Source organism: Parabacteroides johnsonii DSM 18315, from assembly GCF_025151045.1.
Lineage (GTDB): Bacteria > Bacteroidota > Bacteroidia > Bacteroidales > Tannerellaceae > Parabacteroides > Parabacteroides johnsonii.
In genome coordinates this window covers 3,863,989-3,921,659 of sequence record NZ_CP102285.1, presented here as the reverse complement: position 1 = coordinate 3,921,659, position 57,671 = coordinate 3,863,989, and the positions used below count along the sequence as shown (strand labels likewise).

Genomic DNA, 57,671 nt, shown 5'->3' with positions numbered 1-57,671 from the left:
CCGTTTCGGTGCTTTTGATGCATCCATCAATCTGAACATGAATTTCGGAAGCCTGATCCATCCTAATACCTATGCCAGCTTAATCACACGTGACGGACTGCGATGGATGCCGTCCAACTTCAAATACTGGACACCCGACAATCCGACAAACGAATATACCCGTGCAGATAAACTAAGCGGATATGATCCATTTGCCGGTACAGGTGGCTACATGAAGGGAGATTACATCAAAATCCAAGATATAACACTGGGGTATGATTTCAGCAAAATAATGCCGAAAAACTGGAAGATTTTACGTGCACGGCTTTATGCGCAAGTCCGGAATCTCGGATATATCTATAAAGCATGTAAAAATGACGTAAGCCCGGAAGCTCCCGATTTTGACTATAATATTCCGACAACTTATACAATGGGAATAAATATTGACTTTTAAACTGTAATAAATTATGAAACTAAAATATTGGACCTTTATAATCGCATTATATGCAGGCAGCCTATGTTCCTGTTCCGATTTTCTTTCCGAAGACCCAAAAGGAAATATCACCACCAACTATTCGGAAACGGAAGAAGGTTGTGAACGGTTGGTTCTGAGTTTATATAATACGCACCGCGATTTCCTCGAAAGACTTTACCTGTTCGGCTCGATGGGAGCAGATGAGCAGTTAGTTGCCGTAAATGGAAATGACTGGCGTTATTTCGGAGAATATTTCGATACCCAGATGATAAACAATGGCTGGAACCGAGATTTCTGGAAACAATTGTATAATTCTCTCAATGTTGCGAACCTGGCAACCGAGATCATTGAAACAGCAGAGATCAAAGATGAAAGCAGACGGGCTGAACTTCGTGCAGAAGCACACGCACTACGCGCTTTTTATTTCTGGATCATCACGGAAACCTATGGAGATGGAGCACATTTCACGACAGAAAGTACTGCCGGTGTCAAAACAATTGGATATCAACCCGGCGTTGCAACTTTCTACAAACAAATGCTGGAAGATCTCAACATTGCCGCTACCGGATTGAAGCTGCCACAAAACAGCCAATGGGGACGCATGAATGAAGGAATACGCAAATTCATCTTAATGAAAGTATTGATGTCGCTGGCCGGTTATCCGGACGATGTGATTTCTGCTGCCGGATACACAAAAGAGCGTTGCTACACAGATGCTCTTGCTTTGACAAAATCGTTGCGGTCTGACTATAATTACAGATTGCTGGACGATTATACACAGATATTCGATGTTGACAATCAGGTTAATGACGAAATTATCTGGTCTGTACAATATTCGACTGACAAAACCTATAATGGCGGAGGTGAAAACGGACTTCACCGCTACGGTGTCGGTTGGTACAACAAATCTGCTGTCGACAACAAAGCAATCACAACCTTATGGAGCCATTCCCTATATTATGGGCGAGAATATCGCTGGACTATGCCATCCTTATTTATGATTCAAAATTTCAACGAATACGATAAGCGTCTTTATGGCTCATTACAAGAATACTGGTGCTGGATCCCGACAGATTGGAATCAAAAGCCTGTTTACTCCGACACAGTCCTAATCCGCCATTTCCGCTCTGTGACAGACGAAGAAGTAGCAGCCGGACGACGGAGAGGGGAGACTCATCCATTAGGGCATGAACTGTTTGTTGAAGGATTGAACCACATGTACAATCTACAAACAGGGGAGCCTACGATGAACGGACGCTCCTGCTACCATACCAATCTGAAACTATTGGATTCATCCCGAGAATTTGCAAAAGATGAAAAAGGTCACAAAGATTTTATCTGGTTTCGTTTAGGTGAAGTATATTTGTCCCAAGCAGAGCTATACATGTATATGGGACAAAAAGAGGAAGCTGCTAAAGTCATTACGGAATTGCGGAAAAGGGCATTGACCGAAGGGCACGAAGAGGCATTGAAAGTCACACCCGATATGATTACGCTCGATTTTATCCTTGATGAGTATATGCGCGAATTAAGTATGGAAGGTTTCAGGTGGTACACATTGAAACGCACCGGCAAATTGCTGGAACGCGCATTGAAATACAATCCAGATGTCAAAGATAAAATGAAGGCCTATCATGTCACCCGTCCGATTCCTCAGAATGAAGTGGATGTCGTCACGAATAAAGACGAATTCCACCAGCTACCGGAATATGATAAATAATTTTAAAACACTTAATATCATTTACTATGCATAACACAACAAACCAAATGTCAAGAAGACATTTTCTTGCAACAACAGGAGCGATTGCCGGAACGGCCTTGCTCAATCCCTTATCTGACATAAAAGCAGAAGCTGCCGGTATTGCAACACCGACAGGTAAAAAGCTTCGGATCGCACTCGTCGGGACAGGAGGCCGAGGGACATCTATGTGGGGAAGGGACATTCTGAAAAGTTATCCTGATTATCTTGAATTCGTAGGCCTTTGTGATAAAAACGAAGGACGTGTTGAAACTGGCAAACGCATCATCGGCACTTCCTGTCCGACATATACCGACTTTGAGAAAATGATGAACGAGACAAAGCCGGATGTATTGATTGTCACGACAATGGACAGCACACACCACCAATTCATTATCCGGGGAATGGAGTTGGGAGCCGATATTATCACAGAAAAGCCGATGACGACCGATGAAAAGAAAATCCAGGCGATTCTGGATGCTGAAAAGCGGACGGGGAAGACATGCCGGGTCACGTTCAACTACCGTTATTCCCCTCACCGGGCAAAAATATGGGAACTGCTTCGTGCCGGAGAAATCGGTGATATCACTTCCGTCGACTTCCACTGGTACTTGGACACTTCACACGGAGCCGACTATTTCCGCCGCTGGCACAGACTTGTTGAATGCAGCGGTTCGTTATGGGTACACAAAGCCAGCCATCATTTCGACCTCCTAAACTGGTGGATCGACAGTGATCCCGAGAGTGTGTATGCGCTTGGAGATCTCAACCATTATGGGAAAAATGGAACCATACGGGCAGAAAATTGCCGTACATGCCCTCATACCGACAAATGCAAATTCTTCTTTGACATCACCAAAAACAAGAACTACATGGAATTGTATGTGGCCAATGAAAAATACGACGGTTATCTGCGCGACGGTTGTGTGTTCAAAAAGGATGTAAGCATCTTCGACAAGATGGCGGCAACAATCAAATATAAAAATGGTGTACAAGTAGCCTATTCATTGACAACCTATTCTCCATACGAAGGTTACCGGATTGCGTTCAACGGAACAAAAGGCCGCATGGAAGCTTGGATCCAGGAATCCAGACCGACATCGGATGCCAATTATGACGAAATCGTTTTATTCAAGAATTTCAATAAGCGGCAATATATCCAGATTCCGTTCGGGACATCCGGACATGGCGGCGGGGATGCATTATTAAAAGATCAGATATTCTTGCCTAATATTGACGATCCGTTCCAACAGTGTGCAAACACCCGAGACGGTGCTTTGGCTTGCCTGGTCGGAATTGCAGCCCGCAACAGCATAGCATCCGGACAACCTGTAAAAATCGCGGACTTAACTTCGATCCAACCACAGGAAAAGAAGCTGTATAAACGTATCTTATAAATATTCAAAGAAGATGTCAAACTGCCCTGTCCCCGTGTCACACGCGGGACAGGGCAATTTTGGTTCTTCCTTTTAACCCATTTTGATTCCTTTTACTCCATGAACAAACTGATTCTACTTATCCTCTTCTCTCTATCCTATTGCAGTTATGTAATAGGTCAGGATTCACACATACATTTTATAGAGAAGCCCGATTCACAAAAAATAAGCATATACATAGACCAAGTTCTCTTTACAGAATTTCTTTACTCCGACACTTTATATAAACAAGTCCTTTATCCTATCTATACTGCATCCGGTACCGAAATCACTCGCGGCTATCCCGCCCGCCCGAAAGCCGATGAACAGACAGACCATCCCCACCAGATGGGGTTATGGTTTAGCTTCGGAGATATCAATGGATTGGATTTCTGGAATAATTCGAATCGCATTCCCTATGATAAAAAAGAACAGTACGGCATTATCCGGTTTGCCGGCATCAAGAATATAAACGAGAAAGAAAACAAATTTACAGTTGAAGCAGATTGGACAAACCACGATGGATATATTCTACTAAAAGAAAAAACCACCTACGCATTCACCGGTAAGCCACACGAAAGAGGTATTCAGCGAACCACTACACTGACTGCTTTCAAAGATTCTATTTTCATTACGGAAAATAAAGAAGGCTTACTCGGTATGCGTTTAGACCGAAATCTTGAAGCCGACATTTCCGGGATCTATCAAAATAAAGAAGGAGACACCGGTGACGATGTTTGGGGAAAACGTTCGGCTTGGGTTGTTTTAAACGGGAAAATAAAAGACGAGAAAATATCGATAGCTCTCATAGACCATCCTGAAAATCCCAATTATCCGGGTTGGTCGCATGCACGTGGATACGGCCTGTTTGCGATTAATAACTTAGGAGGACAGTGTTTCGATAAACAAGCGGAAAAAGTTCAAATCCTGCTAAAAGAGGGGGATTCCATCACTTTTACCCACCAAATTATGATAAAGGACGGAGGTTATCTTTCCAATCAGGAAATAGAAAAGGTTCCTGCACCACAGAAACCCCTATAAACAATTAAAGGCTGTCTCACGACAACCCCTAACCAACTTTGTTAACCTTAAATCTAATACTATTATGAAAAAACCACGATGCAAAGATACGGGCTTTTCCCAATTTGTCAATAGTTAAAATGCTAATTTGTGTTGTAAAGCATATAAGAAAAACTAATTCCTAAAAAAGTAAAGAAAATATGCAACCGTAATATGTCCCTGCTCGTCTATAAAAGAAAACAAACGAAAATATAACAAGACATGAAAACAAAAGCATTTTTCTTTATGGTTTGTATCTGGTTACTGGCAACGAACGGATTTGCCCAGAATACAATAAAAGGAAACGGAAACATTATCACAAAAGAAATTTCCATATCCGATTATGATGAAATCTCATATGTGGGAAAAGTAAACATCGAATATGAACAATCCAATGCATCTCCTTCCTTTAAGATAACGATAGACGAAAACATACTGCCCCACCTCAACATAAAAGTAAAGGGTAAGAAATTGATCATACAACCCAAAGACGAAAAGAAAGTCTTGAACGGAAGATCATACGGGCTCAATCTCCAACCGACCGTATGCGAGATAAAAACCAACTCCCGTGAACTGAAAGAGATAAACGCAATAGGAGGTGGAGAGTTTGTCGCCAAAAGTCCTCTTAAAGGTGATAAACTGGATATCAGTATTGCCGGAAGCAGCACAATAAACTTCGATAAGCAGCTGGAAGCACGCAAAATCAACTTCAGCGTGGCAGGATCAGGAGACATCAACGCAACCAAACTGAAAGTAGACAACCTGGATTGCAGCGTGGCTGGCAGCGGTTCCATCCTCCTCAAAGGAGAGGCCGAAAGAGGGGATCTGAGCGTAGCCGGCGGCGGGGACATCAGTGCTTTCGAATGTGTCCTTCGGAAAGCGGAATGTAGCGTAGCCGGTGGTGGCGATATTGAAGTACACGCATCCGAACAATTGGATGCCAGTATAGCCGGTGGTGGCCACATACGATATGAAGGAAACCCGGAGCTCAGTAAAAGCGTCGTAGGCGGAGGTTCGATCAAAAAGAATTAGCATTTCTATAAAATTCATCCTACATTTGTAACCTAAGTGCGACAAACACGTCTATAAGTATAACATAAAGAAGACAGACATGAAAACAAAAGGTTTACTAATGATCGTTTTCCTGATAGGAATGTTTTTCTCTGCCCAGGCAGCGGACCATGTAAAAGGAAACGGAAAGCTCTCAACCAAGAAAATAACGATCGACGACTTCAATGCCATCAAGTTCGACGGGGTGATCGACTTCAACTACGAGCAGTCGGAGTCTACTCCGCATATCGAAATAACCGTAGATGAAAACCTGCACCCGTACGTGGACATCGACATCAAAGACCGTGTTCTTACCGTCGGATTCAAGGGGGCAAAAGTCGATCATTTCACCAAATTCATCGTCAAGACCAACTCCAAATGGCTGAAAGAAGTAAAAGCTTCCGGCAATGCGAATTTCATGGCCAACAGCCCATTGACAGGTGACGAGTTGAAAATCAACGCAAACTCCAACTGTCTCGTCCAACTAAAGCAGAAAGTCGAAGTCGGCAAGCTCGATCTGAACGTGTCCGGTAGTGCCAATATGGTCGTGAATGAACTAAAAACCGACAAGCTGGAATGCAGCATTAACGGCTCCGGCACGATCAACCTGAAAGCAGGAAACGCCGAAGAAGCAGACTATAACATCACGACTGATGGTGAAATCATGGCTTTCGGGATAGCAGTGCCCGAAGTGAACTGTAAAATCACAGGTAAAGGTTCCGCCCAGATCCATCCGACCAACAACCTGAAAGCAACAATCGTAGGAAAAGGGAATATCCGCTATAAAGGTCCGACAGCCGTACAACAGAAAGTCATCGGCAAAGGGACCGTTGAAGAAGTAAAATAAATATGAAAATGAAATTATCTTTATTAGCACTCTCCTGCATCCTTATCGTGATGTCGGGTTGTTCCCGTATCATCAAAGGAGACGGAAAAGTGGAAGAGAGGAGTGTACCCGTCGAAGAGTACGAAGAGTTGTCTATCGCCTGCCCAACCGGGAAGATCTATTATAACCAATCAGAAGAAACATCCACTCTCTTGGTCACGACAGACCTCAACATATATGATATGCTGAATATATATGTATCGGGCAAGACATTAGTCATCAAGCTCAAAGACACCTATAAAGATAAGTTCATTTGGCCATCTGAATTTACGATCCATGCAAGCTCCCCCAAAATGAAAGAAATCGACCTTGCCGGTAAGGCCGAGGTCAATCTGGACGGTCTTTTCACAGCGGAAAAGCTGGATATATCAGTAGCTGGATCGGGAAAAATCAATCTGAACGACTCGGTTTTAGTAGACCGACTTTCTACAAGCATAGCCGGAAGTTCCTCCATCAAAGGAAAAGCACTGAATGTAGGAACCTTGCATAGCGAGGTCGCCGGATCAGGAAGATATGAGCTGGGAGGCACAGCCCAAAAGGTTTCAATCGAGATTGCCGGAAAAGGGACAATCAAAGCATACGACCTGAAAGCCAGGAATGTATCTTGTGAAGTAGCTGGTTTCGGAATATTCCAAGTATACGCAAGCCAATCTCTGAATTTGGAAGCTGCCGGACTCGCCAAGTTGAGCTACAAAGGCAACCCAAGCCTTTCGACGGAGGGGATTGTGATGACAAGGAAAGCAGACTGACTCACAGCCAGCCTTCCTTCCTATACCATTCTATGCTTTCTTCCAGGCCACGGCGTAACGGGTAAGCCGGGACGAAGCCCAATTCATCCTGAAGCGGCGTAACATCACAAATCCAGTTACGCTGTTTCAGGATTATATATTTATCTGTATTCAATGTCATACTCTTCTTCAGTAGCTTGCCTATCCATTCAGACCCTTGGCAGGCTATATGCACCAGTCTCATTGGAATACGGGCATGCAGAACATGTTTCTTCCGCAGGATTTCCTGTATCATCCGGGCGAACGATTCATCTGTATAGACATCACCGTCCGCCACAAAATAATGGCGGTTCCGGACAGCCTCATTTTCCAAAGCAAGGAAAGCAACGGTAGCCAGATCCTTTACATATATAAAAGTAATACGCTGAGGCGTAAAACCGACAGCAAAATCAAAACCGGACTTTATACTTTTAATCTCCATGAAATAATCTTTCTCGCCCGGCCCATACACTCCTGTCGGACGCAGGATCACATACGGGAAATAAGACTGATGCCGCAAATAATTCTCCGCCTCCAGCTTGCTCTTTCCATAGTCTGTATCAGGCAATTGAGGATCATCCAGAGAGATGGGGCGGAACGTTTTCTCGTCTCCACGCCCGTAGCTGCTCAAGCTGCTCATCAGAAGAAATTTCTCCGGTTTGCAACCCGATGTGGCAAGCGCCTCGATCAGGTTAGCCGTATTCTGGGCATTGATACGATAAAAGTTCCTTTTATCAAGTGTCTTCGTCAGTCCGGCGTTATGGATCACATAATCCCAAGGGCCATGCTCCCGGACAAAATCAGCCAACTGAACAGTCAATGACTCACGGTCGGAATATTTCAAATCGATAAAACGAATCCGTTTATCCTGCAAATTCGCACGACTACTTGTCGAACGGACACCCGCCCAGGTTTCATATCCCCGTTCAAGCGCCTCCTTCACCAGGAAACCACCAATAAAACCACTGGCCCCCGTAATCAATATCTTTTTCATAATTGTCAATTATCAATTGTCAATTCTTCTTAATGTAATAGGTATAGTAATACAGCAACAGGCCGATCCAGTTCAAAACGACAATAGTCAGTATCCAAAGAATCTTCTGTCCACGACTGATGAAAGGATTTTGCCTCACAGCGGTAATACCGAATATAAGAACAGCGATACCGGCAATATATCCGACTTCCGGCAAGCCTATCAAACAAAGATTACTCATGTTCGTGTTTTTTCAAAACCCGATGCGGTAGATCTCCATGTCCGATCAGTTCTATCGGGCAGGCATATTTCTCGCCCAGCCACTCTTCGGACACATCCGCTCCGGGATGGTAATGTAATGTTTCGTTTACACAAGCAATGTTTTTCACCATCGCCAATACAGTTCCGATATCATGCGAAACCAGAATGATCGCACTCTCCTTATTGATCTCATCCAGGAGTTTATAGAAATGAGACTCGAACCGCTTGTCTACATATGAGTTCGGCTCGTCTAAGATCAGCACCTGCGGACGGGAAACAATGGAACGTCCCAACAACACACGTTGCAATTGTCCGCCGGACAGCTCGCCGATCGCCCGGCCCGCCAAATCTTCCAACCCCATTTTTCCAAGTACCTCCTCCACTCGCTGTTTCTGGCTTGCACTGTAAGAACGGAACAGCGGCTTTTCTGAAGCCAACCCCGAAGTCACCACCTCGCGCACGGAGATCGGGAACTTCTTATCAATGTTGTTCAACTGAGGAAGATAACCGATCCGGAGAGAAGGGACCATCTGTCCGTCCTCATAAAAGCGGATCATACCGGAAACAGGCGGCAACAAGCCGAGTATAACCTTCAGCAAGGTCGTCTTCCCTCCTCCGTTCGGTCCGATAATACCCAAGAAATCACCTTTCCAAACCGTCAAAGAGATATCCCGCAATACGGTTTTATTACCGTAGGCGGCCGTCACATGTTCTATGTCAATCAGTTTCTCCATCAGCCAATGCTTTCGCTATATGAATCAGTTCCGTATTCCAATGATAATCCAGCGGGTTGATTTTCACGAGCCGGCAACCTGTTTCTTTCGCAATCAGTTCGGCATTTTTCTGATCGAACTCCTGCTGGATAAAAACAACTTTCGTATGGTGTTCCTTCGCCGTCATTACCAATTGCTTCAACTGGGCAGGTGAAGGTTCTTTCCCATCCATCTCGATACAAAGTTGGACGAGGTTGAATTCATCGGCAAAATAAGTCAAAGCAGGATGATAGATGATAAAAGTACGGTCGGTCAACGGGTCGAGTAGACGCTTGATCTCAGCCTCCGTCTTATCGATATCCGCCAGCAAATCGTTATAATTTTTCCAATAATACTCCGTATTCTCCTTATCCAGTTCAATAAAAGCGTTCAGCGTATTCCAGGCAATAACCTTTGCCCCTTCGATGGAGCTCCAGATATGTGGGTCGATACCGCCCGCATGGTGATGATGTCCATCACCATGCCCTTCATGCCGGTGCTCCTCTTCCTCCGTCTCTTTTACAAACTGCATGCCCTGCGAGACATCGAATATCTTCAAATCGGGATTATTTTCACGAATCTTCTGCATCCATACCTGCTCGAAACCGATATAACCGATTTGCAGATACGCTTCACTCTGTCCGATCTGCACCATTTGCCTTGGAGTCGGATCATACGTCTCCGGACTCTGCCCGGATGGAACTACACAATGGATGGCAAACTTATCTCCTGCTATCTTTTCAGAAAAGAAACGTTGTGGCTCTATCGTCACTGTTACCACCTTTCCTTCCGTCAGCTTTCCGGTACATGCGGCAAGTAGCAACAATACCGTCAACAGGATATATATTCCGGTATATTTCATCTTATTATTTATTTTGACAAGGATACAAAGATAGGAACATCCGGCAAATAAAAAAAGAGCTTGCTCTCAATCGAACAAACTCTTTTGTGCGGCTGAAGGGACTCGAACCCCCACGCCGTGAAGCATCAGATCCTAAGTCTGACGTGGCTACCAATTACACCACAGCCGCATTGCGTTTGCAAAGGTAAACAAATTCTGTTAATCTGCAAATATTGCTGGAAAACTTATCTACATAGGCATAAAAAAACATCGGAGTGCCTATTAATTTTGTAATCGGTGGTTGCGATTATAAAATCAGTGCCAGCAATTATATAATCACAATCACTGATTATATAATCACTGGCACCGATTACAGAATTAATAGGCACTTAAGAAAGAATTATCCGAGACAAAAAAGATTTTTCTCTCCATAGAAATAAGAAATTGTTGTTGCAGGATTGGGTGCGGCGACCTTGAACATTCTTCCCAATCCGTTGCCCGTTTATAAATAATATGTATATTTGTGGATCAAGTAATAACAAATAAAAACAGTAACTATGAAAGAAAAAGGGTCGGATCTGAAAATCACGGAAGAGATGGAAAGAAAAAAGTTGCAGGACAGGTATATTCGCTTCGACTGGGCCATCAAGCGTTTGTTGCGCCAAAAGGCCAATTTCGATGTGCTTGACGGTTTCCTGACCGTCATGCTGAACGAAGAAATCAGGATCGTCGAAATCCTCGAAAGTGAAGGCAACCAGGAAAGCGCCGACGACAAGTTCAACCGTGTCGACATCAAAGCCTTGAACAGCAAAGGCGAAATCATCCTTGTCGAGATACAGAACACACGCGAACTGCACTACTTGGAACGCATCCTGTACGGCGTAGCTAAAGCTATCACTGAACATATCTCGCTTGGCGAAGGCTACGAGAAAATCAAGAAAGTCTACTCCATCAGCATCCTCTATTTCGACATTGGTATTGGGACAGACTATATCTATCACGGCCAAAATCATTTCGTCGGTGTACATACGGGAGACCATCTGCGTGTCAACACGCGTGAACGGGATGTGATCGTCTCACGTCTTCCTGCCGAAATCTTTCCCGAATATATCCTGATCCGTGTAAACGAGTTCGACAAAGTGGCTCTTACCCCTTTAGACGAATGGATCGAATACCTGAAAGACGGCACAATCCATCCTGACACGACCGCACCGGGCTTGAAAGAGGCACGCGAGATTTTGAAATACTACTCGATGTCGCCCGAGGAACGCCTTGTCTATGATCGTCACCTCGACGCCATCATGATTCAAAACGACGTGATCGGCACAGCCAAATTAGAAGGGAGAATAGAGGGGAAAGCGGAAGGAAAAGCAGAAGGTCTTGCAGATGGTATACGCCAAGTCGCTTCCAAGATGAAAAACACGGGAGTAGACATTGCGACCATCGCAAAATACACCGGTTTAAGTGAAGAAATAATCCTATCTTTATGAGGAAAAGATACTTCTGTTTCTCTTTATTTGTAATCCCCTTTTGCCAACAACAACTCTATCGCCGCCTCTATGATCGTATCCCGTCCTTTTTGGATATCCTCGCCCGTAATGGAAACCGCAATGTCCGGATCGATTCCGAACTCCGTATGCTGTTTGTTTACATCCAGGACCGGGCAGGCCGAGAAACGGACACTCCATCCGTTCGGTAATTCCGAACTGAAAGGCAAGCCGCTGCCGCCTCCCGTACGGTCACCCATGACCGTGACTTGCGGAAGGAGACGCATCACATTGACAAAATCGTTCGTGGCACTATAGGAATGCCGATTGGTCAACACGACCACCGGATAAGGCCAGCGAATACGGTCTGAAGGAGAAAGATAGACCGGATTGGGCTGGGTGAAATCGTTATGCCCGTTTCCTTTCTTATATTGCGTATACCCCGTCAGAATCCTTTCCTCAAGGAAACGCGAGGCGATACGGTCGGAATAGAGCATGGAACCGCCCCCATTGTCGCGCACATCGAATATCAACCCTTTGCATCCCTTGAAATGTGCGAACATATAATCAAGGTTGTTTTCACCCACACCGCTCGAAAAACTACCGTAATAGACATATCCGATCTTATCGTCCGCCAAACGTTTGTACTTCATGCCTCCGGCAATCTTGTAATCCGTGCCGAGATAATTATCTTGTATTTCGGTATAGAAGTTGGCCGGATAATCTTCATACCAAGCCCAGTAACGAGACATATCAAAAGAAGAGATCAGGTTGGTATGCCCATCTTTTACCTCGGCCAACATCTTGCCGAGGATATCAAACAATTCGTACTGATCCATCGTATCTTTAACAAGCAGATTGTAGCGGTCGTGCACCTCGTCCCAGTCGACATCCTTGAAAGCAAAGAAGCAGTAGTTCTCGTCCATGATACGCCAAAGCGCCTCGAAATTATCACGGGGGGACGAATTATATTCCGTTGCTTTCTCGCAACCGAAGAAAAAGAGGAGACAGAGGGAAAAGAGAAAAGGTCTCATAAATCATAAATCTTTAATAGTAAGCACTTTTATACCGATCTCGCTCGCTCTTCAACCGCTTGCCTCCGAAAGAGACAAACTCTTTCACAAGTCCGATCATAAACGAGTTGGAGAGGACATGCGTCTTGATGCTGTTCACATCCGTCCGGTACATACTGTTCAGGTAACCGACACGGACCGTAAAGCTCGACACCGGAATATCGAGCGTGAAATAGTTCCTCATCGCAAACTTATTATGGAACGAACTGAACCGCACGATCCCGTCCGCACTACCTTGCGTCAAGAAATAATAGGGTTCGCCCTTATGCACCGAGAAGAGTACACCGGCAAACGGTATCTCCGCCTGATAACGGAGCGTGAGCGGAAAGTCCTTGATCTTAAAATTATAGATTGCCATAGCTGACAGGTTCAAATCGAAATCCGCCTTGCCTGAAACCGGATTGTTGCTGTTACGCGTATTATAGATAAAACCTCCCGAAAGACGTGCGGACGCTCCGGTCAGGACCTTCAATCCGGGTTGCAGGTGAGGAAAACGGTAATGATAGCCCAGACTATAATCCACGAATCCGGCATATTCGTTTGCTGTCCCTGCACCATTTCGGGTCGAACCGAACTCCACATTAATCAATTGCTGGCGGGACACATTATAGTCTGCCAACCGTACGACTTTCATCCGTTCATTGAGAATCCGTGCCACCCAACCTGTATAATTAATGTCCGTACTAGGCGAGAGATAGGTATCCCTCAAATTATAACCGCCGATCCCGACCATCGTGCTCTCGTTGGTCGAGCGGGGCGCGTCCTCTGCCTGAGCGGTTGCCGGAAAAGGGAGGCAAAGGAAGAGAAGGCAGAGGAAATTGACAATTGACAATTGACAGTTGACAATTAATAGTGGACGTTTAACAGTTGACACCTAAATCATTCTTTTTAAATTATTCATTCTTCATACTCAAAAAAGCTTCATTTGCCCGGTAATCTCATCGATAATATCCGAGTTGCTCTTATCTGCATCCGGATCGAGATCCGCTTCCCCACCATCATCGTCATTCTGCTCCTGCGGTTGTTCCACCGGAGCAAAACGGACGGGATCGAGTTCGTTGATTGTTTCTATATCAAAAGTCGAAATACGTTTTCCTTTCGCCTTGAATCCTTTCACGGCAATGAATTCTTCCGCATCCAACACCAGCGGTTCACGAAAAGCGTCATGCCCGCCAAACACCGCCTCGATTCGCGGATAAGCCTCGTCGGTAAGCAGCATCAAACGACTTTTCGGATTCTCACCGAGGAAATTCTGCTTGCGGCTTCCAGCCTCCAACTGGAAACGTTTCAGATAATAATACTTTTGGTCGGCATCGTAAAGGGCAGCCGTCCAAACCTTATTCGCATCAAACTTCTCGATATTCAATATAGTAGGTTCATAATGGTTGCTCAGATCGAAATTGGTCGTATAGAAATCGCCATTCTGAAGAATCACCAGGATCAGATCGTCACTCTGGAATTCACCCAACTCCTCTCCACGCCCGTCGTAATTCAGGCGTAATACATCGCGATCAAACCAAACCATACGGCCTCCCAAGGTCGAACTTCCTTTCTGCTTCAGGCTGACCTTATGGATATCCGCCTTTGTCAGGATATTCCCCATAGAGCCACGCCCTTTGATCGCGATCTCGCTGAAATCCTTCTCAAAGACAAGTAATTTCTGGCGGGGTTTCGGCTTCAGGATCACCTTTACCGTCTCGGCTTCGCCATTGGCATTGGCACTGAAATAAAGGATGCGAGAACCTTCCGTTCCCTTGGTAATATCATATTCCTTATCACGTGTCACACCTGTTACGGCAAAACGTTTGATATAATTATACCCCACCTTTCCATCCCGATAAATCACATTATAGATCGTACGGTTATCATTCCTCTTGAAGACATTCAAGTAAAGAATATCTTTTCCGACGAACATCTTCTCGCTCACCTTCACGACCTTGTACGTGCCGTTGCGGTAGAAAAGAATAATATCGTCGATGTCGGAACAGTTGCAGACAAATTCGTCCTTCTTCAAACCTGTCCCTATAAATCCTTCGGCACGGTTGATATATAGTTTTTCGTTCGCTTCGACCACTTTAGTCGCCTCGATCGTGTCGAAATTGCGCACCTCGGTCATACGCGGATAGTTCTTGCCGTATTTTTCTTTCAGCATCATAAACCAGTCGACCGTATAATCCACGATATGCGCCAGATGGTCGTCAATCTTGGCAATCTCTTCCTTATACTGGGCAATGGTCGCATTACATTTGTCCGTATTGAACTTAAGGATACGTCCCATCTTGATCTCCATCAGTTTCAGGATATCCTCACGGGTCACTTCGCGGATAAAGTGCGGTTTGAACGGGTCAAGGCGTTTGTCGATGTGAGCGATCGCCTCGTCCATATCTTTCGCCTCTTCAAACTCCTTGTCTTTGTAGATGCGTTCTTCGATGAATATCTTTTCCAGGGAAGCGAAAAAGAGCGATTCTTCCAATTCCCCTTTCTGTATCTCCAGTTCGGTACGGAGCAGGTGAAGCGTGTCGTCAGTCGAATGCTTCAGCACATCGCTTACCGTCAGGAAGTGCGGCTTGTTGTCCATAATGACACAACAATTCGGTGAAATGCTGATCTCGCAATCCGTGAAAGCATACAACGCATCGATCGTTTTGTCGGAAGAGACACCTGGAGCCAGGTGCACGAGGATTTCCACGTTACGGGCCGTATTATCATCCACCTTCTTGATTTTGATCTTTCCCTTATCGTTTGCTTTTAGGATCGATTCAATCAAAGTAGAGGTTGTCTTTCCATATGGGATCTCGCTGATAACAAGCGTCTTGTTGTCCAGTTTCGTAATCTTGGCACGCACCTTTACGGAACCACCGCGTTCACCGTCGTTATATTTTGAAACATCAATATACCCACCGGTCTGGAAATCGGGATACAAGGTAAACTCTTCCCCTCGCAAATAAGCGACGGATGCATCCAAAAGTTCGTTGAAATTATGCGGCAATATTTTGGAAGAAAGCCCTACGGCGATACCTTCCACACCTTGTGCCAGTAACAAAGGAAACTTGACGGGAAGCGTCACCGGCTCCTTGTTCCGTCCGTCGTAGGAAAGTTGCCAGAGAGTCGTTTTCGGATTGAAGACCGTTTCAAGCGCAAACTTGGAGAGGCGCGCCTCGATATAACGCGGAGCCGCAGCACCGTCGCCAGTGAGAATATTCCCCCAGTTTCCCTGGCAGTCGATCAACAAGTCTTTCTGTCCGAGCTGTACCAGTGCATCACCGATAGAGGCGTCGCCATGCGGGTGGAATTGCATGGTATGTCCGACAATGTTCGCCACCTTGTTATAGCGCCCATCGTCCAATCGCTTCATCGAGTGCAGGATTCGGCGCTGTACGGGTTTCAGTCCGTCGTTGATATGCGGAACGGCACGCTCCAAAATTACATAGGAGGCATAATCGAGGAACCAATCCTGATACATACCCGACAAATGATAAGAAACCCGGCTTTCCGATTTGCCCGGTATCTTATATTCCGAATGTATCTCCCGGCTTGCTTCCGTTTCGACAGTCTCATCCCTGTTTTCATCAGCAGCCGGTTGTCCTTCCGTATCTTTTATTGTTTCGTTTTCGTCCTGTTCTGTAATATCTTCTGGTCTCATATATCTCTATCCAAATCTTTTGCATCATCCCGGGCTCTGTGGCAATTGCTCATAAGCCATAATAGGCTGTAAATATACGAAATATTGCCGAAATAATAATAAAGAACAGGAGTTAGGCCCGCAAAAATTCATTATTTGGAAGTATTCATCACGCCAGCATCCGTATCTTGATTCCAGATTTTCTTTCCGCTGCTCTGATATTTCCGCCCAAACTGGAAATTCCAGGCGAAGGTAAGGAAGAAAGCACGGGAACTTTCATTGACATCAGTGGAAACTCCCGTCATGAAAACAGAGTCCGATGTTTGTAAAACGATATTTGCAAATTCAAGCTGTCCGGATGATTCTCAAAAGAACCTTGGCGACTTGATTATCAGGAAAAGGGGCAACTCGTTTTTCACAAGAGACAAGTATCAGAGCGAACAATAACGAGCCTATATAAACAATATCTTTCATGCAATAAACAAAATCAATCGGCAGCAAAGGTGAAATATTATCTCTAAAGCCTAACATTTATTACATTTGTTTGTTAAATAGAAAAAGAAGAACATGAAAATATTAATCCTTTGCTCTGACAACAGTTGCCTCAGCCAGATGGCACAAGGCTGGCTACAATCATTTGACAGAACGCTTATCGTTCATTCCGCCGGGATCAGTCCGGCCATAGAGGTACATCCGCTCGCCGTCCAGACATTGGCATCTTCCGGCATCGATATCAGCCATCATAAACCGAAAGCGGTAGAAGAATATATAGATGCCCCCTGGGACTATGTGATCACCGTCAGCAGAGATGCAGAAGAAAACTGCCCTGCTTTCACAGGAAAAGTACGCAACCTGATACACACCAGCTTCTACAACCCGGCACGTGCAAAAGGTACGCCCGAATCCATTGCCGGTGAATTTCGCCGGATCAGCAACCAGGTCAAAATGAAAATGTACGACCTGTATTGCGACGAAATACAGAACGGTGGATACGGGCCTACTTGCACCTGCGGCGCGAACCGGTTTTGCAGATGTAATTAGCAGCCTTTGGAACCCTTTTGCTCAATGTCTCGTTTCCGCTTCAAAGCTTCCAGGAAGTAATAGTCAGCATAATTCAACGGGACATCTATTTCTCCATTATGCGGAATACTTCCGACACAATGCATCAGCAAAAAGTTTCCGTTCGTACCCAACTCAGCTCGGTAAGCCGGAGAAGCCAGACTTTTCATGATCCGGTCGGCATATGCCTTATACGTTTGCGGTTCAGGCACATCCATCGTACTAATCTCATACAAAGCGGAGGCGATACAAGCAGCGGCCGAAGCATCCCGGTAATCGTCAGGAATGTTCGGGGCATCCATATCCCAATAAAATACAAGGTCTTCGGGCGTATTTTTATGACTGAACATAAAACGGATCGCTTTTAAAGCCAGGTCGAGATACTTCCGGTCTCCGGTCTCCCGGTAACACAGCGTCAGACCGTAAATGCCCCAGGCTTGTCCACGGCTCCATGCCGATTCGTGCGCATATCCCTGTGCCGTATGCCGATTGCGTACGGAGCCGTCTTTCAAGCTATAATCCACCACATGATAACAACTGCCATCCGGGCGATATTGTTCCTTTATAGTACGGTCGACATGCGAAACGGCAACCTTATAGAAAGCAGAGTCACCGGACAACCGTGTAGCGGCAAACAACAGTTCGAGATTCATCATATTATCGATGATCACCGGACACTCCCAGCCCCGTTCCGAAATCCATCCTCTATCCACGTCCCATGACTGGATAATCCCCGCTACCGGCCGAAAGCGGGTAGACAAGGAACGGGCAGCTTCGACAATCACCTCCTTGTATTCCGGATCGCCCGTCAGACGCAAACCGTTCCCAAAACTGCAATAAATCATAAAGCCGACATCATGGTTCCACTTGATGTTTTTGGCATCTTTCACCGCTTCCGTGTATTTCTGTGCAAGAGGCAACAGGCTCTTATCCCCTGTCAATTCATACAAATACCAAACCGAACCGGGGAAAAAACCACTGCGCCAGTCCGCCAAGTTACAATAATAAACGGAACCGTCCGGGTTCAGCGTAGTCGGGTTCATAAACTTGCCGCTCGCCTCGATCAGCTCGATTTCTTGTCCTATCTGTTTACGGGCAAACTCTACGTTCTCTTCAACAAACCCATTTCCTGTTCCTCCGCAGGAAATCAACGCAACACTGAGTGCCATGCCCATTAAATGCTTCACTTTTACCATCTTTATATTATTTATTTTTTAATGTAACTACTCTTCTATTCTCCCGACAAGAGAACTTTGATCACTTGTACAGGCTCACCCGATACTGATGCCGATAGGACCGTATACCCCTCTATCGGTTTCTCCGCTTCCGTCCCTCTTTTTGCCGCCTTTGTCGTAAAAGAAGCATTGGTGGGTGAAGCAATCTTCAAGGAAAAAGATTTACCGTCTTTCCTGAGAACGGCAGTATTTCCTTTACATTCAACGTCTGCCGAAGTTATCACGGACCATTGCACCGACTGGGACGGGCTCTGCAACCCTACACTGTCCGTAACCAGTATACGGGTATCATCAAGCATACGAAATGTCCGATAAACAAAACGGCTCTGTCCGGCATAAGCCGTGCTCATATTCATTGTGACAAAAGGTTGGGCGGCCCTATCGTCCAGCCGATCGATCTCACCTGTCCCGGCCGAGTTTTGCAGTTTATGGTCAATCGACAACGTATTGTGGCTGAAATTCGAATTTCTGAAATACGTCCAGCGCTGTCCATCCGGCTTATAATCCCAGAATCCGGGTAGGTTATAGTTATCAGTCCCCAAATCGTCCGTCCACCTTATCCCGTTCATCTCGACAATAAAGGTTCCTATATCCAGCTGTTGGTGCGCCATATCCGGATCTCCGGTTTTAGCAATCAGATAGAGACTGTTAGGAATATTCCGGTTTCCGTTGAACACGACAATGTCATTGATACCTTCGTACACCTTCAGTTTCGGCAAAGCATCAGCAGTAGAAGAGGCCGTATCATACCAAGGAATGGACAGGAAGTAGAATCTGAAATAATTTCCCTCATGAACCGTCTTTGACAAGACATCCCGATAAAATGTCGCTACTTCCGGTTGGTTGAAAGCCCGACTGAAATAAAAATAAATGGGCTCTGCCGCAGGAGCCGTACTACCGGAATTGGCAAAATTGAATATCTTGCCGGAAGGGCTTGTGCTATGCATATAATACAGGACGCTTTTATCCACTCCCACCATTTCCGAAAGTCCGAAGTCCCCGCCAAAATTATCATTCAACGCTTTCAACAAAAGAGATAAGTACATGTTCGTATATCCCCAATAAGCAGGTCCCTCGTAGCAAACACCATCCGGTGCAAAATGCTTCAGGCAGTTCGGGATATACCTGACCGCTTCACCAATGATATGCTTGGCCAGTTCCGGATAATGCTCTTCAATGGCCAAAGCACCCAATACCATTCCGGTATTGCAAACCACATTCCAGTTCGTTTCGCGTTTCGCCCAAGAATCCGCATTTCCGGTGTTATATTCCTCAACGACAAGATCCAATGCCTTTGTTTTAATTGAATGAACAACCAACTGTCTGGTCGAAGGAGCCAACACATCGTACAGCCAATCGTAACCAATGGCTACAGCCGTCGTCATTTCCGCCACATCCAAGTAGTGAATAGGATCCCAGTCAGGGAAATTACAAACGTGGACCAACTCTTTCTCCGCCTTCTCCGCAAAACGTCTGTCTCCGCTTAACCGGTAGGCCAGGGCCAGGTTTACCATCCGGTAAACCTGTTCACGGCTGATAGGCAGTATATCTTTCGTGTTTTTTATTTCCCTTCGAGGATCTTCCTGCGGAGGAACCAGCAACAAACGTTCCGCCTCCTTCATCAGGCCGACGTATAAGCTATCCAATAAAGGTTCGGTTCCAAATAAATCACGAATCCGCTGTTCCTCTTGCTTACTGAAAAGTAACCTGGGATGCTGGAGCAAGTCTTTTCCGGATTGCCGGACAGAGAGATCCCGCCCTGTTACCACAAAGGAGAACAACAGGAAAAATAAACCTATTAAATTAATCAATCTCATAAACACATAAGTTAAAGGGATTTTCAATGATCCAAATAAAAGAGACACAGTGTTCACAAAGCTTTCTTATATGCTAATCAGAGCTCCGCGACTCTGTGCCTCCATGCTACTATATCAAACTTAACACAACTGCTTAGAAACTGTTTTGATTTTTTACAAACAGCCTGCTTTGTTATTTTGCCATTGTTTTTGCCTATACTTTGAGCATCTTTTTGGTCATATCCGCCTCTCTTCTCCGTCAGATAGCCCGCTATCTTCCCCATCAGAGAGATGAATCTGATCCAAAAATACATCTCAAATCATGAAGCGAAAAAATCAAAACAGTTTCTTAATCAATCGAGGTTACCAACCCGGATTCTGTGTCAACGCATCATTCCGTTCCCTTTCCACACCAGGTATAGGCCAAAGCATATCACGTTCGGTAAACAGATGGGTATAGATCGGCTCGCCATAGATATTGACAGCATCAACGTTATTGAGCGTTTTGTGGGCAATTTCATATCCCCAACGACGCAAGTCACTGAAACGAAGTCCTTCCCCGGCAAACTCAACGGCACGTTCCTTGCGTATCCGCTCGGCCATCTGTTCTTTATTGCTGACAACCATCCACTCTGGACCGGAGTTCAAGCCCGGCATACCAACACGGGTACGAACCTTGTTGAATTCGATCACGGCCTTGTCTAACTGTCCCGCTTCGTTGTAGGCCTCGGAAAGCATCAAGAGAACGTCAGCAAAGCGGATCAAAGGAAAAGCGAACGGTGTATGCAAACGGTTGCTGATCGCACCGCCCTGATCTCCTTCGGTCACGAACTTCCGATAGAGATAAGATACCCAACCTGCATTGTTCTGGATTGTGCCACCGTTGGCATTCCCCGACAGGTTATGATCCAAAGCGAAGATCAAATCCACGTTAGTCGTTCGACCAATATTTCCCATATAGTGTGAATAAGGAACGATCACAGTGGCCATCAGGCGCGGATCGCGACAGGTATAGGCACTCAGGATTTTGGCTGTATCTGCTTCACGAAGCCCAACTATGGCTCCGGCTCCGTCCATCTCGACACTAAGGAGCTCCTTACGCTGTTCAGGTGTCATCGCGTTATAACCGGGGAAAATCTCATCCCAGTTGAAAGGGCGGCCATCTTTGAACTCATACATATCCACCAATTGTGTAGAAGGAACTGTATTGTTCCAGCAACTTCCATAAGCGCCACGGCATCCCATCAAAGCTTGTATCTGCATACCATATTCAGTGCCAACACCACTCTTATTCTGGATCGAGAATACTGTTTCCGGACTTTTCGCCCCGTTATAGAGTTTGAAAACACGGGCGTAATCGTCATCGAGATCATAACCATAGTTATTGGACTTGTTATAGACGATTTCTTCAAAATCGTTGATGGCTGATTGCCACTCCTTGTCATAAAGATACACTTTACCACGAAGGGCATAGGCAGCACCTTTAGTAGCACGCCCATATTCGCTGGCAGCATGTTCGACAGGAAGGTATTTGATCGCCTCGTCCAAATCTTCCAAAATATGAGCACGTACCTCTTCGAGGCTACTTCTCGGCTGTTTCAGATTCATAAACTCCTCGTTGACATTAGTTGACTCATCATAATAGGGAACCCCACCGAAAAGGTCTGTCAAGGAAAAGTAGAACATCGCACGAAGGAATTTGGCTTCCGCCACATATTCATTGATCTGTTCATCAGTGATAATACCGCCCATTCCCTTTACGGAACGTATAAAGGTATTGACACGATGTATACCGTCATAGAAGGTCTGCCAATGGGCTTGTATCGTTCCATCACGGTCGGTATAGGTAGCCAGGAACATCATATAATAGTTATACCCGTAAGCGATATCTCCCAAATGATCGAAGCAGAACTGGTAACCGTATGCCTCGTTCAGACGCAGCATGCCATAGATTCCCATCAAGCCTTGATGAGCGTGATCGCCGGTCTTGTAAAATGTACCTTCATTGACTTTGTCTCCCGGATAGGTCTCCAAATCATAGCAACCGGTGAATGTCATGGCAGCTAAAAGCATTGTCGCCAAATAGATTATGATCTTTTTCATGTTTTCAACTATTTAAAATGTAAGGTTTAAACCAAATGTTGTTAATCGCATAGACGGATATTTCGTGCCCGATACCTCAGGATCCAATCCCTTATATCCCGTAAAGGTCAAAGCATTATCGATGCTGACATATAAACGGAAGTTGTCGATCAGGAGTTTTTGCGAGAGATGTTTCGGAATAGTATATCCCAACTGGACATTTTTCACTCTCAAATAAGACTTATCCTGTACCCAGAAGTCACTTGCCACCCGGTTCCGTCCATCAGTATAATTTAGGAGACGCGGATAAGTAGCATCCGTACGCCCCGGATACCAACGTCCGTCTGCAATGGTCTTGTTGATCTGGTTACCCCGGCGCACTTGAGGCCAATAGCTGGCGCCATCCAATCCGCTCCAGTATGTTTTCAATCCGGTAGCACCTTGCAAGATACAGCTAAAATCCCAACCTTTCCAGTTGGCACCGAAATTGAATCCAAAAGTGAATGTCGGGTTAGTACCATTGCCAACTTTGATCTTGTCGTTGTCAGTGATGCATCCGTCTCCGTCAACATCTTTATATAAGAAATCTCCATATTCCGGTTTCTTATATTGCTTGAAAGCATCCGGATTATTCGCTTCCATAGCTTCCACTATTGCCATATCCTCTTCCGTCTGGATAATCCGGTCGACCGAAAGCACATATTGGATATTGATCGGTTCACCCTCCAAAATCATGTTGGTTCCGTTCAGAGACATCTCGTCACCTTTAAACTTCGTCACTTTATTTTTAACATATGAGAAATTCCCCCCGACAAAATAGTTCACAGAACCGATTTTGTCATTCCAGTTCAAACTCAGCTCGACACCCCGGTTGCGAACCTCAGCCGCATTGGATTTAGGAACGGTAGCATTACCATGCACCAATGGTGCTGGCAGTTCGATCAGAATCCCTTTGGTGTTTTTGACGAAAGCATCGACAGTTCCGCTCAATTTAGAGAACAGAGCGAAGTCCACACCGAAATTAGTGACATAGGAAGTTTCCCAAGTCAACGCCGCATTCGAAAGAGCACGTTGCGCCATACCGACCTGCAAGGCGTTGTTCAAGACATAATTAGAGGCCTGATAATACAACTGATAGTCATAGTTTCCCACAGCATTGTTTCCTAACGAGCCATACGAGGCGCGGATTTTCAACTGGTTAAGCCATGAGATATCTTTCATGAAAGCTTCCTGTTCCATACGCCAGCCCAACGAGAAAGAAGGGAAATAGCCCCAACGATATTTCTTGGCAAAACGGGAAGAGGCATCGGCACGAAGATTGGCTTCCAACAAGTATTTTTCATCCCAGTTCAAATTGACCCGGCCAAAAAATGAACGCATAGCCCAATTGGAATAGGTTCCGGTTGCAGTAGCATTGGCAGTGGCAGCATTCAACTCCGTCAATTCAGAGGATGTCAAATTTTCTTTGGAGGCCTCAAACCAGTTGTTACGGTAGGCTTCCTGACTGGCTCCGACCGTTGCTTGAATGTTCAACCGGTCGATCTCGGTTTCATATCTGACCAGCCCGTCCATATTGTTACGGACAGTCTTATTATTGCGGTTGATAACTTTCGAAACTCCAGTTCCGGCAATCTGCAACGTATTGTCATACAAGTTCCACAAATCATGGAAAACCGGCTGTTGATACAGGAACTGGTCGGAAAAAGCATACGTATAAGATCCTTCAATCGTCAAACCTTTAAACGGCCTCAGCTGGGCATAAAAACGAGAAACGATATTATTGGTCGTACGATTTCCTTTGACGTCGTTCAACATCTTCAAGACATTGTTGGAGCTACTCTGCGGGTCGTCTTCCGGATTGTTTACACCACCATACCGGCCATCAGGTGCCTGATAGCAGATACCCGGTGTGGTAGCTTGCATGTAGGTATAGAAATTGTCATTCGATTCTGTCTTCAACAACCCTAACTCCTCTTTTCCACGCGTACCGTAAGCATTGACACCAATAGTAAACCAATCTTTGACTTCCGCGTCCAAATTGACACGGGCACTATAACGTTCATACCCGGAATTTTCCATAATACCGGGATTGTTCATGTAATTACCGGATATATAATAGTGAATCTTGTCAGATCCTCCATTGATATTGATTGTATGGTTCTGCATCCATCCAGTCTGAAATAGAGCGTCCTGCCAGTCAGAGTTCGGATATTTGACAGGATCACTGTTACCAGCCGCCCGCCATTCATCGATTTTCTCTTGACTGAAGATCGCGGGGAGGTCGCTATTGAGTTGCCCTTCGTTATACAATTCCATATAATCGGCATAATTGGAGACCAAGTCGATACGGTTCGCCACTTTCTGCATTGTGACATAACCATTATAAGATATTTTCGCTTCACCCGATTTCCCCCTACGGGTAGTGATCAGAATGACACCGTTTGCAGCACGGGAACCATAAATGGCAGACGAAGCAGCATCCTTCAATACCGAAATGCTTTCTACGTCTTGCGGGTTGATATTATTCATGCTGGCTTCCACTCCGTCGATGATTACTAACGGATTGGAATCATTTAACGTACCCTGCCCACGTACACGGATCGTTGCCCCATCGTTACCGGGACGTCCACCATTACCGGCTGTTACAGAAACACCGGGAGCCATACCGGCAAGTCCAGCGGAGAGAGAAGTGATCGGACGGCTGTCTACCATCTTGCTCATATCGACAGAAGTGACCGCACCGGTCATATTCACCTTCTTTTGCGTACCATATCCCACAACCACCACTTCATCCAAAGCCTGTGAATCTTCTTTCAGCAGAACCGTGAAAGAGGTCTTTCCGTTCACCGGAATCGCCTGATCTATATAACCGATGTAAGAAACGACTAGTACGGCATTCGAGGATACCTGCAAAGAAAAATGTCCTTCCATATCTGTAACCGTCCCGTTCGTAGTTCCTTTTTCCACTACGTTGGCACCAACTACCGGACCGAGAGCATCCTTTACTATTCCCGTAATCGTCACTTTCTTTTGCTGAGACAATGCTACAGCATACTTTTCCATCACTTCTTCCCCGGCACTAACCGGATTGGCCAGGGTAACTCCTGTCGACAAGAATAGTGTGGCCATTCCTGCAAACACCGTTTTCCTAAAGAAAGGAATGTTTAAATCATTCATCATTAATAGGTAGATTTAGATTAATAAATTTTGATAAACTCCGGAAGCAAATGTAGCCGGGCATAAAAAAACGGACCTATACTTAGCGTCCGTTTCTTATGTACACATAGTCCAAATAGAAGATTTAACTATTTGAATATAAACGATTAGCAATTCGATATGTTTTTTACTGCTCTTTCTTTCTGAATTGAGCAGGCGATACTCCGAACTTCGCTTTAAAGCATCGACTAAAATATACCGTTGAGGAAAACCCTAACCGATCCGATATTTCATTCACCAACAAATCCGGCTGTTCCCGTAATAAGGTTGCCGCACGGTTGATGCGTTGGTTTTGCATAAATTCACTAGGAGTCATTCCGGTCAGGTTCTTGACTTTTGTAAAGAACGAACTACGCCCCATATTCAACTCGCGGGCAAGAGCATTGACATCAAAGTCCGGTTCTCCCATCCGCTGATCGACGATCTCCACAATCCGGTTCAAAAGTTGTTGATCCAATGAAGTCGTAGCCAGCAACTGCACATCAAAGTCAACTTGCTTAGTCAACTGGGACTTCAACAACAAACGGTTCCGGATCAAATTATTGCAGCGCATCAACAATACTTTTGCATGGAAAGGTTTGCTGATATAATCATCCGCTCCCTGTTGAAGTCCCTCTATATTATATTCGACAGAATCGAGAGCTGTAAGCAAAACAACCGGAATATGGCACAAATCGATATTATTCTTGATTTTCATGCACATCTCCATACCACTCATCAAAGGCATCATAACATCACTGACAACCAAATCCGGTTTTTCCTCGTTCGCCTTCCTCAATCCTTCTTCCCCATTCCTGGCTAATATAACCTGATAGAAAGGAGCAAAAAGCGCATTTAATATCTGTAACAGCTCTTCATTGTCCTCAACAATCAGAACTTTATAAGAGCCAGCCTTCAAACCGGGAAAAGCTTTCTCCATTTCTTCATATTCTTCAGAAGAAATAGAATCCGGCAAGGATTCTTCCTTGATCATCGGTTCGTCCGGACTTTCCAAAAGAATCGCATTCTTATCATTCTCAAAATGAACATTTCCCCTTAATAACGTAACTGTAAATATCGTTCCATAACCGACCTGGCTCTGCACCGCAATATCCCCATGATGAAGATGAATGATATTTTTACTTAAAGCCAGTCCGAGCCCCGTACCAGGATTAGCTCCTGCTACCTGTTTCCCGTTTTCGGCCTGATAAAAGCGGTCAAAGATATGCGATACATCATCTGCCGAAAGCCCGATACCCGTATCGATTACTTTTATACAAACTTCATTTTCATCCGAAGATACATACAATTCTACTGTACCTCCCGGCTTCGTGTATTTAAATGCGTTTGACAAAAGATTGTAAAACACTTTCTGCAACTGATTGGAATCAAACCATAACAGTAGATTCTCCTCTGCATTCTGAAAATTAAATGTAATAGATTGTTGAGTCGCCAACTCACAATACGAAAGATAAATATCTTTCAGAAATGGAATCAAGTTCTGTTCGCAAACATGCAACGAAACATAATTTTGTTCTAACTTTCTGAATTCCAACAACTCGGAAATCATATTCCGCATCCGGTTTGCATTCTTGCTGATCTTAATAATCCGGTTATACAAGGTCGGAGAAAGAGAGGAACTCTGAAAAAGCATATCTATCTGACTGATAATAAGAGTTAGAGGTGTCCGGAACTCATGGCTGATATTGGTAAAGAAACGTAGTTTCGCCTGGTTCAACTCTTCGTTACGCTCTTTCTCTTCCCGTTCCTTTTCAAGGGATAGCGCCAGTTTGCGCCGGGCATTCAAAATCCGTACAGTGAGATAAGTAATCATAAAAGTTGTCAGGACATATAATACCCACGCCCAATCCGTTTTATACCAGGGTTGGGCGATCTGGATATCCAGAGATATTTCACGATGGTTCATCAAATGCCGGGACAGATTCTTTTCACGAACCAGCAATGTATATTTGCCGGGGTCCAGGTTCGTATAATAAATACTGGAAGAAGAGGTGGAAACCCAATCATCGTCAAAACCAACTAATCGATATTGATATTCATTATTTTTTTGGATATCAATATAATTGGTTGTGGCAAAGTTTATAATCAGGTTGTTTTGCTTATAGTTCAATTGGATAGATTCGCTGAAAGGAAAAGCCTCCTTTAGTATGCCTCCCGAGACAGCTCCCGGATAGATTCTTTTATTATGAATATACAGCTCCGAAAAATATAAGGAGTAATTCTTTTCCGTCTTATCAAGATCTTCCCGATAAAAAGAGGTCAGTCCGTCATTCCCTCCGATAAAAAGTTCATTATTCCGGCACACCAGAATCCCGCAACCATCCGCAATGGACGTGATCGGTAAGTTCGCCCCCAACGTCGCAAACCGGGCATTTCCACTGAAAGGATTCAGGAAAGTAACCCCCTTATCACTGGTCACCAGCAGCTCTTCCGAATTGGTCTCTGCGACATTGTAACAATAATTGCTCAATAGATGTCCGCTTTCCTGAGAATAATGGATAAAAGAATCGGTCTGTTTGTCATACCGATACAGGCCACCTCCCAAAACCACGAAATAGATATCCCCCGCGCGAGTAGTCATGATCCGTTTAGGTTCGAACTGGATTCCATAACGGGGCAAAGCATAATGTTTCTGATTATCCGGATGGGCCAGCTCCATCTTGTATAAAGAAGTCCCAATCAAAATCCATAGATTCTCTTCCCTATCGATCGTAAAGCTTTGAGCATTTCTGCATATCCATTGGAACCGGTCCGTATCAAGATCCATGACAAAAGTTCCGTTCATCGCGCTTACATACAGCTTATCGTTATGAATCATTGTATGGAAGATAATACCGTCCGGTTTTCTGTCTCCTTCCCTGTAATCATTCAGGTAGTTATGAAAAATACCGGTCTTTATATCGTAGCGGGTAAGCCCTCCATGATGCGTGCCGATATACAGACGGTTCCGCTTTCCGTCATACGCAATGCATTTCAGGTTATTCTGCAATACGGAATTACGGTGACCTGCAGTGAAATATTTAAAGGTTCGTGTTTTACGATCCATGAAGTTCAATCCTCCCCCTTCAGTACAAATCCAGATGTTTCCTTCTTTATCTTCCGCCAGATTCCCGACAAACGAATAATTCAGGCATTCCTTCCGCAAAGGATTATCCGTATAATGAGCGAATATTTCCCTTTCTGCATTAAAATAGTTCACACCTCCATAATAGGTTCCTACCCATATGGTTTCCTGTGCATCTATATAAACAGAGAAAACAGAAGAATGTGACAGGCTACCTGGCAAATGATCCTGTTGATATACTGTAAACTGGTCCGTGTAAGGGTTATATTTATGCAGTCCCATAAAAGTGCCGAACCAGATATTCCCAAACCGATCTTCAGCAAAGCTCCGTATTTGACTATTCTTTATATGGAAAGGTGCGGAATTACTTTCCGAATACCAGGTGATTCGTTCGTCTTGTGTGATCCTGTATAAACCACCGGTACGGCAACCGGCCCATATCTCGCCAGTAGAACTTTCAAATAAGCGATAAAATTCAGGTCCTTCAATCAGACAACGGACTTTTTTATCCTCTTCAATTACATACAGGCCTTCATAAGTCCCGATCCAAATCTTCTTCCCCGAGATCAGCAGGCTGGATATACCGGGAGTGTTTGTCTTCGCATAAAGTTGCAGACTATCTCCTTTTTCATCATACCGGCAAACCATATCATCGTACCCCGTCCATATATCACCATCGGCCGAGGTTATCGTTTTCGCCTTACAACCGCTAACAACACAAAATTTCTCTTCCCGTATATCATACCTCACCAACGAATCGCAAGTCCTAAAGAAAATATCCCCTTGCCTGTTTCCAGTAAGATGATCACATTCATGTCCGAGTAAAACATTTATAGAGCTTTCCGGGTCCAGATTCTCCCAGCCTTTATACACCCGCATCCGTTCCCCGTCATAGATACTGACACCTTCGCGTGTACCGAACCACATACGTCCCAGGCAATCCTGATAAATCGACATCACAGAGACCTGCGACAAGCCGTCACTCATGCCTAGATGTTTAAAATAAACCGGATAGACCACTTGGTGTATAAATACAAAACACAACAACAGTAGCAGCTTTTTCATATCTTATTTATACAAACTGATAAAATAGTTTTCTCGTTCCTCAACACAAAGATAATGATATTTACATGATATCATATTCGGACAAGCAAAATACCATCTTTACAACCCTTATCAAATAAGGGACCGAGTCGGGATTTTTGATATTCTGGCTTTCATCCAATATCACATACTTGAAGGGATAGTTTTCCAGCAATTCAATTATCTCGGCGCAGCAGTCCGTAAGTCGTCAATATTACCGGATAGCGGTCAAATTTCTTCCACGACTCACGGCTCCTCTGGTCCCCTGCATATTCATATACCCGCAAGGAACTGAACCGTTGTATCTCTCTTTTCCAATTAGGAAGCAGGGAGGCCGGAACGACAATAAGAGAGGCTTGCACCTTATCCGGCTGTACGGTGACCCGCACCGGAGAGACAAAGTTTTCCTCTTCTTCCCCGCTAAAAAGAGAAGCATCTTGCGCACACGCAACAAGTACCAGTTTCTTCCTTTGCAGCGAGATCAAACGTCCTTCCAATTCACAGTCTACTGCATAGCGAAAAACTTGTTCTGTCAGTTCAAACCTGAACGGATAGTTTCGACAGGAACGCGTTAATGGTTCGTTCCTTCGAAAAGATCTCCCGGGAATTTTCTTTCATTTTCATCCATACGCACTTGCTCCTTATTGTCATATTCCTAAAAAAACCATTGGTTCAAATCGAAACTACTACCGCGTCTAATTCGATTTTCTACCCCATCTAATTCAAATTACCCGCAAGGGTAATATTTTTTAACAAACATATGTTTTAAGCAAACCGTTGCCAATTAATCATTTAAGCGCACATTCCGCCTTTCAAGGGGATATTGTATTTTTCCTCGTAAACTTAGAACTCTTTTTTTACAAATCCAATCTCTTTCATTATCTTTGCCATACTGAGCAACAATCTCCGTTCGCATGAAAAACATAGTTGTATTTGTTCTTTTATCCATAGCTTTTTTTTCTTGCAGGGAAAATCAGGTCGCTTCGGAACAGATGGATCGGGCGGAAACGTTACTGCCGGTCTATCCGGATAGTGCATACGTGATATTGGAAGGTGTAGAACTACCGGACAAACTGAACGAACGGCAGTTCGCCCGTTGGTGCATGCTGTATTGCCGGGCGGCAGACAAACTATTTAAAGACATGCTCTACGCCGAACAGCTCGACCGCGCTTTAGGCTGGTACAAAAGCCACGGAACGGCAGAAGAGCAAGCTTGGATTGGCCTGTATTTGGGACGTTCGTTTGTGGAAGACAAATTGTTTATCCCGGCAACTAAGGCTTATTCGGAGGCGTTAAACTTGGCAAAGAAGAAACATTTATATAATGTAGCCGGATATATTTGCAGTTATATGGCAGACTTGTACACCTACACCGGACAAGGCTCCGAAGAACGGCGGAAGTATGAAGAGGCTGCCGCCTTTTTCACAAAAGCAAATAATACGCGGAGTTATGCGTTTGCCTTGCGGGATATCAGCAGGACATGGGTATTCGAAGACTCAATCTCTCTCGCACTTGATTTGATGCTGAAAGCGGATTCAATCGTTACTGGAATGAACGATTCAGTCGGAATAGCATCGATTGCGAACGGACTGGGGAATATTTATGAGCATTTGGATCAAATAGACGAAGCGAAATCCTACTTTTTCAGAGGTCTGGTTTATGACACAATAGATAAGGCTCCTACATATTTAGCTTTAAGTACGTTGTTCTATAACTATAGCCAATTAGATTCAGCCCGTTATTATGCTAAAATGGCAGACAGCCCAACCAATAATCCATACACTCCGTCCGATCGGTTGTACCTAAGTTACTTGATTGAAAAGGAGGCTAACAACATTCCGGAAGCATTCCAGTATCTTGAACAATGTTACGCCGCAAAAGATATCTTATACGATCAACAGAAACAGGTAGACATCATCGATGCAGAAAAACGACATAATTCATTAACTGTTATCCGACAAAACCAAAAACTATATTCCGTCATCTATTTATTAAGCGGACTCATCCTTTTTGTCAGTTTAGTTAGTGTTTTGTTCTATCTGTACAAGGACCGGAAAAGATTGAACAAGATCAACAAACAGCAACGGTTGTTAGATGAAAAAGAGCAACTGTTAGTCAAAATGCAAAAAGAGATCAGGCAAAACGAAGCAATAAATGCCAATGCGAAACAGGAAGAGAATAAGCAAATCCGAGAAAAAATGCTTCAGGCCAAAAAGGAAATCCTTATACTGAAATGCGAGAAATTGCAACACTCATCCCTCTTCCAAGAGCTGAAAGAGCGTTCGAACAACAAGAAAAAATATGGACAAACGCTTTCCGAGCAAAATTGGGAGCTCTTAAAAGAGCAGATCGACTCCGCTTGTCCGAACTGGCAAGCAGCCGTACAAGATATAGAAACTTTGAAAAAAACCGAGATAGAGACCTGTTACCTTAGTTTCTTGAATATCAGCATAAAATCAGAAGCCATGCTTTTAGGGATCAATCCGGATTCTGCCAATAAACGCAGGCTTAGAACTCGCCAATCACTTGGACTGACCAATTCTAAAACGGGTATTTACGAGTTTATCATCCGAAAGACATTAGAAAATATCGTAATTTAGCCCAGACCATTTCATTTTGCATTTCTATTGATACATAAGCCATTAAAGTCTTTTGTCCATATAAATTCAGGCTTGTCCATATACTTTTTGACCACTTTTTGACCACTTTTTGACTTATCAAAACTGACCTTTACCTTTGTCTAAAATTTTTGATTACAATGAAAAAGATCTTATTTTTATTTTTGTTCGTTTCAACCACCGTGTTCGCCCAGACCGAACACGGCCTGTTGGTCGGTGGCGGTGTTGGTTTTCCGATGCAGGACAGTCGTAAATCAGATTGGAACACATCTAATCTCGGTTATAACCATGATTTGAAAGGTAATGGTATGATCGGCTACCGTGTCCGTTTCCTGCCCGAACGCAAATCTTTTTTTGACTTGGATGCAACTATCGGATTCCAAGGTATGAGCACGTACCAATATTCCCCTTTCTTTGAAGGAGATGGGGATGGAAATTATGGAGGAGGAAAAGACGGCAAAAGTTTCACCGATTTCATCATGCCGATCTCCGTTGCCGCCAGTTGGAACTATCGCCTTACCGACAAATTCCATTTCGGCTTGGGGGTAGCTCCGACATTATATGTACAACCTCAAGCCGTATTCGATCTCTCCATAATGGCTAAAGCCGGTTACCGGTTGAGTAAACATTGTGAATTGGGACTCTCCTATCAATATGGTTGTTTGAACACACTGAAACACTTCAACGACGGTCCGGCACTCGGACGCCGGGGGCATTTGTCTGATTTGATGCTATCGGTGTACATTCCGTTTGTTATCAAATAAAAAACGACAATAATCAACCCTTTTCCCATGTCGGTAGAAAAAGCCCTCCTTTTCGTTTTTTTAGAACGGGAAAGGGTTTTTCCCCGACACTCACCAGAAATACTTACCTATTTGTTCCGGATCGCCCGGGAAAGCCCCAGCACAGGAAACAGCGGGCTTGCAACAGAATCCTGCCTACAAATGTCAGTTTGCCGCCATCCGAATGTCGGCAAATTGTCAGATTCCAGACTGTCATTCAACGAATTCTTTTTAATATATTTCTAATCTCTTCCACACAATTTATAGCGTATCAGGGCGTTGGTATTAAACGTAAATGCTTACCTTTGCGGCCGACTGTCCGCGTGAGGATACAGAGTTAAGACAATTAATTATTACACTTTATACAAAGTATGGGAAAGTATAAATTGATCAACAACGTGTTGGGCTGGATCGTCTTTGCGATCGCTTCAACCGTCTATTTGATGACTATGGAACCCACTGCCAGTTTCTGGGATTGCGGTGAGTTCATTTCTTCAGCTTACAAGCTAGAAGTAGGGCATCCCCCCGGAGCACCGTTCTTTATGTTGACAGCCAACCTGTTCACACAACTTGCATCCGACCCGTCCACAGTGGCAAAGATGGTAAATACGATGTCCGCCTTATTTAGCGGACTGACGATCTTGTTCCTTTTCTGGAGTATCACCCATCTTGCACGCAAGATTATTGTGAAAGATGGAGAAGAAGCATCTTTAGGCCAGATGATTACCATTATGGGTAGCGGTCTGGTCGGAGCACTGGCTTATACATTCAGTGATACGTTCTGGTTCAGTGCCGTGGAAGGGGAAGTGTATGCCTATTCATCACTCTTTACAGCCGTTGTTTTCTGGCTGATTCTGAAGTGGGAGGCTACCTACGACAAACCGCATGCAGACCGCTGGATCGTACTGATCGCTTATCTGATGGGGTTGAGTATCGGTGTCCACTTGCTGAACTTGCTGTGTATTCCGGCTATCGTGCTGGTATATTACTATAAGAAATTCCCGAATCCTACGATGAAAGGTACATTGGTTGCCCTGCTCGTTTCCTTCGCTATCGTTGCGCTGATGATGTATGGTGTCGTACAGGGGCTGGTCGAGGTTTGCGGCTATTTCGAACTGTTGTTTGTCAATGTATTAGGCATGCCTTACAATTCCGGAGTATTTGCTTATGTGATCATTGTGGCAGGCGTATTGATCTGGTCTATCTGGGAAACCATGCGCGACGAGATCCATCCGACACGCATGAAAATCGCTTTCATCTTGTCGATCGTATTGATCGGTATTCCGTTTATCGGTAGCGGTTATGTGTTGGCGGTCATTCTGACTGCTGCATTGAGTCTGTACCTATTCAGGAGCAAGAAGGTGGATATTAAGACACTGAATACGGTTTTAGTCTGCCTGATGGTAGTTGTTGTGGGCTATTCTTCGTATGCACTGACACTGATCCGTGCAACGGCCGACACGCCGATGAACCAGAACGCACCGAGCGATATCTTTACGTTGCGTACCTATCTGGCACGTGAACAGTATGGTAAGGTTCCGCTCCTCTACGGGCAGACCTACGTCTCGGAAGTACAGCGCGAAAATCAGGGAGGAAGTTGCGTGCCTGTCACGACAGAAGGCGAACCGACCTGGAGCCGCGTGATCAAGAAGGACAAAAACGAAAAAGACCGTTATTATGTGTCCCGCACCGACCAGGAATACAAATATGTCGACGAGCTGAACATGTTGTTCCCGCGTATGTATAGTTCCGACCCGCGCCATGTACAAGCCTACAAGGATTGGGCGCAGGTAAAAGGGCAACCGGTGAAATATAACTATTGCGGAGAAATGAAGAGCGTAATGAAACCGACATTCGCGGAAAACCTGAGGTTTTTCTTCTCTTACCAGTTGAACTTTATGTACTGGCGCTACTTCATGTGGAACTTCTCCGGCCGTCAGAACGACATCCAGGGAAACGGCGAGGTGCTGAACGGCAACTGGATTACCGGTATTCCGTTTATTGACGAAGTCCTGGTAGGTCCGCAAGAAGATATGCCGTTCGATATTGTGAACAATAAAGGACACAATGTTTACTATATGCTGCCGTTGCTGTTAGGTATATTAGGTCTGCTGTTCCAGGCTTATTCGGGACAGAAAGGGATTCAGAGTTTCTGGGTGACCTTCTTCCTGTTCTTCATGACCGGTCTGGCTATTGTACTGTACCTGAATCAGACGCCGTACCAGCCGCGTGAACGAGATTATGCGTATGCCGGATCGTTCTATGCGTTCTGTATCTGGATCGGATTCGGTGTCGCGGCACTGGCAAAGGGACTGGAACGATACGGCAAACTGAATCCGGTCATCGCCGGATCGGTGGCAACCGTGCTCTGCCTGTTCATCCCTATTCAGATGGCCGGACAAAACTGGGATGACCACGACCGTTCAGGCCGCTATGTCTGCCGTGATTTCGGTTCTAACTATCTGGAATCCTGTGAGCCGAACGCCATCATCTTCACCAACGGCGATAACGACACATTCCCTTTGTGGTATGCCCAGGAAGTAGAAGGTGTCCGTACCGATGTCCGCGTATGTAACACCAGTTACCTGCAAACAGACTGGTACATCGACCAGATGAAGAAACAGGCTTACGAGTCCGCTCCGCTGCCTATCACCTGGACACGCGACCAGTATATACAAGGAACCCGCGATGCAGCTTATGTATTCCCGCTGACAAAAGATTCGATCGACCTGAACACGGCCTTGAACTTTGTCCGCAGCGATGATCCTAAGTTCAAGAAGATTCCGGGTATTAACCAGGAACTCGATTATATCCCGGCCGACAAACTGTACTACAAAGTCGATTCCATCGCCGGAGCCAAAATCTTAGGCGGCAAGACAGACGGCATGGTAGACCAGATGATGATCAACCTCGCCGGAAAGAATGCACTGGGTAAACAAGAACTGACGATCCTCGACATGTTGCAGACCAACAATTTCGAACGTCCTATGTACTACGCGATCACGGTCAGCCCGGATCAGTTCGTCAATCTGGACGGTTACTTCGAACAGACCGGTCTCGCTTATCAAGTCGTTCCGAAAAATGCCAACAAGGCTGTCAACACCGACAAAATGTATGACAACGTGATGAACAAATTCAAATGGGGCGGCGTGGATAAACCGGGTGTTTACATCGACGAAAATGTAATGCGCATGTGTAAGAGCTACCGCATGATGTTGTTTAACAAACTGGCAGAAGCATTGGTGAAAGAAGGCAAGAACGACAAGGCTTTGGAAGTCCTGGACAAATGTATGCAGGTGTTGCCGCCGGAAAATGTCCCGCTCGACTACACGGCTCTTTCAACCGGCGAATTATATTACGTACTGGGCCAGAAAGAAAAAGCAGCGGAAATATTCACAGGTATTGCCGATAACATGATGCGTAACATAAACTGGTATTTCCGCTTGAACCCGATGCAGTTGTCATCCGTGGAAACAGAACTGTTACAAGACATGCAGGTTTTGAATCAAGTATTGTTAATCAACAAACATTACAACCCCGAATTCAACAAGAAATACCAGGAAGAGTTTGACAACTACCGTATGGCTTACGAATCGGCAGGACGCAGAGAATAAATATGTTTATAGAGCAACCGCCCTGGTTTTACAGGGCCCTGTTTCCGGGGGTAACCTGGCGGATTCCGGCAAAGAAGAAGTGTGTATATCTCACCTTCGACGACGGCCCGATCCCCGAGGTTACCCCTTGGGTATTGGATATATTAGACAAATATGGTGTGAAGGCAACCTTCTTCTGTGTCGGAGACAATGTCCGCAAACATCCGGACATCTACCAGATGGTACTGGACCGGGGGCATCGTGTGGGCAACCATACTTTCAACCATATTCAAGGCATCCGCTTCTGGACCAAGAACTATCTGGCAAATGTGGAAAAGGCTGCCGAATATATAAAAAGCGACTTGTTCCGTCCACCTCACGGACACATGCGTTTCCCACAGGTGGTATGGCTGCGGAGGCATTACCGGATCATCATGTGGGACGTGGTGACACGCGATTATAGTCCGCACATGACACCGAACGGTGTCTTCAACGTGGTGAAGAACTATACCCGCAACGGTTCCGTAATCGTCTTTCACGACTCGCTGAAAGCCGAACGCAATATGCGCGAAGCAATGCCCCGAGCCATCGAATGGCTACAGGAACAAGGGTATGAGTTCAAAGTGTTTTAATATGCTTCCAGCTTCCGAAATAAAAGAGAAAGCAAAAGAGATCGGCTTCGATGCCTGCGGGATCGCACAAGTGGCGACCGCAGACAGCGAAGCCTTGTTTTTTGACAAATGGCTGAAGGAAGGTAACCATGCAGGGATGGCGTACATGGAGAACCACCGCGAAATACGGCTTAATCCCGCCAGGTTGGTAGAAGGAGCCAAGACAGTCATATCTGTGGCGTTGAATTATTATCCGGAGCAGAAACTTCCACCCGAGGCACCCCATATCGCCTATTACGCCTACGGGAAGGATTACCATCTCGTCGTCAAAGAGATGTTGAGCGAGCTATGGACCGCCCTGTTCCCGCGCTCCGCGCGGGAACAGGGCGGGAAAGGTATGGATCGCAACGGGCAGTTCTTTTGCGATCCGGCGCGGGGCGCGGGAACGGGACAGGCAGACGTAACAGCCGCCCGCTTTTTCACCGACTCCGCTCCCATCCTCGAACGCTATTGGGCCTGGAAAGCCGGACTGGGCTGGATCGGGAAGAACACGAACCTGATTATTCCCGGAAAAGGTTCTTTCTTTTTCTTGGGAGAAATCGTCACTACCCTCGAGGCGGATCATTACGACACACCACAGAAGAACCGTTGCGGCAGTTGCAGCCGTTGCCTGGAAGCCTGCCCGACAGGAGCACTGGAAGGTCCATGCCATCTGAACGCCCGAAAATGCCTCTCCTATCTCACCATCGAAAACCGCGGAGAAATCCCTGCCGAACAAGCCGTTCGCCTCGGCAGCCGCCTTTACGGTTGCGACACCTGCCAGGAGGTCTGCCCTTGGAACCGTTTCGCCCGCCCGACTCGGATAGAGGCATTCCGTCCGAAACCGGCTTTGCTTTCTCTTCGAAAAGAGGATCTAAAGGTCTTTTCCCGTGAAGAATATAATCGTATATTTGCTAAATCAGCGGTCAAAAGAGCCAAATACGAAGGATTAATACGAAACATACATAACTTAAAAGATTAATACCATGAGAAGGACATTGAAAACCCTACCCCCATGTCTCGTCGCATTCCTGTTGATGCTAACAGTCGCATTTGCAGGTAATGCACAGGAATTACAAAAGAAATTAGAAGGACTGAAAGGAGTCAGCGGCATAGAGAAGTTGGAATCGGACCATTATGCCGAGAAATACCTCGTACGCATCACACAGCCTGTCGACCATAAGAACCCGGCAGCCGGAACATTTACACAACGCGTAATTGTCGCCCACGTCGGTTTCGACCGTCCGACCATATTGGTCACGGAAGGATATGGCGCGGCGTATGCCTTGAACCCACGTTATCAGGAAGAACTGTCGAAGCTGCTCGATGCCAACATGGTATTCGTAGAATATCGTTATTTCCTCGAGTCCACCCCGACCCCCTGCAATTGGGAATATCTGACGGCAGAGAATTCAGCCTACGACTTGCACAACGTCAACCAGACATTCCGAAGGCTGTACACCGGCAAATGGGTCAGCACCGGCATCAGCAAAGGCGGACAGACCACCTGCCTGTATCGTGCCTGGTTCCCGGACGACGTAGATTTCTCCGTCCCCTATGTAGCTCCCTTGAACAGGGGCGTGGAGGACGGACGCCACGAACCGTTCCTCCGCAAAGTAGGCACGAAAAAAGATCGCCGGAAGATCGAAGCCTTCCAGACTGAAATATTGAAACACAAAGACGAAATCATCCCGATACTGGAAAAATTCTGTAAGGACAAAAAGCTGGTATTCCGTATTCCGATGGCCGAAGTATTGGATTATTGTGTTTTGGAATACCCGTTTGCCCTTTGGCAATGGGGTACGCCGACCAGTGTGATTCCACCGCTCACGTCCGATACACAGACACTGTTTCAGCATTTGGTCGACATCAGTAGTCCCGACTATTTTGCCGAAGATCAACCGAATATCTCCTTCTTCGTACAGGCAGCCCGCGAACTGGGTTACTACGGTTATGACACGAAACCATTGCGCAAATACCTGACAATCGACAGCAGCAAAGGATACTTAAACCGTATCATGCTGCCGAAAGAATTGGTCGACAAAGTTGAATACCGCCCCGAACTCTACCATAAAGTCCATGATTTCCTCCGTGACAACGACCCGAAGATGATCTTTATCTATGGAGAAGTGGACCCGTGGAGCGCCACCCGCGTCCCAATCTTTAAAGGTAAGGTAAACGAACAAGTCTACATCCAGCCCGGAGGTAGCCACCGTGCTCGTATCAGCAACATGCCGGAAGACATGAAGGAAAAGATACTGACGCAAATCAACAAGTGGCTGGCGGAATAAGATTTATGGGGGGGGTGTCAAAATCTCCTTGTCCCCGCACTTGATGCGGGGACGCAAAAGGACAGACCTTATCAATCAGATTTTTATAGGGCTGGTTTTAATGCGATCCCGCGTCAAGCGCGGGAACAGGATAGTTTCGACACACCTTCATTGCTCGGATGACACTTGCAATAAAATAATGGATAACGACCGCTTTTCAACAAAATAGAATTATCTTTGTATATGTGTTTCACCTATTGTCTAACTTATTAATAAAGATGTAAATGAAAAAGAATCTCTTATTTCAGCTTCTGCTGGCGGCATTCCTGCTTCCGGTTTTCTCTTGTTCAGATGATGATTCCATGCCGGAAATCAACAATGCGACCACTTTGAACATGCTCGATGTGGAGAATGGGGCGACCCGCCTGGGTAATTCGGATATCTATATCAACGCAGCGAACAACTTTCAGACAAACGAATGCCTGATCGCCGAGATCGGTCCATCGAAAGGGATCGGAAAAGTCATTTCGCCCCAAGTCGGCAACAGCCTGGTCTACCAGGCAGCCGTAACACCAGGAAACCTTTACCAGGCCTTCAAACAAGAAGCCGTGAAGCAATTCCCGTCGGGAAAGTTCGCATTGGCACTGGCAGGAGACTACTATCAGTTCCATGTCGAATCCGAGATTATGAAAGAAGAGAAAAGGGTAGGAGCTGTCATCCGGTTTGCCTTAATCAATCCTGAAGCAGACGGGCTACCCGCCTACGACAGCACGATCGGGACGGTGGTAAACGGTTCTAAAAATGAAATCGTCTATGAATTTCCCAAGGGTACGGAGTTTCAATACGACAACAGCCTGGAAGATATCTTTAATATTTCGACCGAAGGCGGCGTTCTGAAGGTAAGCATGTGGGTCTCATGGATCGATACACGAGGCAACTACACCATTTTTGCCCGACATAACGAGGTGTTTACGAAAGTATATATCAAAGTGGAATAATCAGAACATTCCCTGCACTTTATAAACAAATTCCATCCACACCCAATATCGGATCGCCTTTCCGAGAAACATAGAGATAGCCACGATCCAGATATTGGCGCGGAGGAAACCGAGCGCCACAGCGATAAAATCGCCTATACCGGGAAGGAAGACGAAAAAGCCCATCCAGGAACCTTTCCCTTTTATCCAATCTTGTACTTTTTGCAATTTGGCAGCATCCAGTTTCAGATATTTCTCTATCCATTCGACCTTGCCCAGCATACCCAACCAATAACAACTCATACCGCCCAGAAAATTACCCAGCGTAGCTGCAATCATACAGGGCCAATAGGCTGCTCCCGCCAACAACACGCCAGTCAGAACGACCTCGCTGCTGAACGGCAAAACGGTAGCAGCCAAAAAAGAGGCGATGAACACACCAATATATCCGTATTCTATAAGAAATTCCATATGCGAATGAATAGAGTGACAATCAAGACTGCCACAATTGTAAAAAACGACCAAAACACGATCTTGCCACGTGTCACCGTAAAGAAATGGGCGATCAGGATAGAGGCAGGTACACAAGCTGTTTCCAGAAACTCTTCCGAAACCTGTTCATAGAGGAAGTAAAGGCTGAATGCCCATACGGACATCGCAATCAGGAACGAGAGAAACTGACGAGAGCGAAGCGAATCTTCCGTATCATGCATGACGATATTCAGGGAAGCGACAACCGTCAACAGAGCAATCGCCATGATACTGATCCAATCCAGCAACACTATTCCATCTGTCGCCAAGAGGCGCACCTTGAAAAGTGTCGAGAAAGGAACGCTGAACAGCGTAAAATCCTTCTGCCAGACACACCATCCCAACAAGAACCAATATACCGTTGCCACCCCTAACAAAGAAGCAATAAAGGTACGGGGAGTCAGCGAACGAAAATTATACATCCCCAGCCAAAACAACGGCAGAAACCAGAGCAAATGAACCCAAAGCAGACTACCGATACCGATCAGCAGGGCGGCACTGTAGGCCTTCTCTCTCGCTTCGGGGTCATGATAGGCAGTGAACAACTGGTAAATCGCCAGGATCAGGCAGAAAACACCGACCGAAGTCGATTTCAAAGGAAAGAAGTCGGGATTCGTACTGATGAACAGGACATAAAAAAGGAAAGGCAACATCGTTTTCTCCCGTATTAACACCAACACATAGTTCGCACGATGCAACAGGAAAGCTCCTCCGAACATCAACACCATCCCGATGATATAGGTAAATTCTTTACCTGGCAATGCCTGGCAAATCGTATTCCAGAGGGGAGTAGCCGAAACCTCGCCGTAAACAGGATAGCCCACGGAATACAAATAACTGACCATCCAACAGACGATACACGCCAATAAAACCGGCACGAATGTCGGTAGAGCAGAAAAGTCGAATCGACGGCTGTATTTATTATAAGCTACTCTCATTTTTAATCGTTATGAGGGTGTGTCAAATTGATATTACCGGACGCAGATGACTCAGAATACACAGACGGACACAGATTTATTTTGTCGATAATTAATAATATCTGCACTCGTCTACGTTGTCTGCATTCCATGAATACCGAGATCTGACACACCCTCATCATCATGTATAACGACAATTTATAAATCGAATCCGATATCGCTACGGAAATATTTCTTTTCGAAATCGATGAGCTTGGCACCGGCGAAGGATCGGGCAAGAGCTTCTTCCTTGTTAGCTCCGTAAGAGCTGACAGCGATGACACGACCGCCACTGGTCAGGATCTGTCCATCGTCAGCTTTTGTTCCGGCATGAAAAACGATGTTTTCGACGGAAACCTTATCCAGGCCACTGATAACCTTTCCTTTTTCATACGCTTCAGGATAACCGCCGCTTACCAACATAACCGTTACGGCCGCACGCGGATCGTGCACCAGTGTACGGCTACCCAAATTACCTTCGGCCACACCCTCCAACAGTTCAACCAAGTCGCTCTGAATACGCAACATGACGACTTCTGTTTCCGGATCTCCCATACGACAATTATATTCGATCACCATCGGTTCGCCCTTCACATTGATCAGACCGAGGAAGACAAAACCCTTATAATCGATATTTTCCGCTTTCAACCCTTCGATCGTCGGGCGAATAATACGCTCGTCCACCTTCTGCATAAACACCTCGTCGGCAAAAGGAACCGGAGACACGGCTCCCATACCACCTGTATTCAGACCTGTATTGCCTTCGCCGATACGCTTGTAGTCTTTTGCTACCGGGAGCACCTTGTAACTTTCACCATCCGTCATCACGAACACGGAACATTCGATACCGTCCAGAAACTCTTCAATCACGACCGTCTTGCTGGCATCGCCAAACATACCGCCTAGCATATCGCCCAGTTCCTTCTTCGCTTCTTCGAGCGTGTCGAGGATCAACACACCTTTACCGGCAGCCAGACCATCGGCCTTCAACACATAGGGAGCCTGCAATTCTTCAAGGAAAGCATATCCTTCTTCTAAATTTCCGGCTGAGATACTCTTATAACGGGCTGTCGGGATGTTATGACGCATCATGAACGCCTTCGCAAAATCCTTGCTACCTTCCAGTTGCGCTCCCTCTTTCGAAGGGCCTATTACCGGAATACCTGCCAGGGCTGCATCGCTTTTGAAATAGTCATACACTCCTTTCACCAACGGATCTTCCGGGCCTACCACCACCATATCGATATGGTTTGCCAAGGCTAATTCCTTGATAGCAGGGAAATCGTCCGCCTTGATATTTACATTCGTACCTACCAATGCAGTACCTGCATTACCGGGAGCAATGAATAACTGATCCACTTTCGGGCTTTGAGCAATCTTCCAGGCTATTGCATGTTCGCGGCCGCCTGAGCCTAATAAAAGAATATTCATTTTTTTATAATTGACGAGGGTGTGTCAAATTGATATTACTGGACGCGGATGACGCAGAATACACAGAGGGACGCAGATTTATTTTGCTGATAATTAATAATATCTGCGTTAATCTGCGCTCTTCTGCGTTATCTGCGTCCCATGAATACCGATATTTGACACACTCTCATCTCTTTTTAATGGTTATTATTTTTTTGTTCTTTTCCTAATTGTCCATTGTCAATTCTTAAGATAGTCATCGAAATAGCGCGTTATCTTCTCATACAGATGCGGACGGTCTTTGCCGATCACATTATGCAGATGGCGGGGATAAACGAAATAGTCAGGATATGTATCCGCATCCACACAAGCTTTCAAGAATCCTAAACTGTGCTGCCAGACAACAACCGGATCAATATCTCCGTGGATCAACAGCAAATGTCCCTTCAGGTTACCCGCTTTCAATTTCAGGTTGGCATTCTTATAACCTTCCGGATTGTCCTGAGGACGGTCCATATAGCGCTCGCCATACATAATCTCGTAGTTACTCCAGTCGATCACCGGACCACCGGCAACTCCCACTTTGAACAATTCCGGATAAGAGCACATCAGGTTCGTTGTCATAAAACCGCCGTAGCTCCATCCATGCACGCCAATACGGTCGGCATCGACATATGGAAGTGATTTCAGGTACTCGACACCTTTTACCTGATCCGCCATCTCGTTCACACCTAAATTACGATGTATGACATTTTCGAAAGCCTGTCCCCGATTTGCCGATCCCCGACTGTCGAGCGTAAAGACCACATATCCGCGTTGAGCCATATAGATATCCCAACCACCTACACCGTTCTTCCATCCGCCTGTTACCAACTGGGCGTGTGGGCCACCGTACACATAAACGATCGTCGGATATTTCTTCGTCTCATCCAGACCGACAGGTTTTACCAGACGGAAATTCAAATTAGTGACACCATCCGCTGCCTTGATCTTTCCGGTAACGATTTCCGGCATCGCATATCCTTCATACGGATCTTTCGCCGTCAGCAATGTTCGTAAGGTTTCTCGCTTCTGTCCGTCAATAATCGAAATTTCACGTGGAACGTCAGGAGCAGAATAGCTGTCGATCAGATATTTGCCAGACGCGCTAAGTTGCGTGGCATGCACTCCCTGCAAACCTCCCGAAGTCAATTCGTAAGAAGTCCCCTTTTTTAGGTCCAGACGCGATGTTCCGACATACAAAGCATCGCCATAACTGAACGAGCTCAGCATCGACGGCCTTGTGGAAGAGAAGAACAACGCCTTTCCCTTTGCATCGAAACCGAGGATATTCAAAACTTCCCACTCGCCTTCCGTCAACTGTTTCAACAATTCTCCCTTCGTATTATACAGATACAAATGATTATAACCATCGCGCCGGCTCTGCCAGATAAACTGGTCCGGGTTATTCGGCAGGAAAAGCACCGGATGTTGCGGCTCTACATAATGCTCATTCTTTTCGGTAAACAGATCCGCCTCTTTCTCACCCGTCAAAGCGGAATAGCGTACCAGATGCATCTCATTCTGATCCCGGTTCAGTTCGGCAATATAAATACTCTTTTCATCCGGGCTCCAGGCTATATTCGTCAGGTACTTTTCCTTCGGTAATCCGGTTTTCAACCAGACAGTTTTTCCGGTCGCCAAGTTGTAGACACCAACTGTCACCTCATGGCTTTTCATCCCAGCCATCGGGTATTTGTGCGGTTCGGCTTTCGCACAGCGGGCGGTAATGTCGACAAACGGATAGTCCGTCACCATGCTTTCATCCATCCGGTAGAAAGCCAGCGCCGAACCGTTCGGGGACCAGAAAGTCCCTTTATGGATACCAAACTCGTTCTGATGAACGGACTTCCCGCAGACAACACCTTCGGCCGTTTCGGACGTCACGATACTGACAGCGTTATCCGGTGAAAGGATTTTCAGATTATCACCCTCCGTAAAAGCCAAATAACCATTGGCCGGACAAAAGTCGAAGTTCTCCCACGAGCTGTTCAAGTCATACGTGCTCACAATCCTGTTTTCCAAAAAGTCGTAATGGAAACGATGGCGCTTGGCATTAAAAGCAAGCACCGGCTGATCTTTATAAGGAGCCGAGAAGAAGGGCATGCTCCCAACCGTCTGTGCACCGGCCACCGTAAGCGCTTCATTCAGCTGCTGGCGGGTAAAAGCAAGTTTCACCTCCTTTGTCGATTCTCCACTCATCATGCTGTCACCCTTGACATACAGATATATATCTCCGCACCATTGCAACTGTTTCAAGTTGTGGGGCACAAAGTGGCTTTGCGTCTTCCCTCCGGGAATCAGATCATGCAAAGTGAACTGTCTGTCTTGTCCTATCATCGACAACGGATTTATAAGTGCCAAAGCACAGAATACACCTAAGATATTAAGCCTCAAAGTCATCCTTACCTCTTCTTTTGAATGGTTTCTTAAACGAACGGTCGCCGAACTTCCTATCTCCAAACTTTTTCTTACCGCCAAAATCCTCATCATCCTTAAAATGCCTCTTGACAGGGCGTTTGCCGCCAAAATCCTTACGGGCTGGACGACCATCTGCGCGATCATCGCCAAAATAGCGTTTGCCGGGGACAAAAGGAGCCCGTTCGCTGTCGTCTTCAGCATGTGCAGCGGCAAAACGACGGTCAGGACGATCCATGCGGTCGGTACGGAAGTTCGGACGTGACTGACGATCCGGTTTACGTTCGAAAGAAGGTTTTTCCGGACGGGAAGGACGTGCTTCGCCCTCTTCGCTCAACGCTTTTTTATAATCTTTGTTCTTCCCTTCGAATATGTCATAGCAACGGTATTCACATTCCAGCGATCCGTTCATAAGCTTCATCTTTTCGCTCGGCTTCAGGCCGATCTTGTCGAAACATTCATCCTTATAACTCAGAATCCAAACCTTATAGCCGGTAAACACATGTTTGACACGTTCACCAATCATGTTGTACAATCCTAACAGGTCACGACTGGAAATACGTTCTCCATAAGGAGGATTCGTCACCATGATGCCCGGCTGTGGAGCCTCCGTGCATTGCTGGAACGGCTGGGTCTTGAGTTCGATATATTTCATCAGGCCGGCACTGCGGATATTCTTCTCGGCAATCTCGATCGCTGCCGGATTGATATCAGCCCCATAACATTTGAAATTAAACTCACGTTCCTGGCTCTCGTCGTTATAGATGCGGTCGAACAATTCCTGGTCAAAGTCGATCCATTTCTCGAAAGCGAACTCCTTACGATGCACGCCCGGTGCAATATTCAAAGCAATCATCGCCGCTTCGATCAACAGCGTACCGGAACCGCACATCGGATCGACGAAATTCGATTCGCCTTTCCAGCCTGTTTTCAAGATCATACCGGCAGCCAGCACTTCATTCAACGGGGCTTCCGTCTGGTCCACACGATAACCACGCTTATGCAAGCTCTCGCCTGAACTGTCAATAGAAAGCGTACAATCGTTATGAGAAATATGAATATTGATATACAGATCCGGATTGTTTACACGGACAGAAGGGCGTTTCTGCTCCTTCTCCATGAAATAATCCACGATCGCATCCTTCGTACGATAAGCAACAAATTTGGAGTGATTGAAATCTTCAGAGTAGATTACAGAGTCGATGGCAAACGTCTTGTCCAAAGACATGTAGTTTTCCCATTTCACCTTCTTAACCTCTTTATAGACAGTATCGGCGTCTTTAGCTTTAAAGTGATAAATAGGCTTCAAGATACGCAATGCCGTACGACAATAGAAGTTGGCTTTGTAAAGCACTTCCTTATCTCCGGTAAAGGAAACCATCCGGCGGCCAATCTGAATATCGTTGGCACCTAAAGATAATAACTCGCCGGCCAGTATTTCTTCCAACCCATAAAGGGTCTTGGCCACCATTTCAAATGTCTCGCTCATTTCAATTGACAATTGACAATGGACAAAACAATTGACAATTAGATATTGCTCTTGTTTGTCTCATTGCATATTAATACTATAATGTTTTTATTATTTTCTCTCTTTAATTGTCAATTGTCAATTATCCATTGTCAATTGACTGACGGTAGCGCCTGCCGGAACATCCTCTGTGATCCAGACGTTACCGCAAATCGTGGCTCCTTCACCGACATGAATCCTACCTAACAAAGTTGCATTGGAATAGACCGTCACATGGTCGCCCAAGACCGGATGGCGCGGCACACCACGTATTGCATTCCCGTTTTCGTCGGGTGGCAGTTTCTCTCCTGCCAAACTGACCCCCTGGAAGATACGGACGTGGTTTCCGATCACACTGGTCTCCCCGATAACGGTTCCCGTCCCGTGGTCGATCGAGAAATAGTGTCCGATCTCCGCACCCGGATGGATATCGATACCAGTCTCCGAATGGGCCATTTCAGTAATCATGCGGGGAATAAAGGGGACGCCCAACCGGTATAGCTGGTGCGCAATGCGATAGTTGCAGACAGCCCGGAAACCGGGATAACAAAAAATAACCTCGTTGATGTTCTGCGCAGCGGGATCTCCGTTGAAAGCGGCTTCAGCATCCGTTGCCAACAGGCTGCGCATTTCGGGAAGCATCCGGATAAAGGCTTCCGACAGTTTCTCCGCCTCGGCAAGGATCTTTTCTTCGGGACAGGAGACACAGGTAGTATCAGCAAAACAGAGTCCTGCATAAATCTGCCTGGAAAGCAGCGTATGCAACGTTCCGACATTTACACCAGTATGAAAACGGATTGTCTGCTTGCTGATCCGTGCGTTCCCGTAATAACCGGGGAAAAGGATTGCCCGGCATAAATCGATGATCTCTTTCAGCACTTCACCCGAGGGTAGCGCCTCTTCATCGCGGTAAGCATGAAACAGTTGTTGGTAAGACCCCTCGTCCGAGAGCATCTCAACTGTTTCATTCAAAACCTTGCTATGCTTTTGCAATCCCATTATTCAGCAATATCATATTTGGCAACAAAAGTAAAAAGAAATTGACAATTGGCAATTGACAATGGACAATTATTTGCCCATCATACAACGCTTTATCCAAAAAGACAAATCACCCCATAACCTCAACCTTCAATTTTCAGCTTATTATGCGGTGCCCCGAATTCCTTGCAGGTCACTTCGTCCATTTCCACAATCCATATTTTGACATTCTTCACAGCCGGATCGGAATAGCGAAATTCTTTATCCGAATACTGTTTCATAATGATATCCAAAGCTTCCGTTTTTTTATCGAAATCTTCTTCAAAGCGGACTTTACCCCAGCAAATCACGCTCTTGGAGCGCATCCGGTAACTACAAGCAACCTCCGGATGCTGGAAAACAAGATCATGGTCCGTGCTGAACGTAATACAGACGCGCGGATTCCGTTCTAAAATGGATATACTCCGTCCTTCTTGTGCCGAATGCAGGTATATAACACCATCACGGTAACCAAAGTTCATCGGTAATACGTAGGGAGTCCCATCCGTATCGGCCAGTCCCACATAGCAAATATCACACTTCTTAATAGTCTCTTCAATCAGTTCTTTGTCGGTATGTACTAATGTCTTCATTTATCATTTCTATTTTTATCCCTACAAACATACAAGTTTTTTATCTTTTTCAAGTTGCTCCCACAGGATATATTTATTGCATCCTCTTACAAAGGCAAAATGGTCATCCTCATTTTTCTATTGACACGTCATACTATCATAACAAAGGTTCTTTGTCAGTTTAAGGGCAGCATTTCGCAATCAAAACCCAACAAATAAAAGAAATTGACCTCGACAAGCGCTACCGGATGAGGATCCAACTATCCTAAATGAGGGACGATACGAACCGATGGATGCCCGATCCAACATTCCTGTATTTCTTGCCGTCAGGCAAAATGACCGTAGCAGTCGTATTGATGGGTATCTCGACTGTCAACTCGAACGAATCCGCTTCTATCCGCCAGTCCGAGCGGACAGGGCCATAAAGGGATTGATACGAACCGCTGCAATAAGTGAGGCCCCCCACAGGTTGAGGAGCGATGACTATGTGTTTCATCCCCGGTTCCGCTTCATCATAACGGATTCCGGCAAGTGTCCGGTAAAACCAAGCCACCACGCTGCCGAACATCGGATGGCAACGGGATGCCTTTCCTTCCCACCGCTCCCATAAACAGGAATAACGGTCGTCCATCACATACCCGAACCCCGGCATCTCGTGCTGGTTCATCAACTGGAAAGCGATATCGGCACGTCCGTTATCACTTAATACTTTCAGGAGCAAAGGTGTTGCCATAATACCCGTGTCAAAATGATTTCCTATACTATCTAGATGAGCAAGCAAAACGTTGAACACGGCTTCCTTTTCATCTTCCGGCACCATTCCGAAAGCCAACGGGAATACATCCGCACCTTGTCGCCCTTCCCAATAATGATGGGTCGATGGGTTGAAAAAGACAGTATTGAAATCCTGCCTAATCTGTGTGCACAGCTGGTCAAAGTACCGTCTGTCTTCCTCTTTCCCTAAAACGGCTGCTACCTTTGACATCAAGTCTGCCGAATGATAGTAATAAGCCGTATTAACCAGCGGTTCGGGCAGTTCCATCTTCTTCCCCGGCGCACACCAATCCCCCAGGCACCAGCCATTCGGTTCTTCCCGGACGATGATTCCACGGGTGTCAGTCCTCGTTCCCAGATAGGCAACCCATTGTTTCATGCCTTCATAATGACAGTTCAACAAAACCGTATCGCCATAATAACAATAATAGGCCCAAGGCATAATCACATAAGCCGAGCCCCATGCCGGGCCACCTCCTCCGCCACCGAAGGGAGCGGTATGCGGAACATAGCCGCTCTTCCGGTTCCGGGCATCCTCCATATCGTCAAACCATTTCCGGTAAAACTGGGTCATATCGAAAGACAAGATAGAACTTTCCACGACTACCTGCGCGTCTCCGGTATAGGCCAGCCGCTCCCGGTGCGGACAGTCACTGCTGATACTACCGTGGAAGTTATTTTTTTGCGTTCGCAGGTAAACCTCGTTGATCTTGTTAAACAATTCGTTCGAACAACTGAAACTTCCGGCAGGCCGTGGATCAGTATGCACGACTTTTGCCATCAGACTTTCCCTGCTCATCCTGACCTGTCGGGATATAACTTCGATATAGCGAAACGTATGCCAAGTGAAACGCGGCTCCCATTGTTCTACTCCACCACCCCGCAATGTATAAAGGTCCACCTGCCCGAAATCATCCTTCTCCTCTCCGATAAAGCGGAGCTTTATCCGGTCTCCGGCATCGCCTTGCACCTTTATATGCGCCCAGCCTGAAATCATCTCCGGAAATGCATACCAATAAGTAGAATCATTTTTCTGTTCGCAGCTTACCGGCTGCAATGTCCGGGTAATTTTCTCATGAGGGGCAAGTTGTGCATGCAGGCAGCCCTCCGGTGCCCTCACCAGAAGAGCTTTCTTCCAGGAAGAATCCTTATACCCGTTCCGGTTCCAGCCGTCCAGCTCCAGCCGGGCATCATATTCTTCACCTGTAAATATGGCGTCATGCAATAAAGGACCAGTCGTTGTCTTCCAGCTATCATCCGTAGCGACCAGTTCCGTCGATCCATCGGCATATTCTATCTCCAACTGACAGAGCAATCGGGGCGTATCGTACCACATACAACCTTCCACCGTCCGGTCGCGTTGATTATACCAGCCGTTTCCCAACAGGACCCCAACCGTATTCTCCGCCTCCTGTACCAAAGGCGTAACATCAAACGTATTATAAAGAACCCTTCGAGCAGATTGATCGTCAAAGAAATACAACATCTTTTTGAGCGAACGACGGTCGAAATTGGTAACAGCGGGAGCCAATACCTGATCACCTACCCTTTCGCCATTCAGATACATTTCATAAAAGCCCAGTCCGCATATATAAACTTTCGCTTGCTTAACCGGCTTGTTTATACGGAATGTTTTACGGAAATAAGGAGCCGGGCCGGTCAATGTCGAATCGGGATAGCAATCCTCCCGGTTACCGATCCATCGGGCTTCCCAGTCGGACGGTTTCAACAATCCCATCGTCCATCTCCCTGTTTCACTCCAGGGCGAAACCTCTCCTTCTTCATCCCAAACCATCGTTTTCCAATAAAGCGTTTGCCTGGAATCAAGCGGTTTCCCCTCATATCCAACCTGGCAGGAACGGGAAGATACTATTTTTCCGGAATCCCAAAAATCCGCTTTCCCTTCAGCCAACAGGGAAGGGGTACTTGCTACAAGGACACGGTAGGCCGTTTGTTTTTTCGCTTGCCCAGAGGATTGCAACTGCCAACTTAACAAAGGCTTTTCATTCTCCACCGCAACCGGATCTTCCAAATATTCACACCGAAGATTGCAGACAGATATTCTTTCCTGTCCCGAAACAGAAACCACCAGCCCCCAGAGGAAAGAGAGTAACAGACAATAATACTTCATAACATTAAGATCAACTAAGTTTCCACAATATCCAATGTACAAATATATAGATATACCAGCATCCGCCACTTACAAATTTGGGAATTAATCATGCAGAAATGATACAAAAAGATAGATTTCCAACCACAAAAATAAAAGGGCCGAAACTTTCATTCCGACCCTTTTGTTCTGTGAGTTGTCTCACGAGGATTCGAACCTCGACAGACAGAACCAAAAACTGTAGTGCTACCATTACACCATGAGACAATCCGGCGCTTTATCTAAAGCGATGCAAAGGTAAGAATAAAATCTTACCTTGCAAGCTTTTTTTGTAAAAAATCCAAACAGTTTCTTATTTTACGATCAGTAAATAGTAGTTCTTCTTACCTCTCTGAACTAGCAAATATTTCTCATCCAGCAGGGAAGAACAGTCGATAACCATATCCTGATCCGTCAGTTTTTCCTTATTTACACTGATGCCACCACTCTGAACCAGCTTGCGCATTTCACCTTTCGACGGGAAAATCGCCGCCTTTTCAGTGAACAGATCAATCGCCTTGACACCGGCACTCAACTCGTCGCGGGAAACTTCGAACTGGGGAACGCCGTTGAACACATCCAACAATGTCTGTTCGTCCAAATGTTTCAATGCTTCCGACGTAGAGTTTCCGAACAGGATGTTAGAAGCTTCGACAGCAGCATCGTAATCTTCCTGGGAATGAACCATGATCGTCACTTCCTTTGCCAAACGTTTCTGCAACGGACGGAGATGCGGCGCCTCTTCCTGTTCCTTGATCAGAGCATCGATTTCATCCTTGGGAAGATCGGTAAAGATCTTGATATATTTGGCAGCATCAGCATCACTCACATTCAGCCAGAACTGGTAGAATTTGTAAGGAGAAGTGTAACGGCGATCCAACCAGACATTGCCAGATTCAGTCTTGCCGAACTTGCCTCCGTCGGCTTTCGTAATCAACGGACAGGTCAAAGCAAAAGCCTCGCCGCCCAACTTACGGCGGATCAGCTCCGTACCGGTCGTGATATTCCCCCACTGGTCGGTTCCTCCCATCTGCAGCCGGCAACCTTCGTGCTCATACAGATACATATAATCGTATCCCTGAAGCAACTGGTAAGAGAATTCCGTAAACGACATGCCGACAGAAGATTCGCGGCTCAGACGTTTTTTAACAGATTCTTTAGCCATCATATAGTTAACAGTGATATGCTTACCGATATCACGGATAAAATTCAGGAAAGAATAATCCTTCATCCAGTCGTAATTGTTTACCAACTTGGCAGCATTAGGTGCGTCCGAATCGAAATCCAGAAACTTGGACAACTGCTTCTTAATGCTATCCTGATTATGACGAAGCGTTGCTTCATCGAGCAGGTTACGTTCTGCCGACTTCATTGAAGGGTCTCCGATCATACCGGTAGCTCCGCCGACCAGAGCAATAGGACGGTGTCCTGCACGTTGGAGATGTTTCAGCATCATAACCGATACCAGGTGACCGATATGTAATGAGTCAGCCGTCGGGTCAATACCTACATAAGCAGAAGTCATCTCTTTTTGCAACTGTTCTTCTGTTCCGGGCATCATATCAGCGATCATGCCCCTCCATGTTAATTCTTCAACAAAATTCATCGTTTTAGATTATAGTATTAATTGAATGCGGACAAAGGTACGACTTTATAATTGAAAATGGAGAATTGAGAATTGAAAATTAGGGTATAACAGTGATTTAAGGTAGATGAAGGATATCGCGGACATTTTCGGCAATCTGCCCGGCGAACTGTTCAAGCCGAAGATTCAAGGAAGCCGAAAGGTTCCGGTAGACAGTACGGATATCGATTTCGCGATCGTCCGTTTCGGCAAACAAGTAGCCAGGCCATGCTTCGTGCACAGCTTCGGGATGGAAATGCTCACCAAAAGAAAGATAAAAGCCCTGTCGGATCAATTGTCTGGCCAATACTGCATTGCCACGAAAGCCATGAATCACCCAGGGCATACGGGGCTTAAGTTCCTTTTTCAACGCAATCAGCTCGTCCCAGGCTTTCACGCAGTGTATGATTAAAAAGATGCCGAGGTTTTCTGCAAAAGCTGCCGATACTTTGAAGATTTCCTGCTGACATTCCAACGATGCTTCCACCAATTTATCAAGGCCAGTCTCGCCGATTGCCACCACGCCCGGAAGCATTGCCTGCCGTTTAAGGTCGGTTAGTTGTTCTTCTACATCATATATATACCAGGGATGAATACCGACAGAATGGAACAACCCCGTTCCCGCGCTCGACGCGGGATCGCACAAGCAACCGGCAGTATCCGCTTTTTCTAATCGCGATATGACCTGTCCCGGATGTGATCCCGCGTCGAGCGCGGGAACAAGACAGTTGACTATGGCGACATCTTCCGGATAGACGGGCAAATGGTGAGTATGTATATCGTAATAAACCATACTTTACGGAACAGGATCATATCCGCTTCCTCCCCAGGGATGGCAACGGAGAATACGTTTGACAGCCAGATACAATCCTTTTATAGGACCATGTTTTTTGAGAGCCTGCACGGCATATTCGGAACAAGTAGGCGTGTACCTGCACGATGCCGGCGTCATGGGAGAGATACAATATTTATAGAAATAGACCGGCAACAACAGAAGGGAAGTAACAAAACGCTTTATCATACTTTGTCACGAAGTATGTTCAATGCCTTTGTCATGGCTTTTTCCATATCGGCAAAAGGATGGATTTCCTTGTCCAAATAGAGGAAAGCAACCAGCATACGCTTGTCTTTTTCCACCAGCGGATCAATCAGGTCATATTTGCACACCCGATAGGCTTCGCGGACCTGGCGTTTGATCAGATTCCGTTTTACTGCACGTCTGAATTTCTTTTTGGGGACACTCACCAGGATAGATACCGGAGCCAATGCCTCTTCCTCCACCGGTAAATAAACGACCCGCAGTGGAAACGCCACAAACGATTGCCCTTTTGCAAACAACAGGTCAATGTAACGTTTCCACGACAGGCGCTCTTCTTTTGAAAGGGTATACCTTCTATTTACCATTCTTTTTGTTACTACCCATCTCTTTTTTCAGATACAATTCAAGGGCAGCCGTCATAGACGGAGCTTCGGGAGTCGGTGCTTCCACATCCAAACGCAAACCGGCTTCTTTCACCGCTTTGGCTGTTGTCGGGCCGAAACATCCGATCTTTATATCTTCTTGTTTGAAGTTCGGGAAGTTCTTCAGCAGAGAAGAAATTCCCGAAGGGCTGAAAAATACCAGCATATCATAGTCAAACTTCTCGTCTTTAGAGAAATCATTGCTTACAGTGCGGTACATAACAGCTTTCGTAAAAGAAATCTTCTTCGCTTCTAACATAGTTAACAAATCATCTTTATGCACGTCGGAAACGGGCACAAGATATTTTTCTTTTGCATGCTTGCCGATAACTGTAACCAGATCATCCAACTTTCCTGTCTGTCCAAAAAAGATTTTACGCTTTCTATACACAATATATTTTTGCAAATATACGGCAATGGCCTCAGTCATACAGAAATACTTCATCGTTTCAGGAATGGCAACACGCAGTTCCTCACACAGGTGAAAGAAATGATCGATCGCCGTACGAGCCGTAAAAACAACAGCCGTATGATCCAAAATAGAAATTTTCTGCTGTCTGAACTCCTTAGATGAAAGAGGTTCTACTTTAATGAATGGACGGAAGTCAATCTCAACTCCATACTTCTCTGCAATGTCGAAATACGGGGACTTCTCGGATGCAGGCTTCGGTTGTGATACCAGCAACTTTTTGATGTTCAATGCCATAGAGTACTTGTCTCGATAAAGTTATACAAATAAACCATACCTTCGTACAAAAATACCAGAGGTAAAATTTCTTGGGTGCAAAGGTACAAACTTATATATAATAATCCAGTACTTTTCTTGTGAAATATCCGTATTGTCTTATAAATTATTACAAAACGACACAAAATATAGAAAATACAAAACATTGCTATCGGTATAGTTACGTGTGTCCCGACAAACACTAACCATAACACCGGAATGTACAAAGAGACTCCCCAAATCCCCATAATAGCATTATAACTCGTCTTCCATAACTTATATTTATTGGGGTCGGCAAACACGCTGCCCAGGAGGTAATAACAGCATTGTTTAAACTGATAAAACAGGAATAAAACGCAAAAAACCGTTCCGATCGTCGATAAAACCGCCTGCCATTCCATATAATTTATAAATCCGTATATCCTGCCTATTGCAATCAGGGCAATACTCGAAAGGAACAATACCTGAAATGTCATAAAATTACGGAAGAAGAAAACGCTTTTCCCCACCACATCGTCAAATAGATTCTGCCTTTCTTTCACGAGAAAAGCATCTTTCAGCATCTTCACAAACAACTGGAAATTCGCCCGGAACACAAAAGAAAAGACAATAAACAGGAATAACAGCAGGGAGAAGATGACATCATCCACCAACTGCCCGTCCCACAAGCGAATGCCCACATATCCTTCAAATATATTCATGTTCCCTGCGTATTACAGGTGCAAAGATAATCAAAAAAGAAAGGCAAGCTTACCCGACAAGCTTGCCTTCTCAAACAATCAACCGTTATGAATAACGATCTTAGAAACTATCTTAAATATTGTAGTACTGTTCCCAGCCTTTACGCGGCATTTCGCCAACCAACATCTGGTTCATAACCGGATCGTTCACGATCTGCTTCGTGTCGCGGTCGAATACAATCTTGCGGTTCATGCGCTGTGCCAACACGCCGAGGCAGAACACCTGGCTCAACGGACCTGCGATAGAGAACGGAGAACGAGTCTTTTCCTTACCCTGGCAAGCCAACAGGAAGTTTGCGTAGTGATTGGACGGACTCTTCTGGTATTCCGGCAATTTCGGATTCATATCTTTAGCTACCTGATCAGGAATAACAGACAAAGTGCTACCATGAGAACCACCCTTGAATGTCAAAGTCTTTGTATAGATTTCCTTACCCGGATTCAGTTTAGCCAACTGCAGTTTGCCACCAGCAACCGTCGGGATATTCGGATCGACATCAGAAGAACCGTAGTTTTCAGGAACAGGAGGAATATTATCCAGACCGTCATACCAAGTAATATCGACACCCGGCATATCTTTTCTTTCCGGGAATCTGAACAGGATACGGGAAGACATCGGGAAGAAGAACGGGTTGTGATCTTTCAGATACAACGGGTTTACTTCCGTCGGCAAACCAAGATCCAGGAATTCGTGGGCAGTATCGATGATGTGAGCTCCCCAGTCGCCCAATGCACCCATACCGAAATCATACCAGCAACGCCACTGTCCCAAATGATAATCGTGATTATATTCGTGGAACGGACGAACACCTAACCAAGTGTCCCAATCCAACGTTTCGGGAACCGGTTCACCCATCGGCAGATGTGTAATGTTCGGGTTCCAGTTATGCCAACGGCGCGGAGAGTTCATGTGAGCTGTGATAGCGGTAACGTCCTTGATCAAGCC

The 57,671-nt window shown here is 45.7% G+C and carries 45 protein-coding genes and 1 tRNA gene (2 of these 46 only partly in view); 16 read left to right on the top strand and 30 right to left on the bottom strand.

Translation table 11 applies throughout. The annotated features are described in order from the left end of the window. From NQ564_RS16070 to NQ564_RS16040, 7 genes are all read left to right on the top strand, one after another. A protein-coding gene (locus NQ564_RS16070; protein WP_227963174.1) for a TonB-dependent receptor crosses the window boundary here: on the top strand, window positions 1-433 show its 3' end. The gene continues 2,792 nt to the left of window position 1, outside the view; the window shows 433 of its 3,225 coding nt (coding positions 2,793-3,225); its start codon lies beyond the left edge, outside the window; its stop codon occupies window positions 431-433. 13 nt (window positions 434-446) lie between these two features. Further along, complete coding sequence (locus tag NQ564_RS16065) at window positions 447-2,174, top strand: RagB/SusD family nutrient uptake outer membrane protein (protein ID WP_008146915.1); 1,728 nt, start codon at window positions 447-449, stop codon at window positions 2,172-2,174. 26 nt (window positions 2,175-2,200) lie between these two features. Then, the gene (locus NQ564_RS16060) at window positions 2,201-3,589 is read left to right on the top strand and encodes a Gfo/Idh/MocA family protein (RefSeq protein ID WP_008146914.1); all 1,389 of its coding nucleotides are present in this window, start codon (window positions 2,201-2,203) and stop codon (window positions 3,587-3,589) included. A gap of 99 nt (window positions 3,590-3,688) precedes the next feature. Beyond that, window positions 3,689-4,648, top strand: a complete 960-nt coding sequence (locus tag NQ564_RS16055) for a DUF6807 domain-containing protein (protein ID WP_008146912.1) — start codon at window positions 3,689-3,691, stop codon at window positions 4,646-4,648. Window positions 4,649-4,888: 240 nt separating this feature from the next. Continuing rightward, window positions 4,889-5,698 (top strand): head GIN domain-containing protein, encoded by an 810-nt coding sequence (locus NQ564_RS16050; RefSeq protein ID WP_008146911.1) that lies wholly within the window; start codon window positions 4,889-4,891, stop codon window positions 5,696-5,698. Window positions 5,699-5,777: 79 nt separating this feature from the next. Next, on the top strand, window positions 5,778-6,563 hold the full coding sequence (locus NQ564_RS16045; protein WP_008146910.1) for a head GIN domain-containing protein: 786 nt from the start codon (window positions 5,778-5,780) through the stop codon (window positions 6,561-6,563). Window positions 6,564-6,571: 8 nt separating this feature from the next. Further along, complete coding sequence (locus tag NQ564_RS16040) at window positions 6,572-7,351, top strand: head GIN domain-containing protein (protein ID WP_129650236.1); 780 nt, start codon at window positions 6,572-6,574, stop codon at window positions 7,349-7,351. A gap of 1 nt (window position 7,352) precedes the next feature. Here the strand turns inward: NQ564_RS16040 and NQ564_RS16035 are convergent, their stop codons facing one another. The 5 genes from NQ564_RS16035 to NQ564_RS16015 all read right to left on the bottom strand — a co-directional run bounded on the left by NQ564_RS16035 (window position 7,353) and on the right by NQ564_RS16015 (window position 10,386). Then, a complete protein-coding gene (locus tag NQ564_RS16035; protein ID WP_008146908.1) occupies window positions 7,353-8,363 on the bottom strand; it encodes an NAD-dependent epimerase/dehydratase family protein in 1,011 nt (336 codons plus the stop codon). Window positions 8,364-8,382: 19 nt separating this feature from the next. Further along, a complete protein-coding gene (locus tag NQ564_RS16030; RefSeq protein ID WP_005645287.1) occupies window positions 8,383-8,583 on the bottom strand; it encodes a PLDc N-terminal domain-containing protein in 201 nt (66 codons plus the stop codon). Further along, window positions 8,576-9,337, bottom strand: coding sequence for a metal ABC transporter ATP-binding protein (locus NQ564_RS16025; protein WP_008146907.1), 762 nt, complete (start codon window positions 9,335-9,337; stop codon window positions 8,576-8,578). The genes NQ564_RS16030 and NQ564_RS16025 overlap by 8 nt, the downstream gene beginning before the upstream one ends. Beyond that, window positions 9,321-10,217, bottom strand: coding sequence for a metal ABC transporter solute-binding protein, Zn/Mn family (locus tag NQ564_RS16020; RefSeq protein ID WP_008146905.1), 897 nt, complete (start codon window positions 10,215-10,217; stop codon window positions 9,321-9,323). The genes NQ564_RS16025 and NQ564_RS16020 overlap by 17 nt, the downstream gene beginning before the upstream one ends. An 87-nt stretch (window positions 10,218-10,304) precedes the next feature. After that, a tRNA-Leu gene (locus NQ564_RS16015) sits at window positions 10,305-10,386 on the bottom strand. A gap of 367 nt (window positions 10,387-10,753) precedes the next feature. On the opposite strand from NQ564_RS16015, the gene NQ564_RS16010 reads away from it, so the two are divergent. Then, window positions 10,754-11,686 carry an Rpn family recombination-promoting nuclease/putative transposase gene (locus tag NQ564_RS16010; RefSeq protein ID WP_008146901.1) on the top strand — a complete coding sequence of 311 codons (933 nt, stop codon included), beginning with the start codon at window positions 10,754-10,756 and terminating at the stop codon, window positions 11,684-11,686. A 23-nt stretch (window positions 11,687-11,709) separates the two neighbouring features. Here NQ564_RS16010 and NQ564_RS16005 read toward each other — a convergent pair whose 3' ends face one another. The 4 genes from NQ564_RS16005 to NQ564_RS15990 form a co-directional block, all read right to left on the bottom strand. Next, complete coding sequence (locus NQ564_RS16005; RefSeq protein ID WP_008146899.1) at window positions 11,710-12,717, bottom strand: S41 family peptidase; 1,008 nt, start codon at window positions 12,715-12,717, stop codon at window positions 11,710-11,712. 13 nt (window positions 12,718-12,730) lie between these two features. Beyond that, a complete protein-coding gene (locus NQ564_RS16000; protein WP_008155972.1) occupies window positions 12,731-13,630 on the bottom strand; it encodes a DUF3316 domain-containing protein in 900 nt (299 codons plus the stop codon). A 36-nt stretch (window positions 13,631-13,666) separates the two neighbouring features. Beyond that, complete coding sequence (locus NQ564_RS15995) at window positions 13,667-16,399, bottom strand: DNA gyrase/topoisomerase IV subunit A (protein WP_008146897.1); 2,733 nt, start codon at window positions 16,397-16,399, stop codon at window positions 13,667-13,669. 131 nt (window positions 16,400-16,530) lie between these two features. Continuing rightward, complete coding sequence (locus NQ564_RS15990; protein WP_008146896.1) at window positions 16,531-16,683, bottom strand: hypothetical protein; 153 nt, start codon at window positions 16,681-16,683, stop codon at window positions 16,531-16,533. A 262-nt stretch (window positions 16,684-16,945) separates the two neighbouring features. On the opposite strand from NQ564_RS15990, the gene NQ564_RS15985 reads away from it, so the two are divergent. Further along, window positions 16,946-17,419 (top strand): arsenate reductase ArsC, encoded by a 474-nt coding sequence (locus tag NQ564_RS15985; RefSeq protein WP_081450191.1) that lies wholly within the window; start codon window positions 16,946-16,948, stop codon window positions 17,417-17,419. Here NQ564_RS15985 and NQ564_RS15980 read toward each other — a convergent pair. The 6 genes from NQ564_RS15980 to NQ564_RS15955 all read right to left on the bottom strand — a co-directional run bounded on the left by NQ564_RS15980 (window position 17,416) and on the right by NQ564_RS15955 (window position 30,410). Then, window positions 17,416-18,633: a glycoside hydrolase family 88 protein gene (locus NQ564_RS15980; RefSeq protein WP_008146893.1), complete on the bottom strand. Its 1,218-nt coding sequence runs from the start codon at window positions 18,631-18,633 to the stop codon at window positions 17,416-17,418. The genes NQ564_RS15985 and NQ564_RS15980 overlap by 4 nt on opposite strands. 35 nt (window positions 18,634-18,668) lie before the next feature. Continuing rightward, window positions 18,669-20,489: a heparinase II/III domain-containing protein gene (locus tag NQ564_RS15975; RefSeq protein WP_129650234.1), complete on the bottom strand. Its 1,821-nt coding sequence runs from the start codon at window positions 20,487-20,489 to the stop codon at window positions 18,669-18,671. Window positions 20,490-20,831: 342 nt separating this feature from the next. Beyond that, a complete protein-coding gene (locus NQ564_RS15970; protein WP_008146889.1) occupies window positions 20,832-22,571 on the bottom strand; it encodes a RagB/SusD family nutrient uptake outer membrane protein in 1,740 nt (579 codons plus the stop codon). A gap of 12 nt (window positions 22,572-22,583) precedes the next feature. Continuing rightward, the gene (locus tag NQ564_RS15965; RefSeq protein ID WP_008146887.1) at window positions 22,584-25,730 is read right to left on the bottom strand and encodes a SusC/RagA family TonB-linked outer membrane protein; all 3,147 of its coding nucleotides are present in this window, start codon (window positions 25,728-25,730) and stop codon (window positions 22,584-22,586) included. A 163-nt stretch (window positions 25,731-25,893) separates the two neighbouring features. Further along, the gene (locus NQ564_RS15960; protein WP_008146885.1) at window positions 25,894-29,895 is read right to left on the bottom strand and encodes a hybrid sensor histidine kinase/response regulator transcription factor; all 4,002 of its coding nucleotides are present in this window, start codon (window positions 29,893-29,895) and stop codon (window positions 25,894-25,896) included. A 194-nt stretch (window positions 29,896-30,089) separates the two neighbouring features. Next, window positions 30,090-30,410 (bottom strand): SNF2-related protein, encoded by a 321-nt coding sequence (locus tag NQ564_RS15955; protein ID WP_008146881.1) that lies wholly within the window; start codon window positions 30,408-30,410, stop codon window positions 30,090-30,092. 417 nt (window positions 30,411-30,827) lie between these two features. Between NQ564_RS15955 and NQ564_RS15950 the strand changes: the two genes are divergently transcribed. The 7 genes from NQ564_RS15950 to NQ564_RS15920 all read left to right on the top strand — a co-directional run bounded on the left by NQ564_RS15950 (window position 30,828) and on the right by NQ564_RS15920 (window position 40,824). After that, complete coding sequence (locus NQ564_RS15950) at window positions 30,828-32,513, top strand: hypothetical protein (RefSeq protein ID WP_008146878.1); 1,686 nt, start codon at window positions 30,828-30,830, stop codon at window positions 32,511-32,513. A gap of 158 nt (window positions 32,514-32,671) precedes the next feature. Next, window positions 32,672-33,295, top strand: coding sequence for an outer membrane beta-barrel protein (locus NQ564_RS15945; RefSeq protein ID WP_021863008.1), 624 nt, complete (start codon window positions 32,672-32,674; stop codon window positions 33,293-33,295). Between the two features lie 389 nt (window positions 33,296-33,684). Then, the gene (locus NQ564_RS15940) at window positions 33,685-36,927 is read left to right on the top strand and encodes a DUF2723 domain-containing protein (protein WP_008146873.1); all 3,243 of its coding nucleotides are present in this window, start codon (window positions 33,685-33,687) and stop codon (window positions 36,925-36,927) included. 2 nt (window positions 36,928-36,929) lie between these two features. Continuing rightward, the gene (locus NQ564_RS15935) at window positions 36,930-37,538 is read left to right on the top strand and encodes a polysaccharide deacetylase family protein (RefSeq protein WP_008146871.1); all 609 of its coding nucleotides are present in this window, start codon (window positions 36,930-36,932) and stop codon (window positions 37,536-37,538) included. A gap of 1 nt (window position 37,539) precedes the next feature. Next, on the top strand, window positions 37,540-38,538 hold the full coding sequence (gene queG, locus NQ564_RS15930) for a tRNA epoxyqueuosine(34) reductase QueG (protein ID WP_039848002.1): 999 nt from the start codon (window positions 37,540-37,542) through the stop codon (window positions 38,536-38,538). A gap of 4 nt (window positions 38,539-38,542) precedes the next feature. Further along, entirely contained in the window at window positions 38,543-39,847 is a 1,305-nt protein-coding gene (locus tag NQ564_RS15925; RefSeq protein WP_008155988.1) for a S28 family serine protease, read from the top strand. Window positions 39,848-40,110: 263 nt separating this feature from the next. Then, a complete protein-coding gene (locus NQ564_RS15920) occupies window positions 40,111-40,824 on the top strand; it encodes a DUF5036 family protein (protein ID WP_008146865.1) in 714 nt (237 codons plus the stop codon). Here the strand turns inward: NQ564_RS15920 and NQ564_RS15915 are convergent, their stop codons facing one another. The 15 genes from NQ564_RS15915 to NQ564_RS15845 all read right to left on the bottom strand — a co-directional run. Beyond that, window positions 40,825-41,274, bottom strand: a complete 450-nt coding sequence (locus tag NQ564_RS15915; RefSeq protein ID WP_008146862.1) for a YqaA family protein — start codon at window positions 41,272-41,274, stop codon at window positions 40,825-40,827. Next, entirely contained in the window at window positions 41,259-42,272 is a 1,014-nt protein-coding gene (locus NQ564_RS15910) for a hypothetical protein (protein ID WP_039848001.1), read from the bottom strand. Before NQ564_RS15910 ends, NQ564_RS15915 begins: the two co-directional genes overlap by 16 nt. 177 nt (window positions 42,273-42,449) lie before the next feature. Next, the gene (purD, locus tag NQ564_RS15905) at window positions 42,450-43,721 is read right to left on the bottom strand and encodes a phosphoribosylamine--glycine ligase (protein WP_008146858.1); all 1,272 of its coding nucleotides are present in this window, start codon (window positions 43,719-43,721) and stop codon (window positions 42,450-42,452) included. A gap of 219 nt (window positions 43,722-43,940) precedes the next feature. Beyond that, window positions 43,941-46,142 (bottom strand): S9 family peptidase, encoded by a 2,202-nt coding sequence (locus NQ564_RS15900; protein ID WP_008146856.1) that lies wholly within the window; start codon window positions 46,140-46,142, stop codon window positions 43,941-43,943. Continuing rightward, window positions 46,126-47,646 carry a THUMP domain-containing class I SAM-dependent RNA methyltransferase gene (locus NQ564_RS15895; protein WP_008146854.1) on the bottom strand — a complete coding sequence of 507 codons (1,521 nt, stop codon included), beginning with the start codon at window positions 47,644-47,646 and terminating at the stop codon, window positions 46,126-46,128. Before NQ564_RS15895 ends, NQ564_RS15900 begins: the two co-directional genes overlap by 17 nt. Window positions 47,647-47,763: 117 nt before the next feature. Continuing rightward, entirely contained in the window at window positions 47,764-48,663 is a 900-nt protein-coding gene (locus NQ564_RS15890; RefSeq protein WP_008146853.1) for a serine O-acetyltransferase, read from the bottom strand. A gap of 122 nt (window positions 48,664-48,785) precedes the next feature. Further along, window positions 48,786-49,274, bottom strand: coding sequence for a pyridoxamine 5'-phosphate oxidase family protein (locus NQ564_RS15885; RefSeq protein ID WP_008146850.1), 489 nt, complete (start codon window positions 49,272-49,274; stop codon window positions 48,786-48,788). A gap of 244 nt (window positions 49,275-49,518) precedes the next feature. Further along, a complete protein-coding gene (locus tag NQ564_RS15880) occupies window positions 49,519-52,158 on the bottom strand; it encodes a family 78 glycoside hydrolase catalytic domain (RefSeq protein ID WP_227963172.1) in 2,640 nt (879 codons plus the stop codon). Window positions 52,159-52,489: 331 nt separating this feature from the next. Further along, window positions 52,490-53,782 (bottom strand): tyrosine--tRNA ligase, encoded by a 1,293-nt coding sequence (gene tyrS, locus NQ564_RS15875; RefSeq protein WP_008146846.1) that lies wholly within the window; start codon window positions 53,780-53,782, stop codon window positions 52,490-52,492. 97 nt (window positions 53,783-53,879) lie between these two features. After that, a complete protein-coding gene (locus NQ564_RS15870; protein ID WP_008146844.1) occupies window positions 53,880-54,593 on the bottom strand; it encodes a TatD family hydrolase in 714 nt (237 codons plus the stop codon). A 3-nt stretch (window positions 54,594-54,596) separates the two neighbouring features. Further along, window positions 54,597-54,818 (bottom strand): membrane protein insertion efficiency factor YidD, encoded by a 222-nt coding sequence (gene yidD / locus NQ564_RS15865; RefSeq protein ID WP_036608061.1) that lies wholly within the window; start codon window positions 54,816-54,818, stop codon window positions 54,597-54,599. Further along, window positions 54,818-55,204, bottom strand: coding sequence for a ribonuclease P protein component (rnpA, locus tag NQ564_RS15860; RefSeq protein WP_008146841.1), 387 nt, complete (start codon window positions 55,202-55,204; stop codon window positions 54,818-54,820). The genes yidD and rnpA overlap by 1 nt, the downstream gene beginning before the upstream one ends. Beyond that, window positions 55,194-55,961 carry a uroporphyrinogen-III synthase gene (locus NQ564_RS15855; RefSeq protein WP_036608063.1) on the bottom strand — a complete coding sequence of 256 codons (768 nt, stop codon included), beginning with the start codon at window positions 55,959-55,961 and terminating at the stop codon, window positions 55,194-55,196. Before NQ564_RS15855 ends, rnpA begins: the two co-directional genes overlap by 11 nt. Beyond that, window positions 55,958-56,686 (bottom strand): DUF4271 domain-containing protein, encoded by a 729-nt coding sequence (locus tag NQ564_RS15850; RefSeq protein WP_008146840.1) that lies wholly within the window; start codon window positions 56,684-56,686, stop codon window positions 55,958-55,960. The genes NQ564_RS15855 and NQ564_RS15850 overlap by 4 nt, the downstream gene beginning before the upstream one ends. A 112-nt stretch (window positions 56,687-56,798) precedes the next feature. Then, window positions 56,799-57,671: the 3' portion of a Gfo/Idh/MocA family oxidoreductase gene (locus tag NQ564_RS15845; RefSeq protein ID WP_008156013.1), read on the bottom strand. The gene runs 564 nt beyond the window's last position; only the last 873 of its 1,437 coding nucleotides appear in the window; its start codon lies beyond the right edge, outside the window; it ends in the stop codon at window positions 56,799-56,801.

Bases quoted from the DNA above. Each gene is read 5' to 3' on its own strand.
- NQ564_RS16065 (WP_008146915.1), top strand. From the start codon at position 447: ATGAAACTAAAATATTGGACCTTTATAATCGCATTATATGCAGGCAGC.
- NQ564_RS16060 (WP_008146914.1), top strand. From the start codon at position 2,201: ATGCATAACACAACAAACCAAATGTCAAGAAGACATTTTCTTGCAACA.
- NQ564_RS16055 (WP_008146912.1), top strand. From the start codon at position 3,689: ATGAACAAACTGATTCTACTTATCCTCTTCTCTCTATCCTATTGCAGT.
- NQ564_RS16050 (WP_008146911.1), top strand. From the start codon at position 4,889: ATGAAAACAAAAGCATTTTTCTTTATGGTTTGTATCTGGTTACTGGCA.
- NQ564_RS16045 (WP_008146910.1), top strand. From the start codon at position 5,778: ATGAAAACAAAAGGTTTACTAATGATCGTTTTCCTGATAGGAATGTTT.
- NQ564_RS16040 (WP_129650236.1), top strand. From the start codon at position 6,572: ATGAAATTATCTTTATTAGCACTCTCCTGCATCCTTATCGTGATGTCG.
- NQ564_RS16035 (WP_008146908.1), bottom strand. From the start codon at position 8,363: ATGAAAAAGATATTGATTACGGGGGCCAGTGGTTTTATTGGTGGTTTC.
- NQ564_RS16030 (WP_005645287.1), bottom strand. From the start codon at position 8,583: ATGAGTAATCTTTGTTTGATAGGCTTGCCGGAAGTCGGATATATTGCC.
- NQ564_RS16025 (WP_008146907.1), bottom strand. From the start codon at position 9,337: ATGGAGAAACTGATTGACATAGAACATGTGACGGCCGCCTACGGTAAT.
- NQ564_RS16020 (WP_008146905.1), bottom strand. From the start codon at position 10,217: ATGAAATATACCGGAATATATATCCTGTTGACGGTATTGTTGCTACTT.
- NQ564_RS16010 (WP_008146901.1), top strand. From the start codon at position 10,754: ATGAAAGAAAAAGGGTCGGATCTGAAAATCACGGAAGAGATGGAAAGA.
- NQ564_RS16005 (WP_008146899.1), bottom strand. From the start codon at position 12,717: ATGAGACCTTTTCTCTTTTCCCTCTGTCTCCTCTTTTTCTTCGGTTGC.
- NQ564_RS15995 (WP_008146897.1), bottom strand. From the start codon at position 16,399: ATGAGACCAGAAGATATTACAGAACAGGACGAAAACGAAACAATAAAA.
- NQ564_RS15990 (WP_008146896.1), bottom strand. From the start codon at position 16,683: ATGACGGGAGTTTCCACTGATGTCAATGAAAGTTCCCGTGCTTTCTTC.
- NQ564_RS15985 (WP_081450191.1), top strand. From the start codon at position 16,946: ATGAAAATATTAATCCTTTGCTCTGACAACAGTTGCCTCAGCCAGATG.
- NQ564_RS15980 (WP_008146893.1), bottom strand. From the start codon at position 18,633: ATGGTAAAAGTGAAGCATTTAATGGGCATGGCACTCAGTGTTGCGTTG.
- NQ564_RS15975 (WP_129650234.1), bottom strand. From the start codon at position 20,489: ATGAGATTGATTAATTTAATAGGTTTATTTTTCCTGTTGTTCTCCTTT.
- NQ564_RS15970 (WP_008146889.1), bottom strand. From the start codon at position 22,571: ATGAAAAAGATCATAATCTATTTGGCGACAATGCTTTTAGCTGCCATG.
- NQ564_RS15965 (WP_008146887.1), bottom strand. From the start codon at position 25,730: ATGATGAATGATTTAAACATTCCTTTCTTTAGGAAAACGGTGTTTGCA.
- NQ564_RS15960 (WP_008146885.1), bottom strand. From the start codon at position 29,895: ATGAAAAAGCTGCTACTGTTGTTGTGTTTTGTATTTATACACCAAGTG.
- NQ564_RS15950 (WP_008146878.1), top strand. From the start codon at position 30,828: ATGAAAAACATAGTTGTATTTGTTCTTTTATCCATAGCTTTTTTTTCT.
- NQ564_RS15945 (WP_021863008.1), top strand. From the start codon at position 32,672: ATGAAAAAGATCTTATTTTTATTTTTGTTCGTTTCAACCACCGTGTTC.
- NQ564_RS15940 (WP_008146873.1), top strand. From the start codon at position 33,685: ATGGGAAAGTATAAATTGATCAACAACGTGTTGGGCTGGATCGTCTTT.
- NQ564_RS15935 (WP_008146871.1), top strand. From the start codon at position 36,930: ATGTTTATAGAGCAACCGCCCTGGTTTTACAGGGCCCTGTTTCCGGGG.
- queG (WP_039848002.1), top strand. From the start codon at position 37,540: ATGCTTCCAGCTTCCGAAATAAAAGAGAAAGCAAAAGAGATCGGCTTC.
- NQ564_RS15925 (WP_008155988.1), top strand. From the start codon at position 38,543: ATGAGAAGGACATTGAAAACCCTACCCCCATGTCTCGTCGCATTCCTG.
- NQ564_RS15920 (WP_008146865.1), top strand. From the start codon at position 40,111: ATGAAAAAGAATCTCTTATTTCAGCTTCTGCTGGCGGCATTCCTGCTT.
- NQ564_RS15915 (WP_008146862.1), bottom strand. From the start codon at position 41,274: ATGGAATTTCTTATAGAATACGGATATATTGGTGTGTTCATCGCCTCT.
- NQ564_RS15910 (WP_039848001.1), bottom strand. From the start codon at position 42,272: ATGAGAGTAGCTTATAATAAATACAGCCGTCGATTCGACTTTTCTGCT.
- purD (WP_008146858.1), bottom strand. From the start codon at position 43,721: ATGAATATTCTTTTATTAGGCTCAGGCGGCCGCGAACATGCAATAGCC.
- NQ564_RS15900 (WP_008146856.1), bottom strand. From the start codon at position 46,142: ATGACTTTGAGGCTTAATATCTTAGGTGTATTCTGTGCTTTGGCACTT.
- NQ564_RS15895 (WP_008146854.1), bottom strand. From the start codon at position 47,646: ATGAGCGAGACATTTGAAATGGTGGCCAAGACCCTTTATGGGTTGGAA.
- NQ564_RS15890 (WP_008146853.1), bottom strand. From the start codon at position 48,663: ATGGGATTGCAAAAGCATAGCAAGGTTTTGAATGAAACAGTTGAGATG.
- NQ564_RS15885 (WP_008146850.1), bottom strand. From the start codon at position 49,274: ATGAAGACATTAGTACATACCGACAAAGAACTGATTGAAGAGACTATT.
- NQ564_RS15880 (WP_227963172.1), bottom strand. From the start codon at position 52,158: ATGAAGTATTATTGTCTGTTACTCTCTTTCCTCTGGGGGCTGGTGGTT.
- tyrS (WP_008146846.1), bottom strand. From the start codon at position 53,782: ATGAATTTTGTTGAAGAATTAACATGGAGGGGCATGATCGCTGATATG.
- NQ564_RS15870 (WP_008146844.1), bottom strand. From the start codon at position 54,593: ATGGTTTATTACGATATACATACTCACCATTTGCCCGTCTATCCGGAA.
- rnpA (WP_008146841.1), bottom strand. From the start codon at position 55,204: ATGGTAAATAGAAGGTATACCCTTTCAAAAGAAGAGCGCCTGTCGTGG.
- NQ564_RS15850 (WP_008146840.1), bottom strand. From the start codon at position 56,686: ATGAATATATTTGAAGGATATGTGGGCATTCGCTTGTGGGACGGGCAG.